At 71.3% G+C, this 57,671-nt stretch carries 45 protein-coding genes, 1 tRNA gene and 2 pseudogenes (1 of these 48 running past the window's edge); 33 read left to right on the top strand and 15 right to left on the bottom strand.

Features of this window, described 5'->3' with window-relative positions:
* Together ABZW18_RS16595 and ABZW18_RS16590 are read right to left on the bottom strand one after the other, a co-directional pair.
* Positions 1-2,470, bottom strand: the 5' portion of a protein-coding gene (locus ABZW18_RS16595) for an FtsX-like permease family protein (protein WP_356187830.1). 86 nt of this gene lie to the left of the window's left edge; the window shows 2,470 of its 2,556 coding nt (coding positions 1-2,470); the start codon lies at positions 2,468-2,470; the stop codon falls past the left edge of the window.
* Between the two features lie 191 nt (positions 2,471-2,661).
* Positions 2,662-3,501: an ABC transporter ATP-binding protein gene (locus ABZW18_RS16590; protein WP_356187828.1), complete on the bottom strand. Its 840-nt coding sequence runs from the start codon at positions 3,499-3,501 to the stop codon at positions 2,662-2,664.
* A gap of 471 nt (positions 3,502-3,972) precedes the next feature.
* On the opposite strand from ABZW18_RS16590, the gene ABZW18_RS16585 reads away from it, so the two are divergent.
* Both ABZW18_RS16585 and ABZW18_RS16580 read left to right on the top strand, forming a co-directional pair.
* Positions 3,973-4,054, top strand: a tRNA-Leu gene (locus ABZW18_RS16585).
* Positions 4,055-4,227: 173 nt separating this feature from the next.
* Positions 4,228-5,088 (top strand): Bax inhibitor-1/YccA family protein, encoded by an 861-nt coding sequence (locus tag ABZW18_RS16580; RefSeq protein ID WP_356187826.1) that lies wholly within the window; start codon positions 4,228-4,230, stop codon positions 5,086-5,088.
* 114 nt (positions 5,089-5,202) lie between these two features.
* Here ABZW18_RS16580 and ABZW18_RS16575 read toward each other — a convergent pair whose 3' ends face one another.
* Entirely contained in the window at positions 5,203-5,433 is a 231-nt protein-coding gene (locus ABZW18_RS16575) for a DUF4287 domain-containing protein (protein WP_356187882.1), read from the bottom strand.
* 122 nt (positions 5,434-5,555) lie between these two features.
* On the opposite strand from ABZW18_RS16575, the gene ABZW18_RS16570 reads away from it, so the two are divergent.
* Positions 5,556-5,930, top strand: coding sequence for a hypothetical protein (locus ABZW18_RS16570; RefSeq protein WP_356187824.1), 375 nt, complete (start codon positions 5,556-5,558; stop codon positions 5,928-5,930).
* A gap of 109 nt (positions 5,931-6,039) precedes the next feature.
* Here ABZW18_RS16570 and ABZW18_RS16565 read toward each other — a convergent pair whose 3' ends face one another.
* The 3 genes from ABZW18_RS16565 to ABZW18_RS16555 form a co-directional block, all read right to left on the bottom strand.
* Positions 6,040-7,005 carry a hypothetical protein gene (locus ABZW18_RS16565; RefSeq protein ID WP_356187880.1) on the bottom strand — a complete coding sequence of 322 codons (966 nt, stop codon included), beginning with the start codon at positions 7,003-7,005 and terminating at the stop codon, positions 6,040-6,042.
* 420 nt (positions 7,006-7,425) lie between these two features.
* Positions 7,426-8,646, bottom strand: a complete 1,221-nt coding sequence (locus ABZW18_RS16560) for an acetyl-CoA C-acetyltransferase (protein WP_356187822.1) — start codon at positions 8,644-8,646, stop codon at positions 7,426-7,428.
* Between the two features lie 499 nt (positions 8,647-9,145).
* Positions 9,146-10,183, bottom strand: a complete 1,038-nt coding sequence (locus tag ABZW18_RS16555) for an SGNH/GDSL hydrolase family protein (protein WP_356187820.1) — start codon at positions 10,181-10,183, stop codon at positions 9,146-9,148.
* Between the two features lie 182 nt (positions 10,184-10,365).
* Between ABZW18_RS16555 and ABZW18_RS16550 the strand changes: the two genes are divergently transcribed.
* From ABZW18_RS16550 to ABZW18_RS16540, 3 genes are all read left to right on the top strand, one after another.
* Positions 10,366-11,751 carry a cystathionine beta-synthase gene (locus ABZW18_RS16550; protein ID WP_356187818.1) on the top strand — a complete coding sequence of 462 codons (1,386 nt, stop codon included), beginning with the start codon at positions 10,366-10,368 and terminating at the stop codon, positions 11,749-11,751.
* 677 nt (positions 11,752-12,428) lie between these two features.
* Entirely contained in the window at positions 12,429-13,835 is a 1,407-nt protein-coding gene (locus ABZW18_RS16545) for an acyl-CoA synthetase (RefSeq protein ID WP_356187816.1), read from the top strand.
* A 142-nt stretch (positions 13,836-13,977) separates the two neighbouring features.
* Complete coding sequence (locus ABZW18_RS16540; protein WP_356187814.1) at positions 13,978-15,456, top strand: glutamate--cysteine ligase; 1,479 nt, start codon at positions 13,978-13,980, stop codon at positions 15,454-15,456.
* Positions 15,457-15,550: 94 nt separating this feature from the next.
* Here ABZW18_RS16540 and ABZW18_RS16535 read toward each other — a convergent pair whose 3' ends face one another.
* Positions 15,551-15,721, bottom strand: a complete 171-nt coding sequence (locus ABZW18_RS16535; RefSeq protein ID WP_356187878.1) for an ATP-binding cassette domain-containing protein — start codon at positions 15,719-15,721, stop codon at positions 15,551-15,553.
* Between the two features lie 139 nt (positions 15,722-15,860).
* Here ABZW18_RS16535 and ABZW18_RS16530 point away from each other — a divergent pair.
* The 3 genes and pseudogenes from ABZW18_RS16530 to ABZW18_RS16520 all read left to right on the top strand — a co-directional run.
* Positions 15,861-16,094, top strand: a pseudogene (locus ABZW18_RS16530) (aromatic amino acid lyase); the annotation flags it as partial.
* An 84-nt stretch (positions 16,095-16,178) separates the two neighbouring features.
* A pseudogene (locus ABZW18_RS16525) lies at positions 16,179-16,436 on the top strand (histidine ammonia-lyase); the annotation flags it as partial.
* Between the two features lie 149 nt (positions 16,437-16,585).
* On the top strand, positions 16,586-17,446 hold the full coding sequence (locus tag ABZW18_RS16520; protein ID WP_356187876.1) for a MurR/RpiR family transcriptional regulator: 861 nt from the start codon (positions 16,586-16,588) through the stop codon (positions 17,444-17,446).
* Between the two features lie 389 nt (positions 17,447-17,835).
* Here ABZW18_RS16520 and ABZW18_RS16515 read toward each other — a convergent pair whose 3' ends face one another.
* On the bottom strand, positions 17,836-19,212 hold the full coding sequence (locus tag ABZW18_RS16515; RefSeq protein WP_356187812.1) for an APC family permease: 1,377 nt from the start codon (positions 19,210-19,212) through the stop codon (positions 17,836-17,838).
* 41 nt (positions 19,213-19,253) lie between these two features.
* A complete protein-coding gene (locus ABZW18_RS16510) occupies positions 19,254-20,624 on the bottom strand; it encodes a diaminopimelate decarboxylase (protein WP_356187810.1) in 1,371 nt (456 codons plus the stop codon).
* 108 nt (positions 20,625-20,732) lie between these two features.
* On the opposite strand from ABZW18_RS16510, the gene ABZW18_RS16505 reads away from it, so the two are divergent.
* The 9 genes from ABZW18_RS16505 (at position 20,733) to hutI (ending at position 32,824) form a co-directional block, all read left to right on the top strand.
* Complete coding sequence (locus ABZW18_RS16505) at positions 20,733-21,326, top strand: XRE family transcriptional regulator (protein ID WP_356187808.1); 594 nt, start codon at positions 20,733-20,735, stop codon at positions 21,324-21,326.
* A 57-nt stretch (positions 21,327-21,383) separates the two neighbouring features.
* Positions 21,384-22,592, top strand: a complete 1,209-nt coding sequence (locus ABZW18_RS16500; protein WP_356187806.1) for an FAD-dependent oxidoreductase — start codon at positions 21,384-21,386, stop codon at positions 22,590-22,592.
* Positions 22,580-24,649, top strand: coding sequence for a 2Fe-2S iron-sulfur cluster-binding protein (locus ABZW18_RS16495; RefSeq protein ID WP_356187804.1), 2,070 nt, complete (start codon positions 22,580-22,582; stop codon positions 24,647-24,649). The genes ABZW18_RS16500 and ABZW18_RS16495 overlap by 13 nt, the downstream gene beginning before the upstream one ends.
* Positions 24,650-24,870: 221 nt before the next feature.
* A complete protein-coding gene (locus tag ABZW18_RS16490; RefSeq protein ID WP_356187802.1) occupies positions 24,871-25,887 on the top strand; it encodes a dihydrodipicolinate synthase family protein in 1,017 nt (338 codons plus the stop codon).
* Positions 25,887-27,020 (top strand): proline racemase family protein, encoded by a 1,134-nt coding sequence (locus ABZW18_RS16485; RefSeq protein ID WP_356187800.1) that lies wholly within the window; start codon positions 25,887-25,889, stop codon positions 27,018-27,020. Before ABZW18_RS16490 ends, ABZW18_RS16485 begins: the two co-directional genes overlap by 1 nt.
* A gap of 101 nt (positions 27,021-27,121) precedes the next feature.
* A complete protein-coding gene (hutU, locus tag ABZW18_RS16480) occupies positions 27,122-28,804 on the top strand; it encodes a urocanate hydratase (RefSeq protein ID WP_356187798.1) in 1,683 nt (560 codons plus the stop codon).
* A gap of 134 nt (positions 28,805-28,938) precedes the next feature.
* A complete protein-coding gene (locus ABZW18_RS16475; protein WP_356187874.1) occupies positions 28,939-30,162 on the top strand; it encodes an allantoate amidohydrolase in 1,224 nt (407 codons plus the stop codon).
* Positions 30,153-31,508, top strand: coding sequence for a formimidoylglutamate deiminase (locus ABZW18_RS16470; protein ID WP_356187796.1), 1,356 nt, complete (start codon positions 30,153-30,155; stop codon positions 31,506-31,508). Before ABZW18_RS16475 ends, ABZW18_RS16470 begins: the two co-directional genes overlap by 10 nt.
* 140 nt (positions 31,509-31,648) lie before the next feature.
* A complete protein-coding gene (hutI, locus tag ABZW18_RS16465; protein ID WP_356187794.1) occupies positions 31,649-32,824 on the top strand; it encodes an imidazolonepropionase in 1,176 nt (391 codons plus the stop codon).
* A gap of 425 nt (positions 32,825-33,249) precedes the next feature.
* On the opposite strand, the gene ABZW18_RS16460 is transcribed toward hutI, so the two are convergent.
* Positions 33,250-34,215: an RNA polymerase sigma factor SigF gene (locus ABZW18_RS16460; RefSeq protein ID WP_356187792.1), complete on the bottom strand. Its 966-nt coding sequence runs from the start codon at positions 34,213-34,215 to the stop codon at positions 33,250-33,252.
* 232 nt (positions 34,216-34,447) lie between these two features.
* Between ABZW18_RS16460 and ABZW18_RS16455 the strand changes: the two genes are divergently transcribed.
* The 6 genes from ABZW18_RS16455 (at position 34,448) to ABZW18_RS16430 (ending at position 40,673) form a co-directional block, all read left to right on the top strand.
* Entirely contained in the window at positions 34,448-34,828 is a 381-nt protein-coding gene (locus ABZW18_RS16455; RefSeq protein ID WP_356187790.1) for an STAS domain-containing protein, read from the top strand.
* A 171-nt stretch (positions 34,829-34,999) separates the two neighbouring features.
* Positions 35,000-35,485, top strand: a complete 486-nt coding sequence (locus ABZW18_RS16450; protein WP_356187788.1) for an ATP-binding protein — start codon at positions 35,000-35,002, stop codon at positions 35,483-35,485.
* A gap of 147 nt (positions 35,486-35,632) precedes the next feature.
* Positions 35,633-36,373 (top strand): LPXTG cell wall anchor domain-containing protein, encoded by a 741-nt coding sequence (locus ABZW18_RS16445; RefSeq protein ID WP_356187786.1) that lies wholly within the window; start codon positions 35,633-35,635, stop codon positions 36,371-36,373.
* A 354-nt stretch (positions 36,374-36,727) separates the two neighbouring features.
* On the top strand, positions 36,728-38,023 hold the full coding sequence (locus ABZW18_RS16440) for a hypothetical protein (protein ID WP_356187784.1): 1,296 nt from the start codon (positions 36,728-36,730) through the stop codon (positions 38,021-38,023).
* 101 nt (positions 38,024-38,124) lie between these two features.
* Positions 38,125-39,246: a hypothetical protein gene (locus ABZW18_RS16435; RefSeq protein ID WP_356187872.1), complete on the top strand. Its 1,122-nt coding sequence runs from the start codon at positions 38,125-38,127 to the stop codon at positions 39,244-39,246.
* A gap of 38 nt (positions 39,247-39,284) precedes the next feature.
* Positions 39,285-40,673, top strand: coding sequence for a hypothetical protein (locus ABZW18_RS16430; protein WP_356187870.1), 1,389 nt, complete (start codon positions 39,285-39,287; stop codon positions 40,671-40,673).
* An 86-nt stretch (positions 40,674-40,759) separates the two neighbouring features.
* Here the strand turns inward: ABZW18_RS16430 and ABZW18_RS16425 are convergent, their stop codons facing one another.
* Positions 40,760-42,286: an oligopeptide:H+ symporter gene (locus tag ABZW18_RS16425; protein WP_356187782.1), complete on the bottom strand. Its 1,527-nt coding sequence runs from the start codon at positions 42,284-42,286 to the stop codon at positions 40,760-40,762.
* Between the two features lie 329 nt (positions 42,287-42,615).
* Here ABZW18_RS16425 and ABZW18_RS16420 point away from each other — a divergent pair, with 329 nt between their 5' ends.
* Both ABZW18_RS16420 and ABZW18_RS16415 read left to right on the top strand, forming a co-directional pair.
* Positions 42,616-43,296, top strand: coding sequence for a response regulator transcription factor (locus ABZW18_RS16420; RefSeq protein WP_356187780.1), 681 nt, complete (start codon positions 42,616-42,618; stop codon positions 43,294-43,296).
* 174 nt (positions 43,297-43,470) lie between these two features.
* Positions 43,471-44,715 (top strand): ATP-binding protein, encoded by a 1,245-nt coding sequence (locus ABZW18_RS16415; RefSeq protein ID WP_356187778.1) that lies wholly within the window; start codon positions 43,471-43,473, stop codon positions 44,713-44,715.
* A gap of 101 nt (positions 44,716-44,816) precedes the next feature.
* Here ABZW18_RS16415 and ABZW18_RS16410 read toward each other — a convergent pair whose 3' ends face one another.
* A complete protein-coding gene (locus ABZW18_RS16410) occupies positions 44,817-45,341 on the bottom strand; it encodes a GtrA family protein (protein ID WP_356187776.1) in 525 nt (174 codons plus the stop codon).
* A gap of 204 nt (positions 45,342-45,545) precedes the next feature.
* Here ABZW18_RS16410 and ABZW18_RS16405 point away from each other — a divergent pair, with 204 nt between their 5' ends.
* The 4 genes from ABZW18_RS16405 to ABZW18_RS16390 all read left to right on the top strand — a co-directional run bounded on the left by ABZW18_RS16405 (position 45,546) and on the right by ABZW18_RS16390 (position 49,803).
* Complete coding sequence (locus ABZW18_RS16405) at positions 45,546-46,709, top strand: 5-(carboxyamino)imidazole ribonucleotide synthase (RefSeq protein WP_356187774.1); 1,164 nt, start codon at positions 45,546-45,548, stop codon at positions 46,707-46,709.
* A gap of 33 nt (positions 46,710-46,742) precedes the next feature.
* Entirely contained in the window at positions 46,743-47,270 is a 528-nt protein-coding gene (gene purE / locus ABZW18_RS16400; RefSeq protein WP_356187772.1) for a 5-(carboxyamino)imidazole ribonucleotide mutase, read from the top strand.
* 12 nt (positions 47,271-47,282) lie between these two features.
* Positions 47,283-48,485: a dipeptidase gene (locus ABZW18_RS16395; protein WP_356187770.1), complete on the top strand. Its 1,203-nt coding sequence runs from the start codon at positions 47,283-47,285 to the stop codon at positions 48,483-48,485.
* 127 nt (positions 48,486-48,612) lie between these two features.
* On the top strand, positions 48,613-49,803 hold the full coding sequence (locus tag ABZW18_RS16390) for a dipeptidase (protein ID WP_356187768.1): 1,191 nt from the start codon (positions 48,613-48,615) through the stop codon (positions 49,801-49,803).
* Between the two features lie 196 nt (positions 49,804-49,999).
* Here the strand turns inward: ABZW18_RS16390 and ABZW18_RS16385 are convergent, their stop codons facing one another.
* Complete coding sequence (locus ABZW18_RS16385) at positions 50,000-51,343, bottom strand: UDP-glucose/GDP-mannose dehydrogenase family protein (protein ID WP_356187868.1); 1,344 nt, start codon at positions 51,341-51,343, stop codon at positions 50,000-50,002.
* Between the two features lie 190 nt (positions 51,344-51,533).
* Here ABZW18_RS16385 and ABZW18_RS16380 point away from each other — a divergent pair, with 190 nt between their 5' ends.
* Positions 51,534-52,706, top strand: a complete 1,173-nt coding sequence (locus ABZW18_RS16380) for an acyl-CoA dehydrogenase family protein (protein WP_356187766.1) — start codon at positions 51,534-51,536, stop codon at positions 52,704-52,706.
* A 93-nt stretch (positions 52,707-52,799) separates the two neighbouring features.
* Here the strand turns inward: ABZW18_RS16380 and ABZW18_RS16375 are convergent, their stop codons facing one another.
* Complete coding sequence (locus ABZW18_RS16375; protein WP_356187764.1) at positions 52,800-54,074, bottom strand: LCP family protein; 1,275 nt, start codon at positions 54,072-54,074, stop codon at positions 52,800-52,802.
* Positions 54,075-54,203: 129 nt separating this feature from the next.
* Between ABZW18_RS16375 and ABZW18_RS16370 the strand changes: the two genes are divergently transcribed.
* On the top strand, positions 54,204-54,752 hold the full coding sequence (locus ABZW18_RS16370) for an acyl-CoA thioesterase (RefSeq protein WP_356187762.1): 549 nt from the start codon (positions 54,204-54,206) through the stop codon (positions 54,750-54,752).
* A 119-nt stretch (positions 54,753-54,871) separates the two neighbouring features.
* Here ABZW18_RS16370 and ABZW18_RS16365 read toward each other — a convergent pair whose 3' ends face one another.
* A complete protein-coding gene (locus tag ABZW18_RS16365; RefSeq protein ID WP_356187760.1) occupies positions 54,872-56,362 on the bottom strand; it encodes an LCP family protein in 1,491 nt (496 codons plus the stop codon).
* Positions 56,363-56,509: 147 nt separating this feature from the next.
* Between ABZW18_RS16365 and ABZW18_RS16360 the strand changes: the two genes are divergently transcribed.
* Positions 56,510-57,550: a glycosyltransferase family 2 protein gene (locus ABZW18_RS16360; protein WP_356187758.1), complete on the top strand. Its 1,041-nt coding sequence runs from the start codon at positions 56,510-56,512 to the stop codon at positions 57,548-57,550.
* The last annotated feature ends 121 nt before the right edge of the window (positions 57,551-57,671 follow it).

The following is a 57,671-nucleotide window of genomic DNA, read 5'->3' as shown; positions in this document are numbered from 1 at the left end:
CCATCAGCAGGAAGAGCGCGATCCGGTCGAACGGGATCCGCATCGAGTACGTCGACATCTGTTCGGTGATGGACTGGCCCGCGGCCCAGGCCAGGAACACCCCCAGGCCGATGCCGAGCAGCGCTCCGAAGAGCGAGATGACCACCGACTCCAGCCGGACCATCCGCTTGACCTTCGACCGGTCGAGGCCGATCGCCCGCAGCATGCCGATCTCGTGCTTCCGCTCGAAGACCGACATGGCCAGGGTGTTGACGACACCCAGCACCGCGATCAGCACGGCCATCGCCAGCAGCCCGTACAGCATGTTCAGCAGCAGATTGATCTGCTTGCCGATCTCGTCGCTGGTGGCCTGCTTGTCCTTGACCTGGATGGCGGGGTTCTCGCCCAGCGCCTTGACGATGGTGTCCTCGGCCTGTTCCGAGGCACCGTCGTCCATCTTCACCAGCACCTGCTCGTCGGCGACCTTTTCGAGGTGCTTGTCGACCACGGAGGTGGCGACGAAGATGCCGCCGATCATGTCGTTGCCCTCGAAGACCCCCGAGACCGTCAGCCGGTCCGTCCGGCCGTCGTCGAACTTCGCGGGGAACGTTTCGCCGGTCTCCAGACCGTGCTCCTTCGCCGTACGGCTGTCGACGAGCGCGCCCTTGCCCGCCATTCCGTCGAACGAACCGCTGGTGAAGTCCAGGTGCAGCAGTTGGCCGATGGACTTCGGGTCGACGCCGGAGATGCTCTGGAAGTCGCCGTCGACCTCCGCGTACGCGGAGCGCATCGGGCTGGTCGCCTCGACCTCGGGCAGTGCCGCCAGCTTCTGGCGCACATCCGGGGACAGCGGCGTGAAGTTGGCCATGCTGACCGTGTAGTCGGACTTGAGGGCGTCCACCGCCATCTTGTTGATGGCGTGCTGCATGGAGGTGGCCAGCACGGTCATCGCGGTGATGAGGGTGAGGCCGATCATCAGCGCGGCGGCGGTGGAGGCCGTACGGCGCGGGTTGCGGAGCGCGTTCTGCCGGGCCAGCTTGCCCGCGACACCGAAGCGGTCCAGCAGCGGCGCCGCGGCGGCGATGACCGGGCGGGAGAGCAGCGGCGTCAGCACGATGATGCCGATGAGCATGAACATCGCGCCGCCGGCCATGAACGAGCCGCCGTCCTTGCCCTGGGAGACGCCCAGGAAGACCACGGCCGCGCCGAGGGCGGTGATGACGGAGCCGATCGAGTTGCGCACGACCAGGCTGCGGGTGGTGGGCGTTGCGTGGACGCTGTTCATCGCCGCGACCGGCGGCACCTTGGCGGCGCGGCGGCCGGGCAGCCAGGCGGACAGCATGGTGACCACGACGCCGATGATCAGCGCGATGAGAGCGGTGCCGGGCGCGATGACCAGCGGGCCGTCGGGCAGCGAGGCACCCGTGGAGTTGAGCAGTGAGCGCAGGCCCACCGCGATCCCGATGCCGGTCAGGAAGCCGGACACGGCGGCCACCAGGCCGACGATGAACGCCTCGATGAGCACGGAGCGGGTCACCTGGCGGCGGGCCGCGCCCACCGCGCGCATCAGCGCCAGCTCCCTGGTGCGCTGGGCGACCAGCATGGTGAAGGTGTTGGCGATGATGAAGATGCCGACGAAGAGCGAGATGCCCGCGAAGTAGAGAAGCACCTGGCTCATCGCCTTGGTGTCCTGGGCGATGCTGTCGGCCTGCTGGTCGGCCAGCACCTGGCCGGTGACGGCTTCGGTGTCCTTCGGCAGAATTTTCTCGACGGAGCTCTTGAGCGCGGCCTCGGAGGTGTTCGCCTCGGCCTTGACGGTGATCTCGTCGAACTCGGCGGTCTTGCCGAGCGCCTTGCGGGCGGTCGCGTTGTCGAAGAGTACGAGGCTGCCGCCCGCGGCGACACTGCCGTCGTCGGTGTCGAAGATGCCGGAGATCCGCTGCCGCATGACCGGGCCGTCGGTGGACACCCGGGCGGTGTCGCCGGCCCGGTAGCCGGCCCGCTCGGCGGTCCTGCTGTCCAGGGCTATCTCGTCAGCGGCCTTCGGGGCGCGCCCGTCGGTGAAGCGGTAGCGGTCGTCCTTGCCGTCGGAGCCCGGGAAGTAGTTGCCGCCGAGGGTCTGCCAGCCCTGGCCGACCAGTTTGCCGTTCTTGTCGGCGAGGGCGGTGAAGCCGGAGACGACACCGGTCGCGGACCGGGCGCCGGGCAGGTCCTGGACCTTCTTGAGCAGCTCGTCGGTGAGCTTGGCGTTCTGCTTCGCCTCCTGGGCGTCCGCACCGCTGGCACCGAAGTCGGCCGAGTCGCCGGTGGAGCTGATGGAGACCGAGACGTTGTCGAAGCTCTGGGCCGACTTGTTCTTGAAGGCGCCGCCGACGGTGTCGGTGAAGACCAGGGTGCCGGAGACGAACGCGACGCCGAGCATGACGGCGAGCACGGTCATCAGCAGCCTGGCCTTGTGCGCAAGTACGTTGCGTACGGCAGTTCGGAACATTCTCATTCCTGAGGAAGAAGCCCTCGGCCCCGTACGGGGCATGCCTGTGGCGCGAGGGGCGGAGGACTGGCGTAGGGCGCGGCGGTTCGCCGCGGAAGGCGTTCGGGGTGGGGCGGCGGTCCGGCCGGGAGACGGTGGACGGAGGAGACGCGGCCGAGCGGGATGCGCCCGGGGGACGGGAGAGCCGTCGGTCAGCCGGCGGCCCGTCCCTTGTCGCCGAAGCCCTGGGCGTGGGACGAAGCGGCGCCTGCCGCTGACGCGCCGCTCCCGGAGAGCCGCAGCATGCGCTCGAGGACGGCGTCGGCGGACGGTTCGTGCAGTTCGTCGACGATCCGGCCGTCGGCGAGGAAGATGACACGGTCCGCGTAGGCGGCGGCGACCGGGTCGTGGGTGACCATGACCACCGTCTGGCCCAGCCCGCGCACGGAGTTGCGAAGGAAGCCCAGGACCTCGGCACCGGAGCGCGAGTCGAGGTTTCCCGTCGGCTCGTCCGCGAAGATGATCTCCGGCTTGCCGGCCAGTGCGCGGGCCACGGCGACGCGCTGCTGCTGGCCGCCCGACAGTTCGGTGGGCCGGTGCTTCAGCCGGGAGGACAGACCGACGGTGTCGACGACCTGGTCGAGCCACGCCTTGTCGGGCTTACGGCCCGCGATGTCCATCGGCAGCGTGATGTTCTCCAGGGCGTTCAGCGTCGGCAGCAGGTTGAAGGCCTGGAAGATGAAGCCGATCTTGTCGCGCCGCAGCTTGGTCAGCTGCTTGTCCTTCAGCGCGGTCAGCTCGGTGTCACCTATACGGGCGGATCCCGAGGAGATCGAATCGAGGCCCGCGACGCAGTGCATCAGCGTGGACTTGCCGGATCCCGAGGGGCCCATGATGGCGGTGAACTCGGCCTGCCGGAAGTCGACGGAGACGCCGTCCAGGGCGACCACCTGGGTCTCTCCCTGGCCGTACACCTTCGTCAGGTCCTTTGCACGGGCGGCCACCGCGGTCGCGCGGACGGCGGTCTGGACGCCTGAAGGGGTGGTGGTCACGGGGCGGATCTCCTGTCGGGACGGTGGTGCTGCGGGTCGTTCCCATCCTCCTGGCCGAATCACCCGTCAGGATCAGTCCCTGCTCCCGTTCCTGGGCAGTCCTGGGAGGTATCGGGGAGGTCCCGGGTCCTCCCTGGGTATGACGGCACCCCTGAGAGGGCGACGGGGCGACGGCACCTCTGAGATGGGCGAGGGGCCGCGGCGCCCCTGAGAGGGCGAGGGGCGCCAATCGGGTGGCGGAACCCCCTGAGAAGGGCGTCGAGTTTCCGTCAATCACAAGCCGGAGAAATGAAGCGGCCTTGACGCCTCGAGCGTGTGCTTACCGCAGGTCGCATGCCCTGACAGGTCCTCAGGTGCCAATAAAATCAGACAACCTCCCTCTGATTGCCCGCTGTTGGGCCGACCGGCACGGATAGGCTCGTGCTGCGCCCTGGGGGGGACCGTCATCCGTTCGCGGTCCGGGAAGCCCTTGCCCGGATGGTGGAATGCAGACACGGTGAGCTTAAACCTCACTGGCCTTAGGGCCGTGCCGGTTCAAGTCCGGCTCCGGGCACTCAGCAGTCCCCTGGGCGCACCTTTCGCGCCCAGGCCGCCGCCACCCGGTGCCGCCGGATCCCCGGGCGCTCGCCCGCCTACTCAAAGATCCTCCTTCGGCACTAGAGTGCATCCTTTGCTGACCTATTACTCTTGACGCAAGGTCGCACAGGGCGGCCATGGAGGAGTGAGATGAGGAGCAGCAACCCGGTCTTCTCGCGACGGGGCTTCAGCCGCGACAACGGCTACGCGGGCTTCAACGCGGCGCCGCAGGCCGGGGGACCCGCCGCCAACCCGTATGCCGGCGGAAACCCGTACGCCCAGCCCGCAGACCCGTACGCGCAGCCCACCAACCCCTATGCGCAGGGCGCCCCGCCGGTCGCCCCGCCGCAGACCGACCGCATGACGATGGACGACGTCGTCATGCGTACGGGCATGACGCTCGGCACGGTCGTCATCGGTGCGGTCTTCGGCTGGATCGCGCTGTCCGACAATCTCGGGCTCGCCGTCGGCGCCGGGCTCATCGCCATGGTGCTCGGCCTGGTTCAGGCGTTCAAGCGCAAGGCCTCGCCGCCGCTGATCCTCGCATATGCGGCTTTTGAGGGACTTTTCCTCGGGGGGCTCAGTGGTGCGATCAATGCGCAGCTCGAGGGCGCCCCGATGCAGGCGGTGCTCGGTACCCTGGCGGTCTTCGCCGGTGTGCTGATCGCCTACCGGACCCGGCTCATCCGGGTGAACAGGCGGTTCTACCGCTATGTGATGGCAGCCGCAATCGGCTTTGTGCTGCTGACCGCCGTGAACCTGCTGTTCATGGCTTTCGGTGGCGGTGACGGCCTCGGCTTCCGCAGCGGTGGCCTCGGCATCCTCTTCGGTGTCGTCGGCGTGATCCTCGGCGCCTGCTTCCTGGCCCTCGACTTCAAGCAGGTCGAGGACGGCGTCGCGTACGGCGCTCCGCGCGAGGAGTCCTGGCTGGCGGCCTTCGGCCTCACCCTGACCCTGGTGTGGATCTACCTCGAGCTGCTGCGGCTGATCTCGATCCTGCGCGGCGACTGACCGCCGCCCGTCCCCTGGCCCTCACGGGGCCGCACGGACACCGCGAAGGGCCCGGAGGCAACTGCCTCCGGGCCCTTCGGCCTTCTTGCTCGACGGCGGTGCTCTCGCGCGCTGCTACTGCAGCTTTCGCGCGGCCCGCCTGAGGTCGTATTCATGGACGATGGCCTTGGCATGGCCGTACGCGAGCTGATGCGCGCCGCGCAGCCAGCTGACCTTCTCCTCGAAGCGGAAGAGAGCGGGGCCTTCATCGACGGTGCGCAGCCAGTCGGAAACTTCACGGCCGGTGCATTCAGGGATACGGGAGAGCAGGTTCCGGTGGGTCTCTTCGGAGAAGACTTGGGACATCGGCGCCTCCGGACGCGTCCATAGCTGGTCCATTTGCGTGGTCCAGGTGTGGTCCTTCACGCCACCGTGCCTGACTGTTTGCCTGTTGGCAACAGGCAGGGGGCGACACATAGGCTCACCGCGTGCTTGATGTGACGCCCTTGGTGGCAGCCGTGGATCATCTCGCCGACCGGTTGCGGTCGGCGCCGCAGAGCCGCTTGCAGCGGGGCCTGGCGGACGAGGGGCTGTCGCTGGCACGCGAGTTGGCGCTGCGTGCACAGCGCATCGAATTCCCGGGCCGGGAGCCGCTGGCGATGCCCGAGGTGGGGATGTTCGCGGTGGCGGACCAGGTCGCGGTGGCGGGCCACGATCTGGCGGAGGCCCTGCGCTCGGCCGTCGGTTCTGCCGGTTCCGGCGGAGTGCCGGAGGCGTCGGCCGGGCGCCCCGAATCGGCCGGTGCGGAACTCGCGGACGCAGTGGCACTGGTGGAGGCCGCGACCAAGCGGTGCGGTCTCTGAACAAGCCGAACGAGGGACGGCCATTTTCAGCCGTTCACGGTCGTTCTCGGCTGTTCTCGATTGTTCGTGGTTCTTCCTGGTCGTTGCCGGCTGTTTCCGGACACGACGGTCAGAGTGAGGCGATGACCCGGTCGGCCAGGATGTAGACGCTCTCCTCGCCATAGGCGAAGGTCAGGGCGTAGGCACCGGAGATGCCGGAGCCGCCCAGCAGTACGGGCGCCGTTCCGGCGCGCAGCGCCTCGGCTAGCTGCCCGGCCGTCTCGCCGTGGCCCGGGGTCATGCAGATCGTCGTGCCGTCGGCGAAGACGTACACATCGAGCGTGCCGAGCGGCCCGGGGCGCACATCGGTGAGCGGCGTGGCGGCCGCGGCCAGCTCCTGGAGCCGGCTCACGGTCCGCTCGTGGTCGGCCACGACTGGTGCCGACCGGGCGAAATCGGGGTGCGAGGGGTGTCGGCGGCGGGCTGCGGCCAGCTCCGGCGACTCCGCGGGCGCCTCCTGGGCCGCCTCGGCCGGAGCGGGCTCCGTGGCGCCGTCGACGGCCTTCGGGACGTCGAGCGGCTCCAGAGACTGCAGGGAGTCCAGAGACTGCAGGGAGTCCAGGGGCTGCAGAGAGTCCAGAGGCTCCATTGAGTCCGAGATGTCGAGTGCGTCGAGAGAGTCCGTGACGTCCAGCGCGTCGAGGGAGTTGAGCGCGTCGGCGCCCAGCAGCGGTTCCAGGCCCCCGAAGTCGGCCTGGCGGGGCAGGTAGATCGAGGCCTCCTCGCCGAGGCCGTTCAGACCGCCCAGCAGCGACGGCCCATCGCCGACTCCCCGGGCCTCCTGGGCGGCCCAGAAAGCACGGGCCTCCGCCAGCTCCCGCTCCCGCTCCTCGGCGAGTGCGTCGGCGACGGCGGCCCGTATCTCCTCGGTGGGCGCGGTACGGGCAGCGGGCACCGAGGCGGTGACCGTACGGCCCGGGGCGGCGATCTCGGCACGCAGGGCGATGAGCTGCTTCCGCAGCCCATGAGCAGCGTGCATAGCCGCTGCGCCCACAGCCGTCGCGGTGGCAGCGGCCAGCAGCAGGGCAAGGGACATGGGGCTCACTGACGTACTCTCCCGGTTCGAACGGATCCCCCGAATTCCTACCTCAGCTTGGGGCCCAGCGCTTCCCGATGTCATTACGCAGTGGCCGAATCGGGCCGGAGCGAGGCCTCGGAGGTCGCCCCCTTGGCCATCCTGACCTGCGAAAACAGCTCTCCCCCAGGACAAACATCACATCCTGGGGGAGATTCGGTCACGACCAGGTGGTCAGCTCGGCTCAGCCACTCCGGTTTTTTGGTCGCGTTCCGCTTCGCTTCCGCTGCGGGCAGGTGCCGCCCTCGTGCCTCGGGCGACCCCTACCCTCCGCTACAGCTCAGCTCAGCCGCTCCCAGTTTTTGGTCGCGTTCCGCTTCGCTTCCGCTGCGGGCAGGTGCCGCCCTCGTGCCTCGGGCGACCCCTACCCTCCGCTACAGCTCAGCTCAGCCGCTCCAGGACCATTGCCATGCCCTGGCCGCCGCCGACGCACATCGTCTCCAGGCCGAACTGCTTGTCGTGGAACTGCAGCGAGTTGATCAGCGTGCCGGTGATCCGGGCGCCCGTCATGCCGAACGGGTGGCCGACCGCGATCGCGCCGCCGTTGACGTTGAGCTTGTCGAGGTCGATGCCCAGGTCGCGGTAGGACGGGATGACCTGCGCGGCGAACGCCTCGTTGATCTCGGCCAGGTCGATGTCGCCGATGGTCATCCCGGCGCGGGCCAGGGCCCGCTTGGACGCCTCGACCGGGCCGAGACCCATGATCTCGGGGGAGAGGCCGGAGACGCCGGTGGACACGATCCGGGCCAGCGGGGTCAGCCCCAGCTCGCGCGCCTTGGTGTCGGACATGATGACCAGCGCTGCCGCGCCGTCGTTCAGCGGGCAGCAGTTGCCGGCGGTGACCAGGCCGTCGGGGCGGAAGACCGGCTTGAGGCCCTGGACGCCCTCGAGGGTGACGCCCGCGCGAGGGCCGTCGTCCTTGCTGACGACCGTTCCGTCCGGGGTGGTCACCGGGGTGATCTCGCGCTCCCAGAAGCCGTTCTTGATGGCCTCCTCGGCGAGATTCTGGGACCGCACCCCGAACTCGTCCATGTCCTGGCGGGTGACGCCCTTGGTGCGGGCCAGGTTCTCGGCGGTCTGGCCCATCGCGATGTACGGGTCGGGGATCAGACCGTCCTCGCGCGGGTCGTGCCAGTCGGCGCCCTCCTGCTCGGCACGGGCGGCGGTACGCGCCTGGGCCTCGGCGAACAGCGGGTTGTAGGTGTCCGGCAGGGTGTCCGAGTTGCCCTTGACGCTGCGCGACACGGTCTCGACACCGGCCGAGATGAAGACATCGCCCTCGCCCGCCTTGATGGCGTGCAGCGCCATCCGCGTGGTCTGGAGGGACGAGGAACAGTAGCGGGTGACGGTGCAGCCCGGGAGATGGTCCATGCCCATCTGCACGGCCACGATCCGGCCCAGGTTGTGGCCCTGCTCACCGCCGGGCAGGCCACAGCCGAGCATCAGGTCTTCGATATCGCGCGGGTCGAGCTCGGGGACCTTGGCGAGCGCGGCCTGGATGATTCCGGCGGTCAGGTCGTCCGGGCGGACATCCTTGAGGGAACCCTTGAAGGCCCGTCCGATCGGTGAGCGGGCGGCAGAGACGATCACGGCTTCGGGCATCACGGCTCCATGGGGCGAGTAAGCAGGACTGACTTGGAAGTTACCCGGCCGTACCGTCGAGGTCACGGCCTGTGTGCTGTGATGCGGACCTCTTTTCTAAGCGCTCGCTCAGTCCTCGCGGAGTGGCTCGCTCCGGGCAGAGTCCCGGGCCACGTTCCGGGCCGCGGCCCCGGGTCACGCGGGCGTGGGTGCGCCGGCCGCGTGCCTCCATGACCGCGGCGTACCCGCTGGCCGCCGCGCGAACCGGACGAAGGGACGCCGGCGCTCGGCGGGCGCCCCAGGCGGGTCGGCCTGCGACGGCGAAGAGCCCGTCCGCAGCTCTCGCAGCGCTCTCGGAGTCCGCACACCCGCAGTGCCCGCAAGTGCCGCAGTGCTCGCAGCGCTCTCGGAGTCCGCCACACCCGCAGTGCCCGCGCGTGCGCAGCGCCCGCAGCGATCACGGTGGGTACCGCTCGCCGATCGCGCCGGGCCCGCCGCCCGCCGGGGCCTGTGGTGGCCGCTATCGCTTCGGGGCCCGGACCGTGGCCGAGGAGGACGCTGCCGCCTCGTTCGCCGGGAGCCGCCGACGGCGCCGGTGCTTGAGGAGGACCCAGGGGCCGCGGATACCCACGGGAGCCGCCGTGGCGACCTCCGTGCCGCCCTCCGAGGCCGCCTGGGCCGCCGCCTCGGCGACCGGGAGGATGCCCTCGCGCCGGGAGGCGTCCGGACGCTCCTCCTCCGGCCACAGGCCCAGCACGGCGCACAGCGTCGGCAGTACGGCCATCGCGGCCGTCGCGTACCCCTCGGCCGAAGGGTGGTAGTTGTCCGGGCCGAACAGCTCACGCGGATTCGCCTCGAATTCCGGCCCCAGGAGAGCGCCGAGCGACACCGTACGGCCGCCCTGCTCGACCGCTCCGATGGTCTGCGCGGCCGCCAGCTGCCGGCTCATCCGCCGCGCCACCCAGCGCAGTGGCTGGTAGACCGGCTCGATCGTCCCCAGGTCGGGGCAGGTCCCGACGACGACCTCGCAGTTCTTCTCCCGAAGCCGCCGCACCGCGTCCGCCAGCAGCCGCACCGACCGTGCCGGGGGCATCCGGTGCGTCACATCGTTCGCGCCGATCATGATCACGCAGACGTCGGGAACCAGGGTGCGGTCCGCGAGCAGCAAGGTGACCTGTCGCTTCAGGTCGTCGGACTGCGCACCCGGCAGCGCCACCGTACGGAGGTCCACCGGGCGCTCCGCGACCGCCGCCAGACCCGAGGCGAGCAGCGCACCCGGCGTCTGCCGCGGCCGGTGCACGCCCTGGCCCGCCGCCGTCGAGTCACCGGCGAGCGCGAGCCGCAACGGGCGATGTCCCGACCGCCGGTCGAACACCGCCCCGTACCGTCCGTCCGCATTCGGCGGCGCGTCCCCCGAGCCGCCCACGACCCGCCTCGCCAGCTGTACCTCGGTCAGCAGCAGCCCCACCGCCGCCCCGCCCAGCAGCCCGATCCCGCCACCGCCGTACGCCGCCGCGGCCGCGATGCGCCGTGCCACCCTCGCCCTCGACATCGACATGCCTGGCCCGCCTCCCGCTGTAGACCGTGCCACTGGCTTCTTGCCCCGCCCGGCCCGCTGCCCAACGCCCCCGTGCGGCGGGTGGATGCGCAATAGGCTGGCACACACGGGCACGCGCGAGCGGATGCCCGCCCTACCGCGGAGACCCCGCGGAGACCCTCGCCTCTGACCTGGAGAACGTCGTGCAGTATCACGATTCGATGATTGAGCTCGTCGGCAACACCCCGCTGGTGCGGCTCAACAGCGTGACCGAGGGGATCCAGGCGACCGTCCTGGCCAAGGTCGAATACTTCAACCCCGGCGGTTCCGTGAAGGACCGCATCGCCGTCCGGATGATCGAGGCGGCGGAGGCCTCCGGCGCGCTCCAGCCGGGCGGCACCATCGTGGAGCCGACCTCCGGCAACACCGGTGTGGGCCTGGCGATCGTGGCCCAGCAAAAGGGCTACAAGTGCATCTTCGTCTGCCCGGACAAGGTGTCCACCGACAAGATCAATGTACTGCGGGCGTACGGCGCCGAGGTCGTGGTCTGCCCAACTGCAGTGGACCCCGGGCACCCCGACTCGTACTACAACGTCTCGGACCGGCTGGTGCACGAGACGCCGGGCGCCTGGAAGCCCGACCAGTACAGCAACCCGGACAACCCGCGTTCGCACTACGAGTCGACCGGCCCCGAGCTGTGGGAGCAGACCGACGGCCGGATCACTCACTTCGTGGCGGGCGTCGGAACCGGCGGGACGATCAGCGGCACCGGAAAGTACCTGAAGGAGATCTCGGAGGGGCGCGTACGGATCGTGGGCGCCGACCCCGAGGGATCCGTGTACTCCGGCGGCTCCGGGCGGCCGTATCTGATCGAGGGCGTCGGTGAGGACTTCTGGCCGACGGCGTACGACCCCGAGGTGACCGACGAGATCGTCGCGGTCTCCGACAAGGACGCCTTCCAGATGACCCGCCGGCTCGCCAAGGAAGAGGGCCTGCTGGTCGGCGGCTCCTGCGGGATGGCGGTCGTCGCGGCGCTGAAGGTCGCGGAAGGGCTCGGCCCGGACGACGTGGTGGTCGTCCTGCTGCCGGACAGCGGCCGCGGCTACCTCAGCAAGATCTTCAACGACGACTGGATGGCGGACTACGGCTTCCTCGAGGAGGGCGAGCCCAGTGCACGTGTCGCCGATGTCCTCGCGTACAAGCAGGGCGGGCTCCCCTCGCTCGTCCATATGCACCCGGACGAGACGGTGGGCGAGGCGATCGAGGTGCTGCGCGAGTACGACGTTTCGCAGATGCCGATCGTGAAGCCGGGCGCCGGCCACCCGGATGTGATGGCCGCGGAGGTCATCGGCTCGGTCGTGGAACGTGAGTTGCTGGACGCGCTGTTCGCGCAGCGCGCGACGCTCTCGGACCCGCTCGAGAAGCACATGAGCCCGCCGCTGCCGCAGGTCGGGTCCGGCGAGCCGGTCGAGGACCTGATGGCGGTGCTCGGCCGGGCAGACGCGGCGATCGTGCTGGTGGAGGGCAAGCCGACGGGCGTTGTGAGCCGCCAGGACCTGCTGGCCTTCCTGGCCAAGGCCGCCAAATAGGCGCCGGGAAAACGGGCTTGGGGACGGGCTTCGCGTAACTGGTACGCATGCGTCATGCGCGCGCAGCACGGACTTAACACGGATCCGGCACATTGGTGGATGTCGGCAAGGGCACGGAGACAAGTGAACGAACCGACACCGTGTACGGCGCCCAGGACCTCCGGAGCGGCTCCCGGACCTCCATGGTCGCCCGGACGTGGCAAACCGGAACTGACCCGGCCCGCGTCCCTCGCGGGGACCGCCGTCGTCCCGCCCCCGGCTCCCGCCGGGGTGCGGCGGTCCCCGCGCTCACCCCACTGCCGTGCGGCCCGTGACCCCAGGTCACGGGCCGTTCGGCAGGGACGGCGGGCAGCCCTCGCGACACTGGGTTCGGGCGGGCCGGGTGGGCGTACCCGGCATTCGGCACGGACGCGCACACCGTCCCTCCAGCGGCGCCGAGTCAGTCCCCGTCGCTCTCCTGTTTGCGGCGCGTCTTCCGCTGCCAGGGCCGGCGCCGGCCGCGTACACCGCGTTCACGCCGACGATTCCGGCCCAGGTACAGGGTCGGTCGAGTTCCTTCTTCAGCTCGGGATCGTGGGCTGCCATGGTGTTCACGCTACGGTCACGGGCAGAGCCTGTCGGTGGGGCCAGCCCCATGATTGCGAACCGGGAAACGCCCGGAGGAGAAGGAGCGAGCTGTGGCCGCGTCCCTGTTGCCGTACGTCACCGAGCCGCATGGCCGGGACCTCGCCGACGCGCTGACCGTCGCCGGGCGGTCCTGTTCGCGCGAGGAGCTTCTCGGCGCGGCGGGTGCGGTCGCGGGCCGGATCGCCGGGGCCTCCGCTGTCGCGGTGGAGGCGGACGCGTCGCTGGAGACCGTCGTCGCGGTGGTGGGCGGGCTGCTGGCCGGGGTGCCGGTGGTGCCGCTGCCGCCGGATTCGGGGCCCGCCGAGAAGGAGCACATCCTGGGTGACTCGGGGGCCGAGCTGCTGCTGGGCGGCGGGGGCCCGGGGGGCGGTCCCGCGAGCGGCCCTGCTCAGGGCATCGAGGTCGTACCGGTGGACCCGGCGGAGCGTGCGGCCTGGACGAAGCCCGAGCCCGCGCCGGAGGCCACCGCACTGATCCTCTACACCTCGGGAACGACGGGCCGGCCGAAGGGCGCGCTGATCCCGCGCGGGGCCGTCGCCGCCGATCTGGACGCCCTCGCCGAGGCCTGGGAGTGGACGCCGGAGGACACACTCGTCCACGGGCTGCCGCTGTTCCATGTGCACGGACTGGTGCTCGGCGTGCTGGGCGCGCTGCGGGTCGGCAGCCGTGTGGTGCACACCGGCCGGCCTGCCCCGGAGGCGTACGCAGCGGCGGGCGGCAGCCTGTACTTCGGGGTGCCGACGGTGTGGGGCCGGGTGGCGCGGAATGCCGCCGCCGCGCGGGAGTTGAGCAGCGCCCGGCTGCTCGTCTCGGGCAGCGCGCCGCTCCCCGCGCCCGTCTTCCGCGACCTGGAGCTGCTCACCGGGCAGCGGCCCGTCGAGCGGTACGGGATGACGGAGACCCTGATCACCGTGTCCACCCGGGCGGGCGGCGAGCGGCGGCCCGGCTATGTCGGCACGCCGCTGCCCGGCATCCGTACCCGGATCGTCGCCGAGGAGGGTGCCGGGATCGGAGAGCTCCAGCTCACCGGCCCGACCCTGTTCAGCGGATATCTGGGCCGCCCCGAGGCGACGGCGGAGTCGTTCACCGACGACGGCTGGTTCCGTACGGGCGACATAGGGGCCGTCGAGCCGGACGGTATGCACCGCATCGTCGGACGGGCCTCCACCGACATGATCAAGTCCGGTGGTTACCGGATCGGCGCGGGCGAGGTCGAGAACGCGCTGCTGGACCACCCGGCGGTCCAGGAGGCGGCGGTGGTCGGCGCCCCGCACGAGGACCTCGGCCAGGAGATTGTGGCGTATGTCGTCGCCGACGGGGTGACCGAGCGCGAGCTGACCGACTTCGTCGCCGGGCATCTGTCCGTCCACAAGCGCCCGCGCCGGGTGGTCTTCCTGGACGCACTGCCCCGCAACGCCATGGGCAAGCCGCAGAAGCGTCTGCTGCCTCCTGCTTGAGGACGAAGCGCGTGGGTCGGTACGAGGTACCACGAGAGGTGGCGTACGAAGTCGGCGGGAGGGCTCCGGCACTGGCCGGGCCGGGCGTGGCGTGCGACGCTGAGATGCGGGGGCGAGGGCCGAGGAGATCTCGGGAGGCGTGATGGGACGCGACGTCCCGGCGCTCGTGTTCACTCGTGATGACCGCCGCCGGTACCGGAAGAAGATGCAGCGAAGCCTCGACGCGTTCGCCCAGATGCTGCGCGAGGCGCGCTTCGATATCGAACGCCCACAGGTCGGCCTGGAGATCGAGCTGAACCTGGTCGACGCGACCGGCGAGCCGGCCATGCGCAGCACCGAGGTGCTCGAGGCGATCGCCGATCCCGCCTGGTCGACCGAGCTCGGCCGGTTCAATCTGGAGATCAACATCCCTCCGCGCCGGCTGACCGCCGGGGGCCCGGGCGACTGGGAGCAGGAGGTGCGGGACGCCCTCAACCACGCGGAGGAGCGGGCCGCCGCGGTCGGCGCGCACCTGATCATGATCGGCATTCTGCCGACCCTGCGGCAGAGCCATGTGGACGAGAACGCCCTCTCGGAGGATCCGCGCTACCGGCTGCTCAACGAACAGGTGTTTGCCGCGCGCGGGGAGGATCTACGGATCGCGATCGACGGGGTGGAGCGGTTGCGCACCTACGCGGAGACGATCACCCCCGAGGCCGCGTGCACGAGCACGCAGTATCACCTCCAGGTCAGCCCGGAGGCGTTCGCCCCCTACTGGAACGCCGCCCAGCTGATCGCGGGTGTCCAGGTCGCGCTGGCCGCCAATTCGCCCTTCCTGTTCGGCAAGGAGCTGTGGCGGGAGTCGCGCATCCCGCTGTTCGAGCAGGCCACCGATACCCGGGCCGAGGAGCTCAAGGTGCAGGGCGTACGGCCCCGGGTGTGGTTCGGCGAGGGGTGGATCACCTCGGTCTTCGACCTGTTCGAGGAGAACGTCCGCTACTTCCCCGCCCTCCTTCCGCTGTGCGAGGACGAGGACCCGCTGGAGGTGCTGGAAGGCGGCGACATCCCGGAACTGCCCGAACTCACCCTGCACAACGGGACGATCTACCGCTGGAACCGGCCGGTGTACGCGGTCGTCCACGGCAAGCCCCATCTGCGGGTGGAGAACAGGGTGCTGCCGGCCGGCCCGTCGGTCGCCGATGTGGCCGCCAACGGCGCCTTCTACTACGGGCTCGTACGCGCCCTGGCCGAGCAGGAACGGCCGGTGTGGACCCGGATGTCCTTCTCCGCCGCCGAGGACAATCTGCACGCCGCCGCACGGCACGGCATCGACGCCCTCCTCTACTGGCCCGGCATGGGCGAGGTGCCCGCGACGGAACTCGTCCTGCGCCGTCTGCTGCCGCTGGCCCACGAGGGCCTGGAACGCTCCGGCATGGACGCCGCGTGGCGCGAACCGCTGCTCGGCATCATCGAGCAGCGCTGTGTGAGCGGGCGCAACGGCGCGGTGTGGCAGTCGGAGATGTACCACGCGATCGAGGACGCGTCCTACATCGACCACCATGAGGCGCTGCGCCGGATGACGCAGAGGTACATGGAGTACATGCACCTCAACGTCCCCGTGCACACCTGGCCGCTGGACTGACGCGGTCCGGACCGGCGTGGCTGGGGGCTGATGCGGTCCGGACCGGCGTGGCTGCGGGCTGATGCGGTCCGGAAGTGCCGCTGTTCCCGCGGCCCTACTTCTTGTCGAGGCCGTGCTTCGAGACCCACTCGGCGGTGGTGGTCTTGCCGCATCCCGAGGATCCGACGAGGACGGTGATGCCGCCCTCGGGGAGGTCCATCGTGAGCTCGTGGACCGCTGTCGCGCCGTTCGGGAAACGCTTGCTCACCGCGTCGAATTTGATCATCAGCCATCCCTTGCCCGGCCTGTATATGGTCATGCAGAGTTCTTGGTGGCTGAATAGTTGTCAATGCTTCGCGGTGAACCGCAGGTGACTTCCGCCCCGAAGAGCAAGACGGAGTGTCCGGATATGGAGGAGCTTGAGCATGATGTCGTCCCACATGGTGGACAGCTCCACGCCAGTCACTGCCGCTGCACTGGATGGCAGGACGCTCCCGGTGGCCGATGTCGTACGGCTCGCGGAAGGCGCGGTACGGGCCGTACCCGATCCGGAGGCGCTGAAGCGGGTTGAGGAGTCCTGGCGTACCGCGCATGACCTGGCCGTCGGCGGACGGGTCTACGGCCGCAGCACCGGCGTCGGCGCCAACCGGCACGAGGCGGTGCCCTCCTCCGCCGTCGGGCACGGCCTGCGGCCCGGCGTGGTGACGGCGCTGGCCGAGGCCCTGGACTCCGGCGCGCACCCGGAACAGGCCGGCTTCGCCTCACTCGCCGCGCGGCAGAGCCTGCGGGTCGGCGAGCCCTTCCGGCTCGTGCTGGGGTGCGAACTGGTCGCCGCTGTACGGGCGCTGCGCCGGCGCGATCTTCGCCTGGATCCCGAACTGCCGGTCGGGCGGGCCTTCGAGCCGGCTGCGGAAGTCCTGGACCCGGACCTGCGGGACCGGCCGCTGACGGATGATGTGACGGCGGCAGCCGGAATACTCGACCGGTTCACCGGACTGTGAAGCGAACGGTGAGGCCGTGCAGAGCGAAGTGTCAACCGAACTCCCGGTGACGGAAGGGGAGATGGGGCGGTGCGTGCGCGGAGCCGTACGACGGACAGGAGAAGCAGATGAGTGACGCGGGCGCCGACAGCGGGCCGGCCACATCCGGTATGTCCGGCACTTCCGGTACGTCCGGCACATCCAGTGCGTCCACCCGGCTGCAGAAGCTTTTCGAGGGGCACCGGCTGACGCCGACACAGCGGCGGATCGCGCACTGCATGGTGCGGCGGGCGGCGGACGCGCCGTTCCTGTCGAGCGTCGAGCTGGCCGAACTCGCCGGGGTGAGCCAGCCGTCGGTGACCCGCTTCGCGGTCGCCCTCGGCTTCGACGGCTATCCGGCCCTGCGCAGGCACCTGCGGGAGGTCGCGCCGACGGAGCGGAAGGAGGGCGGGGAGGCGCTCAACGAATACCAGCAGGCGGTGCAGGCCGAGATCGAGAATCTGCGGCATCTGGCGGCGGTGCTGGCCGACCCCGAACCGGTGGAGCGGGCGGGCCGGCTGCTGGCCGCCTCCCGGCCGCTGCCGGTCCTCGGGCTGCGTGCCGCGGCAGCGCAGGCGCGTGGCTTCGCGTACTTCGCCGCCAAGGTGCACCCGGATGTACGGCTGCTCGACGAGGGCGGCACGGTGCTCGCCGACCGGATCGACGCGGCGGTGCGCGCGGGCGCGACCGCGCTGCTGTGCTTCGCGCTGCCGCGCCACCCGCGCGAGGTGGTCGAGGCGCTGGACCACGCGCGCGGGGCGGGCCTGACGGTGGTCACCGTGGCCGACAGCGCCTTCGCGCCGGTCGCCAAGCACAGCGATCTGCTGCTGCCCGCGGCCGTCGGCACGGGGCTGGCCTTCGACACGGCGTGCGCGCCGATGCTGCTGGGGCGGGCCTTGCTGGAGGCGATGTGCGACGGCCTGCCGGACGCGCAGGCGCGCCTGGAGGAGTTCGACGCACAGGCGGCGGCGCGGGGCCTGTTCGTGGAGTGAACCGTTCCCGCGCGATGCCTCCACGCGCGGACGGCTGTCCAGTACGGATGCTGGGAGATGCCGAGGTGGACGGCCGTGGGACCCGGCCGGTCGGGCACGGCGGCTCGTGAGTGTGGCGACCCCCCGCAGTGCAGCGTTCGCGGGATGGGGGTCGCCGGGAGTGTGCTGCGGCGACGGAGCGCGCCCCGGGCGCCGGCCCGGCCCGTGGCGCCGTGGCGCCTCAGCCTCGCCGAGCGTGCTGCACGACGGCGCGTCGCTCGCCGCGTGCCCCGGCCCTTCGCCGCCGGGGGATGCACCGGGAGCACGGCACGCGGTGCGGTCCCGGGCGCCGTGGCGGACCCAGGATGCCGGGGCGACCTGTCCGGTCCGGTGCGCCGCACGGCGGCACGTCACTCGCCGCGCGCCCGCAGCACCAGCTTGTTCACCACCCACAGCGCGATGCCGATCGCGAGCAGTACGCCCGCCCGGATGTAGACGTCCGCCGCGCGGTCCGCCAGCGGGCTGGCGAGGATCACGGAGGTGATGGCACCGAGTACGGGCAGCGGCGTCGGGGTGCGGAAGTGGTCATGAGCGACAGGGGACCTGCGCAGTACCAGGACCGCCACGTTGACCACCGCGAAGACACACAGCAGCAGGAAGGCCGTCGTGTCGCCGAGACCCTCGATCTCGCCCGTCGACACCAGCCCCACCGCGATCGCCGTGGTGAAGAGGATGCCGACGACCGGAGTCCGGCGGCGCGGCAGGACGCGCGCCATGGCCCGGGGGAGGATGCGCTCGTTGGCCAGCCCGTAGCAGAGCCGGGAGGCCATCATGATGTTGATCAGCGCGGAGTTGCTGACCGCGAACAGCGCGATCAGCGCGAAGAGCTTCGGCGGGAAGTCGACCCCGCCCGCCTTCACGACCTCCAGCAGCGGCCCGGACGAGCCCTCCAGGACCTTGTAGTCGACGAGGAGCGAGGAGACGAGACCGACCAGGACATAGATCGTGCCGGTGATCGCGACACCGGCGAAGATCGCGCGGGGGAAGGCGCGCACCGGGTCCTTGGTCTCCTCGGCCATGTTGACCGAGTCCTCGAAGCCGACGAAGGCGAAGAAGCCCAGCGCCGTCGCCCCCAGGATGCCGGTGAGCAGGGCGTACCCGGTGCCGCCTGTCTCGATGTCGCCGAGTCGCGACGGTTCGCCGTCACCGGTGACGACGGCCCACGCCCCGATCGCCAGGATGACCAGCAGGCCGGTCAGCTCGACCAGGGTGAACACCACGTTCGTCTTCACGGATTCGGAGACACCGCGCAGCGTGAGCGCGGAGAGCGCGAGGATGAACAGGATGGAGATGAGCGTCGGCGAGATGTCCACGAACTCCTGAAGGTAATCGCCGCTGAATGCGCGGGCGGCCGCGCTCGCCGACGACAGGCCGGAGGACAGCACCATGAAGGCGATGATGAAGGTCAGGAAGGGGACCTTGAACGCCTTCTGGGTGTAGAGCGCGGCCCCGGCGGCTTTCGGGTACTTGCCGACCAGCTCCACGTACGACGCGGCGGTCAGCAGCGCGACGACGAAGCCGATCGTGAACGGCAGCCACAGCGCGCCGCCGATCTTTCCCGCGACGCTGCCGGTGGTGGCGTAGATGCCGGTGCCGAGGATGTCCCCGATGACGAACAGGAGCAGCAGTTTGGGGCCGATGGCTCGCTTGAGCGCTGTGCTCTCCTCGGCCGGGTGTCCATTTCCGGATGAGGAGGGCGAACCTGATGGGGTGTCGGGTGTCTGCATGGGAACTGGCTTCCCCGTTTCCGGCGCTCACATCACATCGCTCACCGCAGGCCGGTGAGCGCGTCGCGCTGGCCTTCGCCGCTCTCGGCGACGATCTCCTCGACGGTCTGCTGGGGGCGCGCGAGAGAGAAGCGCACGCCCCCGGGCGCCGCCGGGTCGGGTGCGTAGCCGTACACCGCCGGGCGCGGCAGGCTGTTGTACGCGAAGTGGTTGGTGAAGTAGTAGGCGCCCGTGTCGAGCAGCGCCGTCAGGTCACCTGCCTCGAGCAGCGGCAGCTGCCGGTTCACTGCGACCAGGTCGCCCGCGAAGCAGCAGGGCCCCGCGACGTCCTGGGCCACGTCCGGGCCGGGCTTGCGGCGGCCCTCCGCGTCGTACGCCTCCACCCGGAGGGGCCAGGAATCCGGGGCGAAGACCGTACGGGTGGCGAGCTGGGCGCCCGCGTGCGTGACGGCGATGGGTCGCCCGCCCGCCGTCTTGGCGTACTCGACCCGGGCGAGCACCAGGCCGTTCTTGGCGAGCAGTGACCGGCCGAACTCGGTGACCAGGCCGTACCGGCCGTCGAGCATGACGGGGGCGGTGCGGCGCAGCAGCTGCGCGTACTCCCGGAAGGCGGGGGGCTCGTCCGAGGTGAAGCTGACCGGGAGGCCGCCGCCGATGTCCAGGGTGCGGATCTGGCGGCGCCCGGCCGCCGCGTTGATCTCCTCGGCGAGCTCATATGTCTCGCGCACGCCCGCGGCCATCAGCTCCAGCGGGACTCCCTGGGAGCCGGCATGGGAGTGCAGCATCGTCAGCCAGGGCCGGTTCAGATAGGCGCGGACCACCCAGTCGCGCGCCCCCTCGTCCAGCAGGGCGACCCCGAACTTGGAGGTGGCGGTGGCCGTGCTCAGCGCGTCGATGGCGCCGCCGCCGATCTGCGGGTTGATCCGCAGGCCGAGGGGGGAGTCGGTCGTCGTGGACGCCATGAACTCGTCGAGGCGGGCCAGTTCCTGCGGGTTGTCGGCGTTGACGGCGATGCCCAGGGAGAGGGCTTCGCGCAGCTCGGCCGGGGTCTTGGCGGGGGAGTCCAGGACCGTACGGTCCGGGGACAGCCCGGCCGCGCGGGCCAGCGCCAGCTCCCCGGGGCTGGCCACCTCGCAGCCCAGCCCCTCGTCGGCGAGCAGCCGCAGCACGGGCACGAGGGGGGCGGCCTTCACGGCGAAAGCGTGCAGGACGGGCGTGCCGGGGGCGACGACTTCGGTGAATGCGGCGCGCAGCGCGGCGGCCGACTGCCGGATACCGGCCACGTCCAGCAGCCCGGCGACGGGCTCCTCGGGACCGATCATCCCCTGCTTCACTGCCGCCCGCAGAGCCTGCTCGCGCCTGCCCGCCGGGCTGCTCCCGTGGCCCTGGTCATCGCTGTCCGTGGAGGTCATGAGGCCACTCCACCATCCGCCCGCCACCTCTGCCCAGGATTTCCCGGACCGGGGTTCGAACGCGCCGCGCGGGTCGTTACAGTGGCCGCCGCCGACCGAGGAGGAGCCGTGGCCGTGGAACAGGGGCGGGCGGGGCGCATGCTGGGGGCCAACCTCCGCGCCCTGCGCACCGAGCGCGGTCTCTCGCTCTCCGAGGTCGCCCGCAGGTCCGGTGTCGCGAAGAGCGCCCTGTCCCAACTGGAGTCCGGCCAAGGCAACCCGACCATCCAGACGGTGTTCAGTCTGTCGAACGCTCTGCGGGTCCCCGTCTCCGATCTGCTCACCGAGCGGACCGATCCGGACGTGCTGCTCGTACGGTCCGGCAGTCTCGAAGTCCTCAGCAGCGAGGCGGTCGACCTGCGGATGCTGCGCCGTATCGAGCCCAGGGGCGGGGTGCTGGAGCTCTACGACCAGCGGGTCAGGCCCGGGGCACGCCAGCACTCCGACGGGCACCCGGGACTGGAACATGTCGTGGTCACCGAGGGTGTGCTCCGTGTCGGGCCGCCGGAGGACCCGTATGAGCTGGGCCCCGGCGACTATGTCCGGCTGCCCGGCGGGCGGCCGCACATCTACGAGACGGCGGGCGAAGTCCCGGTCGTCTCCGTGCTGTTGATCGAGTACCCGGACGGTGCGGGTATTGACCCCTCCGGCACACCCCACTAGCGTCACCGTCGTTCTTTTCAGAGAACGATTTTTCCTGCGAGAACGGCGGTGCTCCGCATGCTCGTGCTCCGGAAACATCCCGATGTGGTCGTCGTCGGCAGCGGCATCACCGGCGCGGCCTGCGCCGAGGCCCTGACCCGCCGTGGAGCGCGGGTCACCGTCCTCGACCGCGCGCCCCTCACCTCCGGCACCACCGCCCGCGGCGAGGGCAACCTCCTGGTCTCCGACAAGGCCCCCGGACCGGAACTCGCCCTCGCCCAGGCCTCGCTGCGCCGCTGGCCGCAGCTGCTGGCCGCGCTCGCCGACGAGCTCGGTCCCGAGCGGGCGGGCTGCGAGTACGAGCCCAAGGGCGGGCTCGTCGTCGCCACACGCGAGCCCGACGCCGACGCCCTCCGGACCTTCGCCGCGACCCAGCGCGCGGCCGGGGTCGACGCGCGCGACCTCACGGCGAGCGAAGCGGCCGCGCACGAGCCGCAGCTGACCGAGCGGGTGCGGGCCGCGGTGTGCTACCCGGAGGACGCCCAGCTCCAGCCGGTCCTGGCGGCGACCGCGCTGCTCGCCGCCGTACGCGCCCGGGGCGGCGAGATCCGTACCGGAACGGACGCGTCCGGCGTCACGTGCGAGGGCGGGGGCCGGGTCGTCGCCGTCCGCACCGCCGACGCCGGCCCGGTGCCCTGCGGCGCGGTTGTCAACGCCTGCGGCCCGTGGGCCGGGTGCTTCGCAGATGCCGCCGGCGGCCCGCTGCCCGTACTGCCGCGCCGCGGCATGGTCCTGGTCACCGCCCCGCTGCCGCCGGGAACCGTCCGGCACAAGGTCTACGACGCCGACTACGTCGGCGCGGTCGGCAGCGGAGAGGAGGACCTGCGGACGTCGGCGGTCGTGGAGTCCACCCGGGCCGGGACGGTGCTCATCGGATCGAGCCGGCAGCGCGCCGGATTCGACGACACGGTGCGGGTGGACGTGCTGCGCGCCCTCGCCCGCAAGGCCGCCGTCCTCTTCCCCGTCCTGCGGGACGTCCCGGTGATGCGCGCGTACGGCGGCTTCCGCCCGTACACCCCGGACCACCTCCCCGTCATCGGAGCGGACCCGCGGCGGCCCGGCCTGTGGCACGCGACGGGACACGAGGGCGCGGGCATCGGGCTGGCGGCGGCGACGGGCGAACTGCTGGCGGAGCTCTACACCGGGGAGAAGCCGCATGTGGACCCGGAGCCGTTCCGGGTGGGGCGGCCGGGACTGTCGATCGAGGAGGAGCCGTGCCGACGCTGACCGTGGACGGCGAATCGTTCCACTTCCGGCAGGGCAGTACGGTCGCCGCGGTCCTGATCACCGCCGGCCGTACCTCCTGGCGCACGACGCGCCACGGCGGCAGGCCGCGCGGAATCTTCTGTGGGATCGGGGCGTGCCACGACTGCCTGGTGGTGGTCAACGGGGCCCCGGACGTCCGCGCCTGCCTCCGCGAGGCGGTTCCGGGGGATGAGATCCGCACCCAGGAAGGCGCGGAACTGCCCTTCCGGGCGGGGGTTATGGACGGTGCCACCTCGTCCGGTCCGGGGCCGGAGTCCGCCCCAGGCGGCCCGGCACCGAGCGCCGCACCGAGCGCCGCACCGAGCGCCGCACCGAGCGCCGCACCGAGCGCCGCACCGAGCCCTGGGCCCCGCCCCGCGGGTCCTCAGGAGCCGAAAGGCGCCGCGGGCACGGAGCCCGCTCCCGAACCGTCCCCGTCATCCGGAGGCCCGGTCCCGGGCCTGGCTCCCGTCCCGGGCCAGGGACAGCAGGAGTCCCAGCCCCGCGGTGAGCAGTGTGACGCCGTCGCCCCCGCCGCGTCCGAGGGCGCGGCCAACGGCCTCGGTGGGCGGCCGGGTGGGCGGCCGGGTGGCGCGAGCGGTCCGGTTCCGGCGCCGCTCGGCTGCGCGGCTCCGGCCGCTCGGGGGAAAGCGCGTGCCGAGGTGCGGGAACCGGACTGCGCCGCACAGCCGCAGATCGTCGTGGTCGGAGCCGGGCCCGCCGGAAGCGCGGCCGCGCTCGCCGCCGCCGGGGCCGGGGCCGAGGTCGTCCTCCTCGACAACGGCGCCCGCCCCGGCGGGCAGTACCACCGGCCGTCCCTCGTCGCCGGCCCGGGCGCGGCAGCCCCGCTCGAACGCGCCGTGCTCGCCCACCCCCGTATCGACTACCGCCCCCGTACCGCCGTCTGGGCGCTCGAACCCGGCCCGGAGGGGACCCACGCGGTCCACATCCAGCAGGGCCCGGCCGACGCGCCGGCCCGCGCCGGCGGGACCCTCACCGCAGCCGCGCTCGTCCTCTGCCCCGGTGCGTACGACCGCGCCCTGCCCTTCCCGGGCTGGGAGCTGCCGGGCGTCTGCACCGCCGGTGCGGCACAGGCCCTGGCCAAGGGGCAGGGGATCGCGGTCGGGCGCCGTGTCGTCGTCTCCGGGACCGGCCCCTTCCTGCTGCCGGTGATGGACTCCCTGCTCGACGTCGGCGCCGAGGTCCTCGGGGTGTACGAGGCGGGCTCGCCGCTGCGCTGGCTGCGCCACCCGGTCACGGCGGTCCGCGACGGCCGGGCCAAGCTCCCCGAACTCGCCGCGTACGCCGCCCGGTCGGCCCGCCACCGCGTGCCGTACCGCACCCGCCGCGCCGTGGTCGCCGCGCACGGCCGCGACCGGGTCGAGGCGGTGACAATCGCCCGCCTCGACCCGGACTGGAACATCCGGCCCGGCACCGAGCGCCGTATCGAGGGCCTGGACGCGCTCTGCGCCGGGTACGGCTTCACACCGCAGCTGGAGCTGGCCGTCGCGGTGGGATGCGCGCTGCGGAACGGGCCGGACGGCCATCCGTACGTGGCCGTGGACGCCGCGCAGGCGACGACCGTGCCCGGGGTGTACGCGGCGGGCGAGATCACGGGCATCGGCGGCGCTCAACCGGCTGCCGCCGAGGGGGAGATGGCGGGTCTGGCGGCGGCGTCGGCGCCCCCGGACGACCGGGCTGCCGTGGCCGCCCGCGTACGATCCGGCCGCCGCTTCGCCGTGGCCCTCGCCGCCGCGCACCCGGTACGCCCCGGCTGGCAGGGCTGGCTGACGGACCGGACGCCGATCTGCCGCTGCGAGGAGGTCGCTGCGGGCGATCTGCGCCGCGCGGTCCGGGACCGTGGCGCGGACGGCGTGCGCGCCCTCAAGCTGACCAGCGGGGTGGGTCTGGGCCTGTGCCAGGGCCGCGTCTGCGGCCGTAACGCCGTGGAACTGACGGGCCTCTCCGACGCCTCCGTCGTGGACCGGCGGCCGATCGCCCAGCCCATCCGCCTCGGCGACCTGGCCGATGGGACGTAGACGGGGGATCCGCCGATGCCAGGACACGCACCCGGTGCCCTGGCCAGTCCCCGTCCCGGGGCCAGTTCCGGTCGGGGGCCGGTTCCCGTCCCGGCCGTGCCCGTCCCGGCCCCGTGCCTCGTCAGCCCCCGTACCTGTCCCCTCCCCGTACCCGTCCCGACCAGGTATCCGTACCCGTACGCCTGGTCACCGGACAGATCCGCCCCCGACAGGAGGCCCCCATGGCCCAGCCGCGCACCCCCGCTCCCGCCCTCACCGGCGTCGTCGTCGCCACAGCCCTCCCCTACGCCGAGGACCCCGCCGCGCCCGCGGGCCTGCGTCCCGACCTCGACCGTTACGCCGAGCACTGCCGCTGGCTCGTCGACAGCGGCTGCCACGGCGTCGGCCCCAACGGGTCGCTCGGTGAGTACTCCTCCCTCACCGACACCGAGCGCCGCGCCGTCGCCCGTACGGCCGTCGACGCCGTCGGTCGCGACGCGCTCGTCGTCGTCGGCGCGCACGGGCCCGGCGCGCACCAGGCGCGGCACTGGGCCGAACTCGCCGCCGAGGACGGCGCCGACGGTGTCCTGTGCCTGCCACCCACGATGTACCGGGCCACCACGGCCGAGGTCGTCCACCACTTCGCGGAGGTGGCCAAGGCCGGTCTCCCCGTCATGGCGTACAACAACCCGCTCGACACCAAGGTCGATCTGACCCCCGAGATGCTCCGCGAGATCGCCGCGATCGACAACATCGTCGCGATCAAGGAGTTCTCCGGCGACATCCGCCGCGTGCTGCACATCAAGGAGCAGGCTCCGGGCATCGAGGTCATCGCGGGCGCCGACGACCTCGTACTGGAAGCCCTCCTCATGGGCGCCACCGGCTGGTTCGCCGGATTCCCGAACGTCTTCCCCGCCGAGTCGTGCCGCCTCTACGAACTCGCCCGCGCCGGGCGCCTCGCCGAGGCACGGGCGCTGTACGAACCCCTGGTCGCCGCGTTCCGCTGGGACTCCCGCACCGAGTTCGTCCAGGCGATCAAGCGCGGGATGGACCTGGTCGGCCGGTACGGAGGACCGTGCCGCCCGCCCCGCGGCGCCCTCGGCGCCGACCAGCTCGCGCAGCTCGACGCCGACGTACGGCGCGCCATCGACCACCTCGCCGCCCACGGTCCGACGACCACGTCCATGTCCACGCCGTCGTCCACGCCGTCGTCCACGCCCACGTGCGCCGGGGCCGGGGCCGAGGCAGGTGCCAACTGATGCGCCCCCACAGCCCCGAAGACGTGGCAGGCTCTCCCTTCGCCCACCGCTTCAGCGCCGTCGACTCCCACACCGAGGGCATGCCCACCCGGGTGGTCACCGATGGCATCGGCCCCATCCCGGGCGACACGATGGCGGCCCGGCGCCTCCACTTCATCGAACATCTCGACCACATCCGCCGGCTGATGATGAACGAGCCGCGCGGCCACGCCGCCATGAGCGGCGCGATTCTCCAGCCACCGACCCGCCCGGACGCGGACTGGGGCGTGCTCTTCATCGAGGTCACCGGCTGTCTGCCGATGTGCGGACACGGCACGATCGGTGTGGCGACCGTCCTGGTGGAGACCGGCATGGTCGAGGTCACCGAGCCGATGACGACGGTGCGCCTCGACACGCCCGCCGGCCTGGTCGAGGCACGCGTCGCCGTACGGGACGGCCGCGCCGAACACGTCACGCTGCAGAACGTGCCCTCGTACGCCGACGAGCTCGACGCCACCGTCCGTGTGCCAGGCCTCGGGGAGATCCGCTACGACATGGCGTACGGCGGAAACTTCTACGCGATCACCCCGCTCGACCGGCTGGGCATCCCGTTCTCCAGGAAGCACAAGGACGAGATCCTTGCCGCCGGTCTGGCCGTCATGGCCGAGATCAACGAGCACCGGCGGCCAGTCCACCCGGAGGATCCGGGGATCGCGGGCTGTCACCACGTCCAGTTCACGGCCCCGGGCGTGCCGGGCGCACCGGTCATGCCGGGCGTATCGGGTGAACCGGTTGCGCCGGGTGTACCGGGCGTGTCCGGCGTGCCGGCTGTGTCGGGAGAGCCGGATGCGGATGTCTGCGACTCGCGGAACGCCATGGTCATCCACCCCGGCTGGTTCGACCGCTCCCCGTGCGGCACCGGCACCAGCGCGCGCATGGCCCAGCTGCACGCGCGCGGCGAGCTGCCGCTCCACCAGGACTTCGTCAACGGGTCGTTCATCGGCACCCGGTTCACCGGCCGCCTCATCGGAACCGCCCCGGTAGGCGGCCGTGAGGCCGTGATCCCCACCGTCACCGGGCGGGCTTGGATCACCGGTATGGGGCAGTACGTCCTCGATCCGGCCGATCCGTTCCCGGCCGGATTCACGCTGTAGCCGCACGACCTGCTGTTGACTATCTCTATTCATCTCAGGAATATGTGCAGTGACTTATTCAGAACGTCATCGATCCAGTCGACGGCAGGGAGGCAGTGCCCATGTCAGGACCGCGGCCCGTACGAGCACCGCGCGGTACGGAACTGAGCGCTCGGGGATGGCAGCAGGAAGCCGCCCTGCGGATGCTGCAGAACAACCTCGATCCCGAGGTCGCCGAGCACCCCGACAAGCTCGTCGTCTACGGCGGCACGGGCAAGGCGGCCCGCGACTGGCGCTCCTACGACGCGATGGTCCGTACCCTCCGGGACCTCCGGCAGGACGAGACGATGCTCGTCCAGTCCGGCCGGCCCGTCGGCGTGATGCAGACCCACGAGTGGGCGCCGCGCGTGCTGATCGCCAACTCCAACCTGGTCGGCGGCTGGGCCAACTGGGAGGAGTTCCGCCGCCTCGAAGCGCTGGGACTCACCATGTACGGCCAGATGACGGCCGGTTCGTGGATCTACATCGGAACCCAGGGCATCCTCCAGGGCACGTACGAGACGTTCGCCGCCGTCGCCGCCAAGCTGCATTCCGAGGGCAAGGGTGTCGACGGGACGCTGGCCGGGACGATCACCCTCACCGCCGGTCTCGGCGGCATGGGCGGCGCCCAGCCGCTCGCCGTCACCATGAACGGCGGCGTGGCCATCTGTATCGACTGCGACCCGCGTGCCATCGAACGCCGTATCGATCACCGCTACCTGGATGTCCGCGCCGACAGTCCGGAGCACGCGCTCGCCCTCGCCACCGACGCCCGTGACCGCCGCAAGCCGCTCTCCATCGGGCTGCTCGGCAACGCTGCGGAACTGCTCCCGCGGCTGCTCGCGGAGGGGGCCCCGATCGACATCGTGACGGACCAGACCTCCGCCCACGACCCGCTCGCCTACCTCCCGGTGGGCGTGGACTTCCACAACATGGCCTCCTACGCCGTCGAGAAGCCCGCCGACTTCACCCAGCGGGCGCGGGAGTCCATGGCCAAGCACGTCGAGGCGATGGTCGGCTTCATGGACGCGGGCGCCGAGGTGTTCGACTACGGCAACTCCATCCGCGGTGAGGCCCAACTCGCCGGGTACGAGCGGGCGTTCGCGTTCCCCGGCTTCGTCCCGGCCTATATCCGGCCGCTCTTCTGCGAGGGCAAGGGCCCCTTCCGCTGGGCGGCCCTCTCGGGCGACCCGAAGGACATCGCGGCGACCGACAAGGCGATGCTCGAACTCTTCCCGGAGAACGAGTCCCTCGCCCGCTGGATCAGGATGGCGGGGGAGCGGGTGCACTTCCAGGGCCTGCCCGCCCGTATCTGCTGGCTCGGCTACGGCGAGCGGGACAAGGCGGGCGAGCGGTTCAACGAGATGGTCGCCGACGGCACGCTCCAGGCTCCCCTGGCGATCGGCCGCGACCACCTCGACTGCGGCTCCGTCGCCTCCCCGTACCGCGAGACCGAGGCCATGCTCGACGGCTCGGACGCCATCGCCGACTGGCCGCTGCTCAACGCCATGGTCAATGTCGCCTCCGGGGCGTCGTGGGTCTCGATCCACCACGGCGGCGGCGTCGGCATGGGCCGCTCCATCCACGCGGGCCAGGTCACGGTCGCCGACGGCACGCCCCTCGCGGGCGAGAAGATCCGCCGGGTGCTGACGAACGACCCGGGGATGGGCGTCATCCGCCATGTCGACGCCGGATACGACCGCGCCGACGAGGTCGCGGCCGAGCGGGGTGTCCGCGTCCCGATGCGTGAGGGCGGCGACACGTGACCGAGAACGCTTCGCGCCGGTCCGAGGCCGAATCCGCCGCCAGGAGTGGGGATGCGGGCTCAGCCTCCGCATCGCGGGCCGTTGGGCGGGAAAGCCCCGCGCCGCAGGCGCGGCGGGGAGCGTCCTTCCACGAGATGTGGCGTGATCTGCTGCCCATCGGCCGCGACGCGGACAGCGGCGGCTACCGCCGCATCGCCTGGACCGGCGCGGACGCCGACTGCCGGGCCTGGTTCCGGGACCAGGCCGAATCCCGGGGGCTGGCCTACGAGCTGGACCGCAACGGCAATCAGTGGGCCTGGCTCGGTGACCCCGCGCTGGGGAACGCCGTGGTCACCGGCTCGCACCTCGACTCCGTACCCGACGGAGGCGCCTTCGACGGCCCGCTCGGCGTCGTTTCCTCCTTCGCCGCGCTCGACGAACTCCGGGCCCGCGGCGCCGAGCCCGCCCGCCCGCTGGCCGTCGTCAACTTCGGCGACGAGGAGGGCGCCCGCTTCGGCCTCGCCTGCGTCGGCTCCCGCCTCGCCTCCGGGCAGCTCGGTGCCGAGCAGGCGCACGCACTGCGCGACGCCGACGGCACCAGCCTCCCGCAGGCCATGGAGCGGGCCGGCTACGACCCCGCACGCATCGGTCCCGACCCCGAACGCCTCGCCCGCATCGGCGCGTTCGTCGAACTCCACCTCGAGCAGGGCCGCGCCCTGGCCCCGGCCGGCAGCGGCTCGACCGCGAGCTCCGGCCACCCCGTCGGCGTCGCTTCCGCGATCTGGCCGCACGGCCGCTGGCGGTTCGACTTCCACGGTGAGGCCAACCACGCCGGGACGACCCGTATCGAGGACCGCCGCGACCCGATGCTCACGTACGCCGCGACCGTGCTCGCGGCCCGTGAGCGGGCCGGGCTCGCCGGCGCCCTCGCCACCTTCGGCAAGGTCCGCGTGGTACCGGGCGGCGTCAACGCCATCGCCTCCCTCGTACGCGGCTGGCTCGACTCCCGTGCCGCCGACGAGGAGACCCTCGCGGCCGTCGTGGGCGAGATCGAGCGGGCTGCCGTGCAGCGGGGCGCGCTGGACGGCGTCGACGTACGCATCACCCGCGAGTCCTTCACCCCCGTGGTCGAGTTCGAACACGGCCTGCGCGACAAGCTCGCAGGCCTGCTGGGGAAGGACGGCGTCCCCGTCCCGGTCCTCCCCACCGGGGCGGGCCACGACGCGGGTATTTTGTCCGCATCGGTGCCCACCGCCATGCTGTTCGTACGGAACCCCACCGGCGTCTCGCACTCACCCGCCGAGACAGCGGCCGAGGACGACTGCCTCGCCGGGGTGACCGCACTCGCCGACGTACTGGAGGGCCTGGCGTGTCGCTGACACCGCAGACCTACTGGGCGGAGCACGCCTGGCTGAACGGCACCGTCGAACCGGATGTGCTCATCGAGACGGCGCGCGACGGCCGGATCGCCGCCGTACGGGCCAGGACGGCCGAACCGCCGGCCGGAGCGGTCACGCTCCGCGGCCTCACCGTCCCCGGGCTGGCCAACGCCCACTCGCACGCCTTCCACCGGGCCCTGCGCGGCACCGTCCAGGTCGGCTCGGGCACCTTCTGGACCTGGCGCGACGAGATGTACCGGCTTGCCTCCCGTCTCACCCCCGACAGCTACTTCGATCTCGCCCGCGCCGTCTACGCCGAGATGACCATGGCCGGAATCACGGCCGTCGGCGAGTTCCACTATCTGCACCACGGCCCGGACGGCACCCACTACGACCGCCCCAACGCGATGGGGGAGGCCCTGATCGCGGCCGCGGCGGAGGCCGGTATCCGCATCACCCTCCTCGACACCTGCTATCTCTCCTCGGGCTTCGGCGCGGCACCGGGCCGCCACCAGCTCCGCTTCAGCGACGGCAGCGCCGGGGCCTGGGCGGACAGGGTCTCGGCCCTCGCCGCGGGGGGCCACGGCGACCACGCCAGGATCGGCGCCGCCATCCACTCCGTACGCGCCGTCCCGGCCGACCAACTGGCCACCGTCGCCCGGTGGGCCGAGGACCACGAAGCCCCCCTCCATGTCCACCTCTCCGAGCAGACCGCCGAGAACGACTCCTGTCAGGACGCCCACGGGCGCACCCCCACCCGGCTCCTCGCCGATCACGGAGTGCTCGGACCGCGCACCACCGCCGTCCACGCCACCCACCTCACCCCCGAGGACATCCGCCTCCTCGGCGGCTCGTCCACCGGTGTGTGCATGTGCCCGACCACCGAGCGGGATCTCGCCGACGGCATCGGCCCGGCCGCGCAGCTTCAGGGCGCGGGCTGCACGCTCTCCCTCGGCAGCGACAGCCACGCCGTGATCGACCTGCTCGAAGAGGCCCGCGCCATGGAGCTCGACGAGCGGCTGCGCACCCGTACGCGCGGCCACTGGACGGCCTCCCAGCTGCTGCGCACCGCCACCGCCGAAGGCCATGCCGCGCTCGGATGGAGCGACGCGGGGCACATAGAGGCAGGCGCCCTGGCCGACTTCACGAGCATCGCGCTCGATACCGTCCGCACAGCGGGGCCGCTGCCCCGGCTCGGAGCCGAGACCGCGATATTCGCGGCGACCAACGCCGATGTCCGGCACACCGTGGTGGCGGGCCGCCATATCGTCCGTGACGGAGTCCACCAGCTCGTCCCGCATGTCCCGGCAGAACTGGCCGGTTCGATCGCCGCGCTCCGTCAGTGACGCCGGCGATGCCCGTGACGCCGGTGCTGCCACGGACGTCACCGGCATCCATGACACCCCTGACATCCCTGACATCCCTGACGGACACCCGGACGAAGCGGCCACAGCGGCCACAGCGGCCAAAGGAGTTCAGCGCAGCCATGGCAACCGCTATCACCCACATCAGCAGTCTCGTCACCAACGACCCCTCCCTCGGCTCCGGCCCTCTCGGTCTGATCCAGGACGCGGCCGTCGTCATCGACGGCGACCGCATCGCCTGGGTCGGTGAATCCAGCAAAGCACCCAGCACTGACAACCGGGTCGTCGCCGAAGGCCGGGCCGCCGTCCCGGGCTTCGTCGACTCCCACTCCCACCTGGTCTTCGCGGGCGACCGCACGGAGGAGTTCAACGCGCGTATGTCGGGCCGCGCTTACACCGCGGGCGGCATCCGCACCACCGTCGCCGCCACCCGCGCCGCGTCGAACAACGTCCTCCACGCCAACGCCGGCCGCTACGTCCGCGAGGCGCTGCGCCAGGGCACCACGACCATCGAGATCAAGTCCGGCTACGGCCTCACCACCGAGCACGAGGCCCGCACTCTGAGCATCGCCGCCGCCCACACCGACGAGGTGACCTACCTCGGCGCGCATATCGTCGCCCCCGAGTTCACCGACGACCCCTCGGGCCCGTCGAAGTATGTCGACCTCGTCACCGGCCCGATGCTGGACGCCTGCGCACCGTACGCCCGCTGGATCGACGTCTTCTGCGAGAAGGGGGCCTTCGACGGCGACCAGGCCCGTACGGTCCTCACCGCCGGCGCGGCCCGCGGCCTGATCCCCCGGGTGCACGCCAACCAGCTCTCGTACGGCCCCGGTGTGCGGCTCGCGGTCGAACTCGGCGCAGCCTCCGCCGACCACTGCACGCACCTCACCGACGCCGACATCGACGCTCTGGCGAGTGGCGACACGGTCGCGACGCTGCTCCCCGGCGCCGAGTTCTCCACCCGCGCCCAGTACCCCGACGCGCGCCGTCTGCTCGACGCCGGCGCCACCGTGGCACTGTCCCCCGACTGCAACCCCGGCTCGTCCTTCACCAGCTCCATGGGCTTGTGCATCGCCCTCGCCGTACGGGAGATGAGGATGACCCCCGACGAGGCGGTGTGGTCGGCGACGGCGGGCGGCGCAGCGGCCCTGCGCCGTACCGACGTCGGACGGATCGGTCCCGGCGCCCGCGCCGACCTGGTCCTGCTCGACGCCCCGTCACATGTGCATCTCGCCTACCGCCCCGGCGTACCCCTGGCGTCGGCGGTCTGGCACCGGGGCGAGCTCGTCGTCTGAGGCTCCCGGGCACGGGTCCCGGTCCCTGCCCCCGGCGCTCGGCCCCGGCCCACGGACGGCGCGCCGGCGCCCGTCGGTGGTGCTGCTGGTCGTCGCCGGCTCGATCCTGGCCGTCGCGATCGCATACGGCCGGGCTCCCGGCTCGCGCTCTCCGGCGCGGTGAGCGGGGCTGTCCCGGCGCGTGACCGGTGCGCCACCGGTGGGCCCGCGGTGAGGACGCCAGGCGGACGCATGCCGGACGGACGTCAGGCGGCCGACGGGCGGGAGACGGGAGACGGGAGGAGGTCGGCGGGCGGCCGGCGGGAGCCGGTCGGGCGGGCGGGGGCGGACGCGCTGCGGGGGGCGAACACGAGGAAGGGCCCGCCCTCACACCTCGGGGCAGGCCCTTCCCACAGCTGCGCGGTCGGTCGGACGGCGCATAACGGTCACTCCTCGATCATCAGACCCTTGCGCAACCGGCGCAGCGTCCGCGTCAGCAGTCGCGACACATGCATCTGCGAGATCCCGAGCTCTTCGCCGATCTCCGACTGCGTCATGTTGGCGACGAAGCGCAGCGACAGGATCTGCCGGTCGCGCTGCGGGAGTCCGGCGATCAGCGGCTTCAGGGACTCGACGTACTCGATGCCCTCGAGCCCGTGGTCCTCGTAGCCGATCCGGTCCGCCAGCGCACCTTCGCTGTCGTCCTCCTCGGGCTGCGCGTCCAGCGAGCTCGCGGTGTACGCGTTGCTGGCCGCCATGCCTTCGACGACCTCGTCCCGGGTGATCCCGAGGCGCTCGGCGAGCTCGTCCACGGAGGGCGCCCGGTCGAGCGTCTGTGCCAGGTCGTCGCCCGCCTTGGCCAGGTCCAGCCGCAGCTCCTGGAGCCGCCTGGGCACCCGCACGGACCAGCTGGTGTCCCGGAAGAAACGCTTGATCTCGCCGACGATCGTCGGCATCGCAAAGGTGGGGAACTCCACGCCGCGGCTCAGCTCGAAGCGGTCGATCGCCTTGATCAGCCCGATGGTGCCGACCTGGACGATGTCCTCCATCGGCTCGCTGCGGGAGCGGAATCGGGCGGCTGCGAACTTCACCAACGCCAGATTGAGTTCGACCAGGGTGTTGCGCACGTACGAGTACTCGTACGTGCCTTCTTCGAGCGCCTCCAGGCGCGCGAAGAGAGTCTTGGACAAGGCCCTCGCATCCAGCGGCCCCACCTCGGCGTAAGGCGGGATCTCGGGCAGCTCCGCGATGAAGTCTTCCGCGAGGCCCTCGATCTCGGTCTCGAGCTGCTCGGGCTGGGGGTCCTCCGGCCCGAGGCAGGGGGTGGTTGTCGACGTCGCGGTCCGTGCGCTTTCATGGGCGTCAGTAACGGTTCGCGGTTCGTCGAGCCGGGGTGACATGGTCTCCTCCATCATTCTCGGCATATGGCTGCCAGTGCCGATGTGTCTGTCTTGCGGTGTGCGGCGCCTCCGAAGCCGACCGTGGTCGAACGTGTCCTTACTAGCCCTACCCGGTCGGACCCGAACAAGGCAAGGGCGTGATGTGAGGGTATGACTGTTTCGGGGGGATGTTCGGCTACCGGAACGGCGTATCGAAGGCGTAGGGTTCACCGTGCGCCGTCGCAAGCAACCAGAAGGGGTGCGCATGGACCGCGGGATGGTCGGCAGTACCAGTAGAGGCCGGCTCCAGGTCGAGGTTCGGCACCACGGTTCCAGCGCGGTCGTGACGCCGGCGGGAGAGCTCGATCACTCCACCGCCGAGCTGCTGCGCGAGCCGCTGGAAGGGTGCGTCGACGAGGGCCGCTCCAGACTGGTCGTGGACTGCTCACGGCTCGAGTTCTGTGACTCCACCGGCCTCAACGTGCTGCTCGGTGCCCGGCTCAAGGCCGAGGCGGCCGGTGGTGGCGTACATCTGGCAGGAATGCTCCCCGTCGTCGCACGGGTGTTCGAGATCACGGGTGCCGAGGCGGTCTTCACCGTGCATGACACCCTCGATGAAGCACTTTCCGACTCGCCGGCCGACTGAATCGTTCCCCTTCCTGATCCGTGGTGTGACCCGGGCGTTACATGCGTCACATCATCCGGACCGGATTAGTGGGTGTTCTCACGGAACGGTCGGGCAGGAGACAGCTGAATCTGATGAATCTGTCAGGTACTCGTTACCTGCATGTCGGCGAATCGGTGAGGTGAAGCGCTGATGAGCACCACTCGGCCGTTCTCGCCGGGCGACCGTGGCCCGGAGCCGGACGGTGCTTCCCCAGCCGTTCGCGCGGTCGGACAGGTGCGCAGGCTGCGGCTGGGCGAAGTCAGCGGCATAGTGCCGAGCGCGCGTGACTTCACCCGGCAGGCCCTCCACGAGTGGGGCTGGCTGCCCGCCGCCACCGGCGATCAGCGGGCCGCGGCCGAGGACGTGCTGCTTGTCGTCTCCGAGCTGGTCACCAACGCCTGTCTGCATGCCGAGGGGCCCGAAGAGCTGAGAGTCGGCTGCACCGGCGAGATCCTGCGGCTCGAGGTCGTGGACCTCGGCGCCGGCTCGCCCGCACCCCGTACCCCGCACCGCGCCGGCCGACCCGGCGGCCACGGCATGTTCATCGTCCAGCGGCTGTGCCTGGACTGGGGCGTCGTACGGAACCCCGACGGCGCCGGCAAGACGGTGTGGGCGGAGCTGGCAGCCCCGGCTTAGCGCCCGTCCCGCCTCTCATTCCCTCGCGAACACGCCGATCCGGCGTGTTCTTTGTCTTCCCTCGGCAAGGTCCCCGGCGTACCGTCAGCGCCCGATCTGATGTGTCGTCAGTAACTTCGGCGACACCCGAGGAGAGGGGAACCCGAGGTGTCCCACACCAAGCGCCAGGCGGCCGGTCGCGGGGGCGCGCTCGCGGTCGCCGCGGCAGTGGCCGGGTCCGTCGTGCTGCTGGCAGCCCCCGCCGCCCACGCCGAAGTCGTTGACGTCAACTACCAGTGCAAGACGCCGATCGGGGACAAGGGCGCGGTGTCGCCCATCGACATATCGGCCCGGAAGGGCGGCGGCTCGTACAGGCTCAGGATGACCTTCCAGAAGGGCGTGTCCTCCAGCCCCGTCGAACTGGGCAAGGGGGCCATGCATCCGAGCGCGCTGATCAAAATGGGCGGAGCGGAGAGCGGCACCGTCGCGGTGGCGGGCCCGGCGAACCCCGAGGCGATCCCCGCCAACACCCCCATCAAGATCACCGACTTGTCGGGCACGTACACCCCGAGGGCGAGCGGCAAGGTCACCTTCACCGCCTCCACTCTCACGATCAAGGCCTTGGGTACGACCACCACCTGCACCCCCGCGAACAGCCCCACGCCCTCGCTGACGCTGGATGTCCAGGGCTCGGGAGGGTCCGGTGGCACCGACGGTCCCGGCGGTTCGGGCGGGGGCGACTCGCAAACCACCCCCTCGGGCGGTGAGCAACTGCCGCAGACCGGCCCCGCGGACTCGGCCGTGGCCCTGGGCACCCTCGGCGGGACGGTGCTCCTCGCCGGAGTGGCCGGAGCTCTCTGGCTGACCCGCCGGAACCAGAGGCGGGACGGGCAGGGCCGCCCGGCCTGACCGCACGGCCCTGGTCGCCCCCCCGGCCGGCGGCGGGTCTGTCCGGGCCCCCGCACCCGGTCCGCCTCCCGGGTGCTGCTGTCGGCTCCGGTGCAGCCGACCGGGGAACCACCTCTGTCCCGCTCTCCCGACCGGGAATCCACTCTGTTCCGTTCCCCGACCGGGAATCCACCTCTGTCCCGTTCCCCCGACCGGGGAACCGCCCAACCGAGCCCCGCCGGATCCACCCCGACGCCTTCTGCTCCCGCCTCGCGGAGCGGGCGGGTTCAACGGGCGCGTCGCTCCGGACCCTCCGACCTCCACCCCGCGCATCCCCCCGAACCTCGACCCGCGAGCGAACGTCTGGAGCCGCCGATGCCGACCCTTCCGCGCAGCGCCGCCACCGCGTACGCGGCTGCTCTCGCCGCGGTCCTGGCCCTGCTGTGCCCGGAGGCTGCCCTCGCCACGACGCCGGGGAGGTGGGCAGGAACGGATGCGGATCTTCGCGTGCACGAGACCCGGTCTGTGCCGGGTGTGCCGGGTGTCCCGGGTGTCCCGGGTGTGCCCGGTGTGTCGGGTGTGACGGGAGTGTTGAAAGTGGCAGATGTGGGAGCTGGTCCGTTGGATGTAGTTCCGGAGGGCACTGCGGCGGTACGGGCGGGGACGTCCCGCGCCGGTGCCGCGTCGGTCCGTTCGGCGTCCATGGCCGACGGGAGTGTTCGCGTACTCGGGGCTCAGGACGGGACCGTTGCGAAGGCCGCGTCGACCGCCCGTCCCGGGGGCCCGGACTGGTCCGCCGCGCCCGCGCCCGGTGGTGGGACCCGAACCAGCGCCGACCAGCGGCCGTACTTCTACCTCGAGGGCCGGCCCGGAACGGCCCTCGAGGACACGCTGTCCGTCACCAACCCGGGCGACCGGCCGCGCACCCTCGCGCTACGGGGCGCCGACGGCCACAACGCACGCGATGGAGCCTTCGCCGCCCGTAAGCCCGGCCGGAGCAGCGATACAGGTGCCTGGCTCTCGTTCGCCTCGCCCGAGGTGAGGGTTCCGGCCCGCACCCGCGCCGACATCCCCTTCACCGTGACCGTCCCGCCGGACGCGGTGCCCGGCGACCACCCGGGCGCCGTCGTCGTCACCGGAGGCGGGCGCGAGGCCGGCGTACGGATCCATCTACGGGTCACGGGGCCGGCGCTGTCGGCGCTGTCCATCGAGGACGTGTCCGTCGCGGAGACCGCCGCCGGCGCCGAGATCCGCTACGCCCTCGTCAACCGCGGCAACACCGCCCTCAGCCCCCGGCTCTCCGTGCGGGCCGACGGCCTCCTCGGCGAGGTGCTGCGCCGGGACGCCCGGGCTCTCCCCCTCGAGCTGCTGCCCGGCCGGAGCGTGCGGCTCACCGAGGGGTGGCCCGGGGCGCCCGGCCTCGACGCGGTGGACATCCGGCTGACCGCGAGCGCGGAGGGTGGCGCGCGCGCCACCGCGACCGCCTCGTACAGCGCCTTCCCCTGGGCCGTGGCCGTACTGCTGCCGCTCGGCACAGCAGCGGCCGCGGGCGCTTGGTTCATGCACCGCCGCCGCAGACGGTCCGTCCTCGCGCACGCCGAAGACGCGGCGGAGCACGGGGCGGACAGCGAACGGCGGTTGGCGAACGCAGGGGCAGGAGCGGCGACGTGAACACCGGTACGGGCACCCGGAACATCGCGCGGCGACGGGACCGCGCGGGTGGCGCGGCTCGCCGTGAGGCCCGAACCGAATACCCGCGAGCCGCCCGGCGCGTGGCGCGGCACCGGCCGCGGCGGTCCGCACCGCTGCTCAGGGCACTCGCCGCGGTCGTACTCGCACTGCTCCCACTGCTGCCACTGTTCCCGCTGCTCCCCGCCGCAGCGGCCCGCGCCGCCGAGGCACCCGCCGTGAGCCTCTCCGACAAGGAGGCCGGCACCGGCGGCGCGATCACCGTCACCGGAAAGGGCTGGCGGCCCGATGCCCTGCTCACCCTGCTCATCTGCGGTCAGAACATGATCGGTGGCACCAACGCCTGCGCCAACGCCGACGGACGCGCCGTCACCACCCGCGCCGACGGCTCCTTCCGTAGAAAGCTCCCGGTCAGCGAGCCGCCCAAGCCCTGCCCCTGCGTCGTGCACGTAGCGACCGTGACGGGTCGAGCCGTATCGGCGGACGCGCGGTTCACCGTCGCGGGCCATCCGGTCGCGCCGTTGCCCCAGGACAGGGGCGCCGGGCGGCTCGCGGTGCTCGCGGCGCGGCTGGACGGATCGAGCGGGCTGCTCACCTGGTTCGGCGCCCCGCCGCAGCGACGGATCGTCCTGACCGTCGGCAACCTCGGTTCCGCGGCTGCGCGGAACCCGGTCTTCCAAGTCGGCACCTCACATGGGGTGTTCGCGCCTCGGTGGGAGGAGCAGCAGTGGCGGGGAACCGTGCCTGCCGGGCGAAAGTCGCAGATCGAGTTGCCTGTTGAGCTGTCCGCGGGCGCGCACGGCGACTATCTGGTGTCGGTGAAGTACGGGGACAAGGTGCTCACCGAGCAGCCGTGGGGCGTGGGTCGCCCCTGGGGCGTCACCCTCTTCTGGATCCTGCTGTTCCTCGTCGTCCCGGCCGGTGTCTTCCGGATCGGGATGGCGGTCGTCGACCGGGTCCGGCCGCGCCCGCCGTACGCCACACGCGCTCCGGGCCGTACCGGAAGAGGCGCGGGCGGCACAGGCCGTACGAGCAGTCGTACGGGCCGCCACAGGTCCGTACACCTGCCCGGACGTACGGCGGCCACGGAGCCCGCGAAGGACACCGCTCTGCCCTGGTTCACCCCGGACACGCTGCCGGGCACACAAGCGCACGTCTCCGCACCGTCAGAGGAACGCCCCGCATCGAAGGAGGAAAACGTGTGACCAGTCAACGGAGGGTGAGCGCGGCCGGTGTTGCGCTGATGCTCGGCGGCGCGGGGATGCTGTTCGTCGCGAGCCCGGCCCAGGCCGCCGAGGTGTCCTACGCCACGGAGTGCATTCCGCCGCCGATCTCCGGCATGGATCCGGTGCAGGGCACCACGAAGGTGGACGTCCGGGCCCCGGCGACGGCGAAGGTCGGGGACGAGGTCGAGGTGGTGTGGAAGACGGTCCAGGCCGCATCCAAGAACCCCGGAGTCATCGACCTGCAGAAGGACACCGTGAAGCCGACGGGAAAGATCACCGTGGGCGGTGCGCAGAGCGGTGAGTTGACCATGGAGGGGCCGCGGCAGAATCCGCCGATCCCCAAGAACAGCCCCATGGTGCTGTCCGAGATGAAGGGCAAACTGAAGCTGGAGAAGGCCGGTGAGGTGACGCTGGCGCCCGGCTTATACAACATCAATGTCAGCAAGCCGCTGTCCACCGACACCAAGTGCTCCGCGAAGGAGGACGTGAAGACCGCGGTCACCATCAAGGTGACGGAGGACGGCGGCGGTACGTCCGGCGGCTCGACGGCGGGCGGCAGCACAGCCGGCGGTACCACCTCGGGCGGTGGCGACAGCGGCGGTACGTCCAGCGGCGGTTCGGCATCCGGAGGTACGACGTCCAGTGGCGGCTCGGCGTCCGGCGGGGACACGGGCGGTGACTCGGGTGGCGACTCGGGTGGCGACACCGGCGGCGGGGGAGACCCCGACGGCACCGACTACACGGGCAAGGAGGTCTCCGTCGACTACGCATGCAAGACCCCGATCGGCGACAAGCAGGCGACCTCCCCGGTGCAGATCAACGCCAGGAAGAACGCCGGGAACTTCGACCTCACGGTGAAGTTCGGCACGTCCGTGATGGACAGCCCGGCCGACATCCCCGCGGACTCGGTCAAGCCCTCGATGGACGTCACGGTCGGCGGCGCCGACAAGGGCTCCGTCAAGGTCGAGGGTCCGGCCAACAAGGAGCCCATCAAGTCCGGTGACCCCATCGAGATCCCGGATCTCAAGGGCACCTACAAGCCGGGAGCGAGCGGCAAGGCCACGCTCACCCCGGGCGTGCTGACCGTCAACGCCCTCGGTACGACCACCACCTGCACCCCGGCCAAGGACCCGGGTGTCTCGCTGGAACTGGACACCACGGAACAGCCGGGTGGCGCGGCGGGCGGCTCGTCCACCGGCGGTGGCGGCGCGTCAGGCGGTACGGCGGGCGGGGCCGCAGGCGGTTCGGCGGGCGGCGCCTCAGCCTCCGGCGGCGGACTCGCCGAGACCGGCGCGAGCGACAGCGGCGGCCTGCGGGCCCTCGGCCTGGTCGCCGGCACGGCCGTCCTGCTCGGCGGCGCGGTGTTCACCTTGACTCCGTGGCGCAGGCTGCGCGGAACCTGCTGAACGGCGCGGGGCCCGCTGACAGGCGCGGGGCCCGGCGCGCACCGGCGCCGGGCCCCGCTCTCCGTCTACGGGACACCGGGGACGGCTCAGTGGACGTCGCCCATCAGTTGCATGACCTTCCGGCGGTACTTGTAGACCGCGAATCCGGCCACCGCGGCCAGTGCGGCCTCGAGTGCCACGACGCCCGCACCGCTCAGGTCGACACCCCCGAGGGACAGCAGCCCGGTGACGCAGTCGCCGGCGGTGACGGCCAGGAACCACACCCCCATCATCTGGCCGGCGTACTTGGCCGGCGCCATCTTGGTGGTCACCGACAGGCCGACGGGGGAGAGGCAGAGCTCTCCGATCGTCTGGATCATGTAGATCGAGACCAGCCACATCGGGCTGACCTCGGCGCCGCCCTCGGCCATCATCATCGGCACGACGAACACGAAGAACGAGGCGCCGATCAGCACCAGCGCGAGGGCGAACTTCACCGTGGTGCTCGGCTCCTGGCGGCGCCGCGTCAGCCACAGCCACAGCCAGGCGAAGACCGGGGCCAGAGCCATGACGAAGAGCGGGTTGAGGGACTGGAACCAGGAGGACGGGAAGTTCAGCCCGAAGAGCGAGTCCCCGGTCTTGGTCTCGGCGAACGCGGCCAGCGTGGAGCCGCCCTGGTCGTAGATCATCCAGAAGATGGCGGCGGCCACGAAGAACCAGATGTAGCCGCTCATCCTGGTCTGCTCGGTGGCGGACAGGTCCTTGTCCCGCTTGATGCGGACCAGTACCGCGGTCGGGATGACCAGACCGAGCAGAGTGATCGGGACCAGCGCCCAGTTGAGGGTGAAGCTCCCGGTGAAGGCGACGACGCCGTAGAACACCGTGGCGACTATGAGCCAGAGCAGGCCCTTGCGCAGGGTGGCGTTGCGCTCCTCGGCCGACAGCGGGGTGGGGACCACACTGCTCCGGCCGCTGAGGTGCCGTGAGCCGATGAGGAACTGGATCAGGCCCAGTGCCATGCCGAGGGCTGCGAGGGCGAAGCCCAGGTGCCAGCCGACCTTCTGGCCGACCGTACCGATCACCAGCGGAGCGGCGAAGGCACCGAGGTTGATGCCCATGTAGAAGATGGTGAAGCCGCCGTCACGGCGCGGGTCCTGGGGACCGTCGTAGAGGTGGCCGACCATCGTCGAGATATTGGCCTTCAGCAGGCCCGAGCCGAGCGCGACGAGTCCCAGGCCGACGAAGAACATCGGCTGACCGGGCGCGGCCAGCGAGAGGTGACCGGCCATGATGATGCCGGCGGCGATGGCGACCGTCTTGCGCGGTCCCCAGACCCGGTCACCGAACCAGCCGCCGGGCATGGCCAGCAGATAGACCATGGCCAGGTACACGGAGTAGATGGCGACCGCGCTCGCCTCGGGCATCGCCAGCCCGCCGCCCTGGCTGCCGGGCTTGGCGTCGGGGCCACCGGAGATCAGGTAGACCACGAGCAGCGCCCGCATGCCGTAGAAGCTGAAACGCTCCCACATCTCGGTCATGAAAAGAGTGGCCAGACCGCGGGGGTGGCCGAAGAAGGTCTGGCCGCCGGCAGGGTTTTCCTGCGGCGAGGCACCCTTCGTCAGGCTGGACGCCATGGGTGGTTCCTTGCTCGCTCAGGGCGCGCGGCCCGGGTCGGGTGCGCGCCCGTGTGGGGGTGGTGCCGGGGCCGGTTGTGCCGGCCCGGCACAGAAAAAAGAGACCCTCGGCGTGTCCAATGGGCCGGAGGTCCCGAAGGATGCTATGGGAGGCCTCAGTGCCATACGTCACGTCAGCGCAGTATATGGACGGACTTGAGAGATTGATCACAGGTGAATCCGGAACCATCCGAACGGATTCCGAAGGTAACCGACCGGCCGTTCACCCCGACCAAGAGGGCTTCTTCGGCGCGCCCCGCCCCACCACCTGCGCGGACTACCATCACTCCATGACCCGAGTACTGCTCGCCGAGGATGACGCATCCATCTCGGAGCCGCTCGCCCGCGCACTGCGCCGTGAGGGTTACGAGGTCGAGGTGCGGGAGGACGGTCCCACCGCGCTCGACGCCGGTCTTCGGGGAGGTGTGGACCTGCTCGTCCTCGATCTGGGCCTGCCGGGGATGGACGGCCTCGAAGTCTGCCGCCGCCTCCGTACGGAGGGTCATGGCTTTCCGGTGCTGGTCCTCACCGCCCGCGCCGATGAGGTGGACACCGTCGTCGGCCTCGACGCCGGCGCCGACGACTATGTGACCAAGCCCTTCCGGCTGGCCGAACTCCTCGCGCGGGTGCGTGCCCTGCTGCGCAGGGGCGCCGTCGAGGGTCAGCAGCAGCCTCCCGCCACCCATGGCGTACGGATCGACGTCGAGTCGCACCGGGCCTGGATGGGGGAGGAGGAGCTGCAGCTCACCGCCAAGGAGTTCGACCTGCTGAGGGTCCTCGTACGGGACGCGGGCCGGGTCGTCACCCGCGACCAGTTGATGCGCGAGGTCTGGGACACCACCTGGTGGTCCTCCACCAAGACGCTCGACATGCATATCTCGTGGCTGCGCAAGAAGCTGGGGGACGACGCCGCGAACCCCCGCTACATCGCCACGGTCCGTGGCGTGGGCTTCAGATTCGAGAAAAGCTAGACCGGTCTTCTCCAGGGCGTCGCGGGCGGGGCGCCCCGGTGAGGGCGGTCGTCCGGGGACCTCCGGGCGGGAAGCCGGTGCCGCGACCGCGTCGGGCGCCGGGTGGCCGGTGAGGTCCGCCGTGCTCCGCTCCGGGGCGGCTCCCCGATTCGCGATCCCTGCCCGGAGGGCAATGTGCGCCGCCGTCTGATCAACTCCACGCTCGCCGTGGTGCTCGTCGTGATCGCCGTCTTCGGCGTCTCTCTCGTCATCGTCGAGACCCGCACCATCGAGAACAGCGCGCGGGAGAGCGTCGACTCCGAGGCCGTACGCCTGATCAGCATCGTCGAAAGCCGTCTGATCGGCGGCGAGCGGGTCGGCCCGGAGGTGCTGCGCGAACAGATCACCCCGGACCGCTACGCACGCATCGAGGTGCGGGGCCGCCCGCCCATCGAGATCGGTGAGCGGCCGAAGGGCGATGTGATCGAGTCCAAGGAGACCGGCGAGGCGGGGGAGACGGTCACCGTCCAGGAGTCGGCCGGGACGGTCAGTCGCGAGGTCATCCGCACGCTCCTGATCATCTTCGCCGTCGCACTGCTCGCGGTGGGCGCCGCCGTGCTGCTGGCCGTGCGTCAGGCGCACCGGCTGACCGCGCCGCTCACCGACCTCGCCGAGACCGCGGAGCGGCTGGGTTCCGGCGACCCGCGGCCGCGCCACCGGCGGTACGGGGTGCCGGAGCTCGACCGGGTCGCGGACGTCCTCGACGCGAGCGCCGAGCGGATCGGGCGGATGCTGACCGCCGAGCGGCGGCTCGCCGCCGACGCCTCCCACCAGCTGCGTACACCGCTGACCGCGCTCTCCATGCGGCTGGAGGAGATCACCCTGACCGATGACCCGGACACGGTGAAGGAGGAGGCGACCATCGCACTGGGGCAGGTCGAGCGGCTCACCGATGTCGTGCAGCGGTTGCTGACCAACTCGCGCGATCCACGTACGGGTTCCGCGGTCGCGTTCGACCTGGACGAGGTGGTCAAGCAGCAGATCGAGGAGTGGCGGCCCGCCTACCGCAGCGCGGGACGTGCCATCGTCTCCTCGGGCAAGAAGGGGCTGCGGGCGGTCGGCACGCCGGGCGCGGTCGCGCAGGTGCTGGCGACGCTGATCGAGAACTCGCTGATGCACGGCGCCGGGCCGGTGGCCATCCGGACCCGGGTCACCGGCAACCAGGTGGTGGTGGAGGCCACGGACGAGGGGCCGGGTGTCCCGCCGGACCTGGGCGCGCGGGTCTTCGAGCGCACGGTGAGCGGACGGAATTCCACCGGGCTGGGGCTGGCGGTCGCCCGGGACCTGGCGGAGGCGGACGGGGGCCGGCTGGAGTTGCTCCAGCAGCACCCACCGGTCTTCGCGCTGTTCCTGAGCCGCGAAGGGGAGCAGTCCTCATAAGAAGCGGAGCAGCGTCATAAGAGGGGCCACCCAGCCGCGGCGCGCGGAGCCGGAGCGGGACCGGAGGGCCCTTGGCCGGAGCGGCGGATTGCCGGGCCGCGCTACTTGAGACGGTTGACCCGGTACCTGGGGTCGGAGAGGAACGCGTCCTCCTCCAAAAACGATTCGGCGGCCTGGACGGCGTCGCGCGCGGGCAGTGCCCGGAACACCCAGGTGCGGTAGGACCAGAAGCGGAAGACCGTGCCGATACCGAGTCCGATGACGTTCTTCGCGACGTTGTCGGCGACCGTCGAGGTGAACCCGAAACCGTAGTGCGAGATGGCCAGGATGCCGTTCTCGATCACCAGGCCGATACCGCTGAAAAGCAGGAAGAGCGAGAGCTCGCGACTGCGCCGGGACTTGTCGCAGCTCCGGTACGTCCAGTACCGGTTGCCGATGTAGTTCGTGCCGATGGCGACGATCGTGGCGATCACGCCGGACCGCACCACAGCCAGGCCGAGGGCGTGCACGCACAGGTTGAAGACGACGAAGTTGACCAGGAAGCCGACGGCACCCACGGTCCCGAACTTCGCGAGCTCGCGGGCCAGCTGATCCAGCCGCGAACGCAGTGTGCGCCGTTCACTCATAGTGATCGTGTGGCTCCGTTGTCGGCAATGATCGGCATTGACCCGGTCACCTCATGCTAACCAGCGCCCCCTCGCCCCGCCGCTCGGACAGCGCCGAAGCAGCAGCGCGGCGGGAAATCGGGCCCGGCTGGACCACCCCACCGATCTGTATGATCCTCCAAGGGTGAGGCGGGGGCAGTCCCGCCGGGCGGCTACTCTGGGTGGGTGACTTTCCCGGTAGTCGGCATGGTCGGCGGCGGCCAGCTCGCCCGTATGACCCACGAGGCGGGCATCCCCCTCGGCCTGAGATTCAAGCTCCTCAGTGACACTCCGCAGGACTCTGCGGCCCAGGTCGTGGGCGATGTCGTCGTCGGCGACTATCGCGATCTGGAGACCCTTCGTGGGTTCGCACAAGGCTGCGACGTGATCACCTTCGATCACGAGCATGTGCCGACCGAGCACCTGCGGGCGCTGGAGGCGGACGGCATCCCCGTACGCCCCGGGCCGGACGCCCTGGTGCACGCCCAGGACAAGGGCGTGATGCGGGCCAGGCTCACCGAGATCGGCGTGCCGTGCCCCCGGCACCGGATCGTGACCGGCCCCGAGGACGTGGTGCGCTTCGCCGAGGAGGGCGAGGGCTTCCCGGTCGTCCTCAAGACCGTACGGGGCGGCTACGACGGCAAGGGGGTCTGGATCGTCCGCAGCGCCGAAGAGGCGGGTGAACTCTTCCTGGACGGGCAGAGCCGCGCCGGTGTGCCGATCCTCGCCGAGGAGAAGGTCGACTTCGTCCGCGAGCTGGCCGCCAACGTCGTACGGTCCCCGCACGGCCAGGCCGTCGCCTACCCGGTCGTGGAGTCCGTCCAGGCCGACGGCGTCTGCGACATGGTGATCGCTCCGGCCCCCGGGCTGTCGGAGGAGCTGTCCTTCCAGGCCCAGGAGCTGGCCCTGCGCGTCGCCAAGGAGCTCGGCGTCGTCGGGCACCTCGCCGTCGAGCTGTTCGAGACCAACGTCGGCGGCACTCCGGGCCTTGTGGTCAACGAACTCGCGATGCGCCCGCACAACTCCGGCCACTGGACCCAGGACGGCGCCGTCACCTCGCAGTTCGCCAACCACGTACGGGCCGTTCTCGACCTCCCGCTCGGCGACCCGCGCCCACGCGCGCCTTGGACCGTGATGGCCAACGTCCTCGGCGGCGACTACCCCGACATGTACTCCGCCTATCTGCACTGCATGGCCCGTGATCCGCAGCTGAAGATCCATATGTATGGCAAGGACGTGAAGCCCGGCCGTAAGGTCGGCCACGTCAACACCTACGGCGACGACCTGGCCGACGTGCGGGAGCGCGCCCGGCACGCCGCCGACTACCTGCGCGGGACCATCGTTGAATAGCCCCGTCGCCGACGCGCATAGGAGAGCCCAGGAATGACTCACGCCCCTGTCATCGGCATCGTGATGGGTTCCGACTCCGACTGGCCGGTGATGGAGGCCGCCGCCAAGGCTCTCGACGAGTTCGAGGTGCCCTACGAGGTCGATGTCGTCTCCGCCCACCGCATGCCCCGCGAGATGATCGCGTACGGCGAGCAGGCGGCGGACCGCGGTCTCAAGGCGGTCATCGCGGGCGCGGGAGGCGCCGCCCATCTGCCCGGCATGCTCGCCTCCGTCACCCCGCTCCCGGTGATCGGCGTCCCCGTGCCGCTGAAGTACCTCGACGGCATGGACAGCCTGCTCTCCATCGTGCAGATGCCCGCGGGCGTCCCGGTCGCCACGGTCTCGGTGGCCGGCGCCCGCAACGCGGGCCTGCTCGCGGTCCGGATGCTCGCCGCCCACGACGACGAACTGCTCGCCCGTATGCGGCAGTTCCAGAGCGAGCTGAACGACCAGGCCACCGAGAAGGGCAAGCGGCTGCGGGCCAAGGTCGACGGCAGCGCCGGCTTCGGCTTCGGCAAGTAGGGGAGTGCACCGATGGCCGACCGCAGCAACCACCTAGCCGAGGCTCTCGAACTCCTCGCCGACCACCCCGTCGTCGACGGACACAACGACCTCCCCTGGGCCCTGCGCGAGCAGGCGGGCTACGACCTCGACCGGCTGGACGTCGGCACCGACCAGAGAGCCCGACTGCAGACCGACATCCCGCGGCTGCGGGCCGGCGGCGTCGGCGCGCAGTTCTGGTCCGTGTTCGTGCGCTCCGACTTCGCCGGGGACAAAGCGGTCAGCGCCACGCTCGAACAGATCGATGTCGTGGGCCGGTTGATCAACCGCTACCCCCGTGATCTGCGCCGTGCCCTCACCGCCGACGACATGGAGGCCGCCCGCTCCGAGGGCCGTATCGCCTCCCTGATGGGCGCCGAGGGCGGCCACAGCATCAACTGCTCGCTCGCCACCCTGCGCGCGTTCCACCAGCTCGGCGTCCGCTACATGACGCTCACGCACAACGACAACACCCCGTGGGCCGACTCGGCGACGGACGAGCCGCAGGGAGGCGGTCTGACCCGGTTCGGCGAGGAGGTCGTACGTGAGATGAACCGCGTCGGCATGCTCGTCGACCTCTCGCATGTCTCCGCCGACACGATGCGCGACGCCCTCCGCGTCACCACGGCGCCGGTGATCTTCTCCCACTCCTCCGCCCGCGCCGTCTGCGACCACCCGCGCAACATCCCCGACGACGTCCTGGCGCTGCTGCCGGGGAACGGCGGCGTCGCCATGGCCACCTTCGTGCCCAAGTTCATCCTCCCCGCGGCCATCGCGTGGACCACGGGCGCCGACGAGAACATGCGCGCCCAGGGCTTTCACCCGCTCGACACCACCCCGGATGCGATCAAGGTGCAGCGGGCGTACGAGGAGGCGAACCCCCGGCCGATCGCCGACACCGCCACCGTCGCCGACCACCTCGACCACATGCGGGAGGTCGCCGGCATCGACCACATCGGCATCGGTGGCGACTACGACGGCACCGCCTTCACCCCGTCGGGCCTCGACGACGTGGCGGGCTACCCCAACCTGATCGCCGAGCTGCTGAGCCGCCGCTGGTCGTCGGCCGACCTCGCCAAGCTGACGTGGCAGAACGCGGTCCGTACGCTCCGGGCGGCCGAGGACACGGCCCGCGGAATCCAGGCGGACCCGCTCCGCGGCCCCTCCATCGCCACCCTCGAACAGCTCGACGGCTGACGGACGTCAGGCGCGGGGCGGCCCGGCCACGCACGTGTACACCCGGACGCCCCGCCCACCGCGAAAGAACCGGACTCGCGTGCGAGGGTGAGGCAACAACGTCACCGTCGAGCACGGAGTCCGAGCCATGGCAGACCTCGCCCCCGCCATACAGGACGCACCCGCCGCAGTCGGAGCCGACGACTCGGACCCCCGAGCCCACGACCAGCAAGTTCACCACCCCGATACGGAGGAGCAGGCCCGCGACCTGCTCACCCGCCACCCCGTCGCGGACGGCCTGAACGGGCTGCCCCGGGAGCTGCGCCTGCACTCCCGCCGCGAGCTCAACCCCGGCCTCCTCGACCTCGACCTCGACCTCGACATCGGCGAAGTCGGACTGCACACCGACATACCCCGCCTGCGGGCCGGCAGAGTCGGCGCGCAGTTCTGGTCGGTCTCCGCGCCCGAACCCGACGGACGGGCCGGCGACCACGCGGTCAGCGCCACCCTCGAGGAGATCGACTTCGTCCATGCCCTCGTCCGCACCTACCCCGACGCACTGCGCCTGGCGCTCACCGCGGACGGCGTGGCCGAAGCCCGTAAGCGCGGCCGGATAGCCTCGCTGCTGGCGGCCGGAGGCGGGCACTCCATCGACAGCTCACTGGGCACGCTGCGCGCCCTGTTCGGACTGGGCGTACGACGGATGGCCCTCGTCGGCGAACGCAGCACCCCCTGGGCGGACGCGGCGGCCGACGAGCCGCGCGCGGGAGGCCTGACCCGCTTCGGCGAGGAGGTGGTCCGCGAGATGAACCGTCTCGGGATGCTCGTCGACCTCTCCCACAGCTCCCCCGCCGCCATGCGACGCGCGATCGCCGTCAGCAAGGCCCCCGTCGTCTTCTCCCACTCCGCCGCACGCGCGATCACCGACCACCCCGCCAACGTCCCCGACGACGTACTGGCGCAGCTGGCGGCGCGCGGCGGCATCTGCATGGTGACGTTCGAAACGGAGTACGTGTCCCGGGAGGCGACCGGGAACGGGACCGTACGGGACGTCGCCGACCACCTCGACCACATCCGGGCGGTGGTCGGCCCGGATCACACCGGCATCGGCGCCGCGTACGACTCGGGCTGCGGTGTCCACCCGGCCGGGCTGGAGGACACCTCCTGCTATCCGCGGCTGATCGCGGAGCTTTTGAACCGGGGCTGGACGGACGCCGATCTGGCCAAGCTGACCTGGCAGAACACGCTCCGTGTGATGCGTGACGCGGAGTTCACCGCCCGCACGGTCCAGCAGCGCCGCGCCCCGTCGACGGCCACCATCGCCCAGCTCGACGGCTAGCTGTGCGGGCCGGCCGCACGCGCCGAGGGCTCGGCCCGCCGCGGCTGAGTGCCACTGTGAGGGCCGGCGGCGCCAGGCCGCGCAGCTCCCAGGCATGGAGATCCCGGGCGCCGGGAAAGCACGGCAGTGGCTCCGCCGCAGATCGCGCGGCGGAGCCACTGATGTCCGTAAGTGCCGGGATCCGCCGGAAGGGCTGCTAAGCGCGAGGGCGTCCGAGTGCCCGGTACGTCCAGCCCGCCTCACGCCACCGGTCCGGGTCCAGGGCGTTGCGCCCGTCCAGAATCCGCCGCTCCGCGACGACCGTGCCCAGCGCCGCCGGGTCCAGGTCGCGGAACTCGCGCCACTCCGTGAGGTGCAGCACGACCTCCGCGCCGCGCGCCGCGTCCAGCGCCGACGGGGCGTACCCGAGCGTCGGGAAGATCCGGCGGGCGTTGTCCATGCCCTTGGGGTCGTAGACGGTGACCAGCCCGCCCTGGAGATGTATCTGCCCGGCCACATTGAGCGCGGGGGAGTCGCGTACGTCGTCGGAGTCCGGCTTGAACGCCGCGCCGAGCACCGCGACCCGCTTGCCGAGGAAGCTGCCGCCGCCCACCGCCTCGCGGGCCAGCTCCACCATGTGGCCGCGGCGCCGCATGTTGATCGAATCGATCTCGCGGAGGAAGGTCAGCGCCTGGTCGGCGCCGAGCTCGCCGGCCCGTGCCATGAAGGCGCGGAGGTCCTTGGGCAGGCAGCCGCCGCCGAAGCCGATGCCGGCGCGCAGGAACTTCTTGCCGATCCGGTCGTCGTGCCCGATGGCCTCCGCGAGCTTCACCACATCGCCGTCGGCCGTCTCGCAGATCTCGGCCATCGCGTTGATGAAGGAGATCTTGGTGGCCAGGAAGGCGTTGGCGGCGGTCTTGACCAGTTCGGCGGTCGGGAAGTCGCTGACCACGAAGGGCGAGCCTTCTGCGAGGGGCGTCGCGTAAACCTCGCGCAGCTGCTTCTCCGCTCGCTCGCTCGCCACCCCGACGACGATCCGGTCGGGGTGCAGGGTGTCCTGCACGGCGAAGCCCTCGCGCAGGAACTCCGGGTTCCAGGCCAGCTCCGCGTCCGCGCCCACCGGGGCCTGCTCCGCCAGCCTCTCCGCGAGCCGGGCGGCACTGCCCACCGGCACCGTGGACTTGCCGACGACAAGACAGGGCCGCCGCAGCTCGGGTGCCAGCGACTCGAAGGCGCTGTCCACGTAGCTCATGTCACAGGCGTACTCGCCGTGCTTCTGCGGGGTGTTCACGCAGACGAAGTGGATGTCGCCGAACTCGCCTGCCTCGGCGTACGAGGTCGTGAAGCGCAGCCGGCCGGTGGAGCCCTCGAACCCCTCGACGTGCTTGCGCAGCAGCTCCTCGAGCCCCGGCTCGTACATCGGCACCCGGCCCGCCGAGAGCATCTCGACCTTCTCGGGGACGACATCCAGCCCCAGCACCTCGAAGCCCAGTTCGGCCATGGCGGCGGCGTGTGTGGCACCGAGATATCCGGTGCCGATCACGGTGATCTTCGGGGCCATGCGCTGCTCCATGGATGGGCCTCCCGCCGAAAGGCAGGGAAGTACGGGTCGGACTGCGCGCCCGAGCATAGTCGGGCCCCGGACGGGGCAGGGGGCCCGCTGTCAGCAAGCTCACGTATGCCCGGACCGGGCCCGCCCCTAGGATTGGGTTACTTAACGGTAGTTAGCATTTTTGGGGAGTGAAATAACCGTGGCGCCCTCGGGAAAAGGCACAGCGACTGATTTTGACCTCTACCGGCCGGCCGAGGAGCACGACCTGCTCCGTGACACCGTGCGCTCCCTCGCCGAGGCGAAGATCGCGCCGTTCGCCGCCGCGGTGGACGAGGAGGGCCGCTTCCCGCAGGAGGCTCTGGACGCGCTGGTCGCCGCCGACCTGCACGCCGTGCACGTACCCGAGTCGTACGGCGGCGCGGGCGCGGACGCCCTCGCGACCGTGATCGTCATCGAGGAGGTGGCGCGCGTCTGCGGCTCCTCCTCCCTCATCCCGGCGGTCAACAAGCTGGGCTCCCTCCCGGTCATCCTGTCCGGCTCGGAGGACCTGAAGAAGAAGTACCTGGCGCCGCTCGCGGGCGGCGACGCGATGTTCTCGTACTGCCTGTCCGAGCCGGACGCGGGCTCCGACGCCGCGGGCATGAAGACCAAGGCGGTCCGGGACGGCGACCACTACATCCTCAACGGTGTGAAGCGCTGGATCACCAACGCCGGCGTCAGCGAGTACTACACGGTCATGGCCGTGACCGACCCGGAGAAGCGGTCCCGGGGCATCTCCGCCTTCGTCGTCGAGAAGTCCGACGAGGGCGTCTCCTTCGGCGCCCCGGAGAAGAAGCTCGGCATCAAGGGCTCCCCGACCCGCGAGGTCTACCTCGACAACGTCCGCATACCCGCCGACCGCATGATCGGTGACGAGGGTACGGGTTTCGCCACCGCGATGAAGACCCTCGACCACACCCGCATCACCATCGCGGCGCAGGCGCTGGGCATCGCTCAGGGCGCGCTGGACTACGCCAAGGGCTATGTCCAGGAGCGCAAGCAGTTCGGCAAGCCGATCGCCGACTTCCAGGGCGTGCAGTTCATGCTCGCCGACATGGCCATGAAGCTGGAGGCGGCCCGCCAGCTGACCTACGCGGCCGCCGCCAAGTCCGAACGCCTCGACGCCGACCTCACGTTCTTCGGCGCGGCCGCCAAGTGCTATGCCTCGGACGCCGCGATGGAGATCACCACCGACGCGGTCCAGCTTCTCGGCGGATACGGCTACACCCGCGACTACCCGGTGGAGCGCATGATGCGCGACGCCAAGATCACGCAGATCTACGAGGGCACGAACCAGGTCCAGCGCATCGTCATGGCGAGGAACCTGCCGTAGTACCGCGTACCGCGCACCATCGCGCAAGCTACGGGCCCCCGACCGGATCGGTCGGGGGCCCGTAGCGTTGTTCCGGGTCAGTCGGTCAGTCGGTCAGTCGCCGGAGACCGTGACCTTCTCGTCGTTCTTGAGCTCGCTCACGAGCTGCTTGACCTTGGTCTTGTCCCACTGGAGGTTGCCCCCGACGCCGGTGCCCGAGACAGGCATGTTCATCTGCTTGCCCTCGCCGCCCGAGACTCCCTTCATCGCCCAGAACATCTCGGCCAGGTCGAAGAGGCCCATGTCCTTGTCGACCACCAGGGTGTCCAGGCCCGCGCCCATGGTCGGGTAGAGCTTGAAGGGGTTGAGCACCGTCGACGGGGTCGCGGTCTGATTCGCCAGCGCCGAGAGGAACTTCTGCTGGTTCTTCGTACGGTCGAGGTCGCTGCCCGGCAGTGCGTAGCGGGTGCGGACGAAGGCGAGGGACTGCCCGCCGTCGAGGGTCTGCTTGCCCGACTTGAAGTCCGCACCGGACTTCTCGTCCTTGAACCCCTTGGGGATGTTCATCTCGACGCCGCCGACCGCGTCCACGATCTTGGCGAAGCCACCGAAGCCGATCTCCGCGTAATGGTCGATGTGCAGACCGGTGTTGTACTCGACGGTGCGCACCAGCAGCTCCGGACCGTCCTCGGAGTAGGCCGCGTTGAGCTTGGTGTGCCGGCCCTCCGCCGGGAACAGCTTCCCGGATTCGGACCCGCGATAGGAGGGGATCTCCACGTCCGAGTCGCGCGGCAGCGAGATCATGGTGTCCCCGTTGCTGCCCACGTGAAGGATCATCATCGAGTCGGTGCGCTTGCCGTCGGCGGAGCCGGTGTGGAGCTTCTTCTTCTCCTCGGCGGTCATGCCCTCGCGGCTGTCCGAGCCCACGATCAGGTAGTTGGTACCCGAGCCCGTCTCCGGCCGCTCGAGCACCTTGCTCAGGTCGACGTCACGCTGGAGCTTCGAGTCGGCCCAGAAGTAGGTGCCGATGAAGACCACCAGAACGACGACCAACAGCGTCAGCACGCCTCTTTTGAACCGGCGGCCCCAGTTGGGGGCGTCGCGCGGACCGCGGCCGTACGGGTCGCCCCCGCGTCCGCCGCCGTACACCTGCCCGGTGTTGTAGTCGTCGTAATCGTCGTCATAGCCACGCTGGCCGGGGACGCCGCCGCGATGCGGCGACATTCCGGGCGGAAGCCGGGGCTCACCGTACGGCTGACCGCCGTAGCCGCCACCACCGCCTCCCTGCACGCGGCGCATGGCGCGCGCGGACTCGGGCCTGGCACCGGCGCTACCGCGTCCGTACCCGCCCCTGCTGTCGCCGGTCCATCCCTGAGGCCAATCGTTCATAGGGGGCAGTGTGCCTTCCCGAGCCGACTGTCTTACAGGGTGAGTGGCGAATCGCACCACGGCTGTAGCAGAGCTGATGCAAAGGAGGCGAGGCGGGGCCGGGGCGCATCCCCGCATAAGGTGGAGGGCATGACCCATCAGGCAGGGACCCCGGAAGAAACGATTCCGGGCAAGCCCACCTCCGCTTCCCGGACCACCCTCAGTCACATCATGACCGGCAGTGACACGAATCTCCTCGGTACCGTGCACGGTGGTGTGATCATGAAGTTGGTGGACGATGCGGCGGGAGCCGTCGCGGGGCGGCACTCGGGCGGGCCGGCGGTCACCGCGTCCATGGACGAGATGGCGTTTCTGGAGCCCGTCAGGGTCGGGGACCTGGTGCATGTGAAGGCACAGGTGAACTGGACCGGCCGGTCCTCGATGGAGGTCGGGGTCCGGGTGCTGGCCGAGCGCTGGAACGAGTCCACGCCCGCGACTCAGGTCGGCAGCGCCTATCTGGTCTTCGCGGCGGTCGACGGGGACGGCAAGCCCCGCGGCGTACCGCCCGTGATACCCGAGACCGAGCGGGACAAGCGCCGTTACCAGGAGGCGCAGATCCGGCGTACGCACCGGCTCGCCCGCCGCCGGGCGATCAAGGAGCTGCGCGCCAAACGGATCGCCGAGGGCATCGATTCCTGACGTCCCGGATTCCTGGATCCCGCCGCCGGCCCGCCATGGTGACGGAGCGTGTGGCTATGTCGACTTTACGTCACGAAGCGAAGCTCGGGCCCGGTCCGAGAGGCGACTGACAGCACTGGTCAACCGGGCCGGCTGGCCACTGCGGTGCGCCGGGAACAGATGACCTGATCGCCGGTGACCGCCGTGCCCCCGGGGGAACCCGCGCCCGTACCGTGCTGCGCCAGGCCGTCCGCCTGTACGCTCCGCACCTTCCGGAAGTCCTCGCCGACCGTGACGCGGATCACCGGGCCATGTCCGTAGACGGGCCGCAGGTCCGCGCCCGGCAGCGCGGCCGCGACCGTACGCGCAGAGCGGTCCCAGTCCGGGTCGTACGTGACGACCGTCCCGCGAGCGGGGACGGCCGCGTCGCCGGGGACCGAGGTGGTGAGGAATCCGGTGGCGCGCAGTGCCCCGCTCACCCGCCGGGCGAGGCCCGCCCGGTCGGTGCCGTTGTCGACCTGCACCCGCACCCGTCCGGGCGCCACGTCCACCAGAGCCACCCGTTCCCGCTCCGGCCGGTGGACGGCGAGAGACCGGTCGGCTCGCAGCGCGCGGAAGATCCGGCCGGCCTTGCCGCTGTCCCACTTCACGGTCGAGCCGAGGCCCGGCACCACGAAGCCGGCGTTCTCGATGGGCACGGAGGTGAACTCCGAGGAGGCCGGACCGAAGTCCCGCATCGCCCGGCCCAGATCCAGCAGTTCGTCCGTGCCGAAGCCGCGGTCCGCGCGCACCGAGCCGAGGAGGGTGGAGGCGGCCTTCTGGAACTTCACCGGGTTCAGCAGCACACCACCGCTGGTCACCCTGTCCACCAGGGCCGCGAGGAAGCGCTGCTGGCGCTGCATCCGGCCGAGGTCGGCGGCTCCGTCGATGTGCCGGGAGCGTACGTACTGCAGGGCCTGCCCGCCGTTCAGCCTGCTGGCCCCGGCCGGCAGATCGAGGCCGGTATAGCTGTCCTTCATCGGCCGCACCGAGCAGATGTCGACCCCTCCGAGGACGTCGACGGTCCGCATGAAGCTGGTGAAGTCCACTTCCAGGTAGTGGTCGATATGGATACCGGTCATGTGCTCCACGGTGCGTACGGTCAGCTGCGGGCCGCCGCGCGCGTAGGCGGCGTTGATCTTTCCCGGCCGGGCCGGCAGCCGCTCGCCGGTCGCCCGGTCGGTGTGCGCGGGCAGCTGTACGTACGAGTCGCGGGGGATGCTGACGACACTCGCCCGTTTCCGGTCCGCCGACAGGTGCACCAGCATGATCGTGTCGGTGCAGTGGCAGGGGGCGCCGCCGAGGTGGTACCGCTTCCGCTCCTGTTCCGTGAGCTTTTCCCGGCCGTCGGTGCCGGCCAGCAGGAAGTTCAGCCCGCCGCTGCTCCTGGGGCGGTCGTTCAGCCCTTCGAACGGATCGACCCTGCCGATGGCCGTGTCCAGCCTGGCCACCAGCGCGTGCCCGGCGCCCCCCGCGGCCAGCACGAGCACAGACACACCGACGGCCAGCCGTCCCCAGCGGGCGCGGCGCTGCGCGGAGCGCCCGGGGGGAGGCAGGGGGGAAGGGGCCGGGGAGGGAGCCGGTGCGGTCAACGGGGGACACCTCCGCAGGGCTTGGCTGTGACCGAGCTCACGGTAGGTCCATACGATCTGCGGCCCACGGCCCCACGCCGCCCGCGGGCCGTGCTGCCACCCGGCCGCGTACGGCCTTGTCCGCCATTCGCGGTAACGTGAGCCCCGATGAACGCATCCCCCGAACCGCAGCTTCCGGCCGTTTCCGTGATCATGCCGGTGCTGAACGAGGAACGCCATCTGAGCAATTCGGTCCGGCACATCCTGGAGCAGGAGTACGCCGGCGAGCTCGAGGTGGTGATCGCCCTCGGCCCCTCCACGGACCGTACGGACGAGATCGCCGCCGAGCTCGTACGCGAGACCGCGTCGAATGCCTGGGGCCGTGTGCACACCGTGCCGAACCCCACCGGCCGGACGCCCGCCGCGCTCAACGCGGCCATCAAGGCGTCCCGGCACCCCGTGGTGGTGCGGGTGGACGGCCACGGAATGCTCTCGCCGGACTACATCGCCACCGCGGTCCGTCTTCTCGAGGAGACCGGCGCGCAGAACGTCGGCGGCATCATGCACGCCGAGGGCGAGAACGACTGGGAGCGCGCCGTCGCCGCCGCGATGACATCGAAGATCGGTGTGGGCAACGCGGCCTTTCACACGGGAGGCCAGGCGGGCCCGGCCGAGACCGTCTATCTGGGCGTCTTCCGGCGCGAGGCGCTGGAGCAGCAGGGCGGCTACAACGAGGAATTCATCCGCGCCCAGGACTGGGAGCTGAACTTCCGGATCCGCGAGGCGGGCGGTCTGATCTGGTTCTCGCCGGAGCTGAAGGTCTCCTACCGGCCGCGGCCGAGTGTGCGGGCGCTCGCCAAGCAGTACAAGAACTACGGCCGTTGGCGCCATGTCGTCGCCCGGTACCACCAGGGCTCGATCAACCTCCGCTACCTCGCCCCGCCGGCCGCGCTGGCCGTCATCGCGGCGGGCCTCGTCGTGGGCGCCGCGTTCTCCCGCTGGGGCTTCGTCGTCCCGGCCGGCTATCTCGCGGCGATCGCGGCGGGCTCGGTCCCGGCGGGCAAGGGCCTGCCGGTGAGGGCCCGGCTGCAGATCCCGGTGGCGCTGGCGACGATGCACATGTCGTGGGGCTGGGGGTTCCTGACCAGCCCGCGGGCCCTGGCGAAGAAGGTCATCGCCAGCCGCCGCCCCGCGGTGTCGGCCGGATAGCTCTTCGGTACGCGTGTGAGAGCGGAGGGGGGGGGGCCCCCCGGGGCGGCCCCCCCCCCCCCCCCCCACGGACACAAAAAAACGCGGGCCCCCCGGCCCCGCGGCAAAAAAAAGGGCGGGG

Origin of the sequence: Streptomyces sp. NPDC004647 (genome assembly GCF_040609575.1) — a bacterium.
Lineage (GTDB): Bacteria > Actinomycetota > Actinomycetes > Streptomycetales > Streptomycetaceae > Streptomyces.
Note: the sequence above shows the minus strand (reverse complement) of the source record. Positions and strands in the feature narration are given on the sequence as shown.

Coding starts and splice junctions, on each gene's coding strand:
- ABZW18_RS16540 (WP_356187814.1), top strand. CDS start 13,978: ATGGGACGCGACGTCCCGGCGCTCGTGTTCACTCGTGATGACCGCCGC.
- ABZW18_RS16460 (WP_356187792.1), bottom strand. CDS start 34,215: ATGGAGGAGACCATGTCACCCCGGCTCGACGAACCGCGAACCGTTACT.
- ABZW18_RS16455 (WP_356187790.1), top strand. CDS start 34,448: ATGGACCGCGGGATGGTCGGCAGTACCAGTAGAGGCCGGCTCCAGGTC.
- ABZW18_RS16490 (WP_356187802.1), top strand. CDS start 24,871: ATGGCCCAGCCGCGCACCCCCGCTCCCGCCCTCACCGGCGTCGTCGTC.
- ABZW18_RS16580 (WP_356187826.1), top strand. CDS start 4,228: ATGAGGAGCAGCAACCCGGTCTTCTCGCGACGGGGCTTCAGCCGCGAC.
- ABZW18_RS16510 (WP_356187810.1), bottom strand. CDS start 20,624: ATGACCTCCACGGACAGCGATGACCAGGGCCACGGGAGCAGCCCGGCG.
- hutI (WP_356187794.1), top strand. CDS start 31,649: ATGGCAACCGCTATCACCCACATCAGCAGTCTCGTCACCAACGACCCC.
- purE (WP_356187772.1), top strand. CDS start 46,743: ATGACTCACGCCCCTGTCATCGGCATCGTGATGGGTTCCGACTCCGAC.
- ABZW18_RS16360 (WP_356187758.1), top strand. CDS start 56,510: ATGAACGCATCCCCCGAACCGCAGCTTCCGGCCGTTTCCGTGATCATG.
- ABZW18_RS16370 (WP_356187762.1), top strand. CDS start 54,204: ATGACCCATCAGGCAGGGACCCCGGAAGAAACGATTCCGGGCAAGCCC.
- ABZW18_RS16515 (WP_356187812.1), bottom strand. CDS start 19,212: ATGCAGACACCCGACACCCCATCAGGTTCGCCCTCCTCATCCGGAAAT.
- ABZW18_RS16385 (WP_356187868.1), bottom strand. CDS start 51,343: ATGGCCCCGAAGATCACCGTGATCGGCACCGGATATCTCGGTGCCACA.
- ABZW18_RS16390 (WP_356187768.1), top strand. CDS start 48,613: ATGGCAGACCTCGCCCCCGCCATACAGGACGCACCCGCCGCAGTCGGA.
- ABZW18_RS16520 (WP_356187876.1), top strand. CDS start 16,586: ATGTCCGGCACTTCCGGTACGTCCGGCACATCCAGTGCGTCCACCCGG.
- ABZW18_RS16555 (WP_356187820.1), bottom strand. CDS start 10,183: ATGTCGATGTCGAGGGCGAGGGTGGCACGGCGCATCGCGGCCGCGGCG.
- ABZW18_RS16395 (WP_356187770.1), top strand. CDS start 47,283: ATGGCCGACCGCAGCAACCACCTAGCCGAGGCTCTCGAACTCCTCGCC.
- ABZW18_RS16430 (WP_356187870.1), top strand. CDS start 39,285: ATGCTCGGCGGCGCGGGGATGCTGTTCGTCGCGAGCCCGGCCCAGGCC.
- ABZW18_RS16420 (WP_356187780.1), top strand. CDS start 42,616: ATGACCCGAGTACTGCTCGCCGAGGATGACGCATCCATCTCGGAGCCG.
- ABZW18_RS16375 (WP_356187764.1), bottom strand. CDS start 54,074: ATGAACGATTGGCCTCAGGGATGGACCGGCGACAGCAGGGGCGGGTAC.
- ABZW18_RS16425 (WP_356187782.1), bottom strand. CDS start 42,286: ATGGCGTCCAGCCTGACGAAGGGTGCCTCGCCGCAGGAAAACCCTGCC.
- ABZW18_RS16440 (WP_356187784.1), top strand. CDS start 36,728: ATGCCGACCCTTCCGCGCAGCGCCGCCACCGCGTACGCGGCTGCTCTC.
- hutU (WP_356187798.1), top strand. CDS start 27,122: ATGTCAGGACCGCGGCCCGTACGAGCACCGCGCGGTACGGAACTGAGC.
- ABZW18_RS16560 (WP_356187822.1), bottom strand. CDS start 8,646: ATGCCCGAAGCCGTGATCGTCTCTGCCGCCCGCTCACCGATCGGACGG.
- ABZW18_RS16485 (WP_356187800.1), top strand. CDS start 25,887: ATGCGCCCCCACAGCCCCGAAGACGTGGCAGGCTCTCCCTTCGCCCAC.
- ABZW18_RS16535 (WP_356187878.1), bottom strand. CDS start 15,721: ATGATCAAATTCGACGCGGTGAGCAAGCGTTTCCCGAACGGCGCGACA.
- ABZW18_RS16450 (WP_356187788.1), top strand. CDS start 35,000: ATGAGCACCACTCGGCCGTTCTCGCCGGGCGACCGTGGCCCGGAGCCG.
- ABZW18_RS16500 (WP_356187806.1), top strand. CDS start 21,384: ATGCTCGTGCTCCGGAAACATCCCGATGTGGTCGTCGTCGGCAGCGGC.
- ABZW18_RS16575 (WP_356187882.1), bottom strand. CDS start 5,433: ATGTCCCAAGTCTTCTCCGAAGAGACCCACCGGAACCTGCTCTCCCGT.
- ABZW18_RS16565 (WP_356187880.1), bottom strand. CDS start 7,005: ATGTCCCTTGCCCTGCTGCTGGCCGCTGCCACCGCGACGGCTGTGGGC.
- ABZW18_RS16410 (WP_356187776.1), bottom strand. CDS start 45,341: ATGAGTGAACGGCGCACACTGCGTTCGCGGCTGGATCAGCTGGCCCGC.
- ABZW18_RS16475 (WP_356187874.1), top strand. CDS start 28,939: ATGTGGCGTGATCTGCTGCCCATCGGCCGCGACGCGGACAGCGGCGGC.